The 57,671-nt window shown below is 71.0% G+C and carries 38 protein-coding genes and 2 pseudogenes (2 of these 40 running past the window's edge); 26 read left to right on the top strand and 14 right to left on the bottom strand.

Translation table 11 applies throughout. The features are described from left to right. The 4 genes and pseudogenes from F3T56_RS09965 to F3T56_RS09950 form a co-directional block, all read left to right on the top strand. A protein-coding gene (locus F3T56_RS09965) for an ABC transporter ATP-binding protein (protein ID WP_149824473.1) crosses the window boundary here: on the top strand, positions 1–544 show its 3' portion. Its footprint begins 512 nt before the window's first position; only the last 544 of its 1,056 coding nucleotides appear in the window; its start codon lies beyond the left edge, outside the window; its stop codon occupies positions 542–544. Beyond that, positions 529–1,815 (top strand): glycosyltransferase, encoded by a 1,287-nt coding sequence (locus tag F3T56_RS09960; protein ID WP_149824471.1) that lies wholly within the window; start codon positions 529–531, stop codon positions 1,813–1,815. Before F3T56_RS09965 ends, F3T56_RS09960 begins: the two co-directional genes overlap by 16 nt. Beyond that, positions 1,812–2,189, top strand: a pseudogene (locus F3T56_RS09955) (ABC transporter substrate-binding protein); the annotation flags it as partial. The gene F3T56_RS09960 and the pseudogene F3T56_RS09955, both read left to right, overlap by 4 nt. 109 nt (positions 2,190–2,298) lie before the next feature. Beyond that, a complete protein-coding gene (locus tag F3T56_RS09950; RefSeq protein ID WP_246203523.1) occupies positions 2,299–3,423 on the top strand; it encodes a dihydroorotase in 1,125 nt (374 codons plus the stop codon). A 58-nt stretch (positions 3,424–3,481) separates the two neighbouring features. Here the strand turns inward: F3T56_RS09950 and F3T56_RS49660 are convergent, their stop codons facing one another. Continuing rightward, complete coding sequence (locus F3T56_RS49660) at positions 3,482–4,636, bottom strand: GNAT family N-acetyltransferase (RefSeq protein WP_342786909.1); 1,155 nt, start codon at positions 4,634–4,636, stop codon at positions 3,482–3,484. A gap of 397 nt (positions 4,637–5,033) precedes the next feature. Here F3T56_RS49660 and F3T56_RS09940 point away from each other — a divergent pair, with 397 nt between their 5' ends. From F3T56_RS09940 to F3T56_RS09920, 5 genes are all read left to right on the top strand, one after another. Beyond that, the gene (locus F3T56_RS09940; RefSeq protein ID WP_149824469.1) at positions 5,034–6,755 is read left to right on the top strand and encodes a VanW family protein; all 1,722 of its coding nucleotides are present in this window, start codon (positions 5,034–5,036) and stop codon (positions 6,753–6,755) included. A gap of 76 nt (positions 6,756–6,831) precedes the next feature. Next, positions 6,832–8,040, top strand: coding sequence for an RNA ligase (locus tag F3T56_RS09935; protein WP_149824467.1), 1,209 nt, complete (start codon positions 6,832–6,834; stop codon positions 8,038–8,040). A 2-nt stretch (positions 8,041–8,042) separates the two neighbouring features. After that, positions 8,043–8,966 (top strand): phosphatase domain-containing protein, encoded by a 924-nt coding sequence (locus F3T56_RS09930; RefSeq protein ID WP_149824465.1) that lies wholly within the window; start codon positions 8,043–8,045, stop codon positions 8,964–8,966. Positions 8,967–9,074: 108 nt separating this feature from the next. After that, on the top strand, positions 9,075–10,415 hold the full coding sequence (locus F3T56_RS09925) for a DEAD/DEAH box helicase (protein ID WP_149824463.1): 1,341 nt from the start codon (positions 9,075–9,077) through the stop codon (positions 10,413–10,415). 4 nt (positions 10,416–10,419) lie between these two features. After that, positions 10,420–11,658: a hypothetical protein gene (locus F3T56_RS09920; protein WP_149824461.1), complete on the top strand. Its 1,239-nt coding sequence runs from the start codon at positions 10,420–10,422 to the stop codon at positions 11,656–11,658. 48 nt (positions 11,659–11,706) lie between these two features. Here the strand turns inward: F3T56_RS09920 and F3T56_RS09915 are convergent, their stop codons facing one another. Both F3T56_RS09915 and F3T56_RS09910 read right to left on the bottom strand, forming a co-directional pair. Then, a complete protein-coding gene (locus F3T56_RS09915; protein WP_149824459.1) occupies positions 11,707–12,123 on the bottom strand; it encodes a beta/gamma crystallin domain-containing protein in 417 nt (138 codons plus the stop codon). 249 nt (positions 12,124–12,372) lie between these two features. Further along, positions 12,373–13,855, bottom strand: a pseudogene (locus F3T56_RS09910) (MMPL family transporter); the annotation flags it as partial. A 166-nt stretch (positions 13,856–14,021) separates the two neighbouring features. Here F3T56_RS09910 and F3T56_RS09905 point away from each other — a divergent pair. Then, entirely contained in the window at positions 14,022–14,387 is a 366-nt protein-coding gene (locus F3T56_RS09905; RefSeq protein ID WP_149824457.1) for a cupin domain-containing protein, read from the top strand. Positions 14,388–14,489: 102 nt separating this feature from the next. On the opposite strand, the gene F3T56_RS09900 is transcribed toward F3T56_RS09905, so the two are convergent. Next, positions 14,490–15,470, bottom strand: a complete 981-nt coding sequence (locus F3T56_RS09900) for a hypothetical protein (protein WP_149824455.1) — start codon at positions 15,468–15,470, stop codon at positions 14,490–14,492. A 150-nt stretch (positions 15,471–15,620) separates the two neighbouring features. Between F3T56_RS09900 and F3T56_RS09895 the strand changes: the two genes are divergently transcribed. Then, entirely contained in the window at positions 15,621–16,085 is a 465-nt protein-coding gene (locus tag F3T56_RS09895) for an SRPBCC family protein (protein WP_149824453.1), read from the top strand. A 43-nt stretch (positions 16,086–16,128) separates the two neighbouring features. Here the strand turns inward: F3T56_RS09895 and F3T56_RS09890 are convergent, their stop codons facing one another. Continuing rightward, positions 16,129–17,643 carry a hypothetical protein gene (locus F3T56_RS09890; protein WP_149824569.1) on the bottom strand — a complete coding sequence of 505 codons (1,515 nt, stop codon included), beginning with the start codon at positions 17,641–17,643 and terminating at the stop codon, positions 16,129–16,131. Positions 17,644–17,992: 349 nt separating this feature from the next. Here F3T56_RS09890 and F3T56_RS09885 point away from each other — a divergent pair, with 349 nt between their 5' ends. The 3 genes from F3T56_RS09885 (at position 17,993) to F3T56_RS09875 (ending at position 22,491) form a co-directional block, all read left to right on the top strand. Next, a complete protein-coding gene (locus tag F3T56_RS09885; RefSeq protein ID WP_172638872.1) occupies positions 17,993–20,668 on the top strand; it encodes a SpoIIE family protein phosphatase in 2,676 nt (891 codons plus the stop codon). A gap of 38 nt (positions 20,669–20,706) precedes the next feature. After that, the gene (locus F3T56_RS09880) at positions 20,707–21,594 is read left to right on the top strand and encodes a Gfo/Idh/MocA family protein (protein WP_149824448.1); all 888 of its coding nucleotides are present in this window, start codon (positions 20,707–20,709) and stop codon (positions 21,592–21,594) included. Between the two features lie 105 nt (positions 21,595–21,699). After that, complete coding sequence (locus tag F3T56_RS09875; RefSeq protein WP_149824446.1) at positions 21,700–22,491, top strand: hypothetical protein; 792 nt, start codon at positions 21,700–21,702, stop codon at positions 22,489–22,491. Between the two features lie 14 nt (positions 22,492–22,505). Here the strand turns inward: F3T56_RS09875 and F3T56_RS09870 are convergent, their stop codons facing one another. The 5 genes from F3T56_RS09870 to F3T56_RS09850 form a co-directional block, all read right to left on the bottom strand. Beyond that, on the bottom strand, positions 22,506–23,285 hold the full coding sequence (locus F3T56_RS09870; RefSeq protein ID WP_149824444.1) for an alpha/beta fold hydrolase: 780 nt from the start codon (positions 23,283–23,285) through the stop codon (positions 22,506–22,508). Between the two features lie 64 nt (positions 23,286–23,349). Then, positions 23,350–24,492, bottom strand: a complete 1,143-nt coding sequence (locus F3T56_RS09865) for an alpha/beta hydrolase (RefSeq protein WP_149824442.1) — start codon at positions 24,490–24,492, stop codon at positions 23,350–23,352. Continuing rightward, entirely contained in the window at positions 24,489–26,813 is a 2,325-nt protein-coding gene (locus tag F3T56_RS09860; protein WP_149824440.1) for a thioester reductase domain-containing protein, read from the bottom strand. Before F3T56_RS09860 ends, F3T56_RS09865 begins: the two co-directional genes overlap by 4 nt. A 70-nt stretch (positions 26,814–26,883) precedes the next feature. After that, positions 26,884–41,229, bottom strand: a complete 14,346-nt coding sequence (locus tag F3T56_RS09855; protein ID WP_149824438.1) for a type I polyketide synthase — start codon at positions 41,227–41,229, stop codon at positions 26,884–26,886. A gap of 264 nt (positions 41,230–41,493) precedes the next feature. Then, entirely contained in the window at positions 41,494–43,230 is a 1,737-nt protein-coding gene (locus tag F3T56_RS09850; RefSeq protein ID WP_149824436.1) for a fatty acyl-AMP ligase, read from the bottom strand. A gap of 392 nt (positions 43,231–43,622) precedes the next feature. On the opposite strand from F3T56_RS09850, the gene F3T56_RS09845 reads away from it, so the two are divergent. Both F3T56_RS09845 and F3T56_RS09840 read left to right on the top strand, forming a co-directional pair. Beyond that, positions 43,623–44,588, top strand: a complete 966-nt coding sequence (locus F3T56_RS09845; protein ID WP_149824434.1) for a DUF1152 domain-containing protein — start codon at positions 43,623–43,625, stop codon at positions 44,586–44,588. A gap of 75 nt (positions 44,589–44,663) precedes the next feature. Beyond that, complete coding sequence (locus tag F3T56_RS09840; protein ID WP_149824432.1) at positions 44,664–45,647, top strand: aldo/keto reductase; 984 nt, start codon at positions 44,664–44,666, stop codon at positions 45,645–45,647. Between the two features lie 81 nt (positions 45,648–45,728). Here F3T56_RS09840 and F3T56_RS09835 read toward each other — a convergent pair whose 3' ends face one another. Beyond that, positions 45,729–46,112: a hypothetical protein gene (locus F3T56_RS09835; RefSeq protein ID WP_149824431.1), complete on the bottom strand. Its 384-nt coding sequence runs from the start codon at positions 46,110–46,112 to the stop codon at positions 45,729–45,731. A gap of 224 nt (positions 46,113–46,336) precedes the next feature. Between F3T56_RS09835 and F3T56_RS09830 the strand changes: the two genes are divergently transcribed. Then, positions 46,337–47,701 (top strand): FAD-dependent oxidoreductase, encoded by a 1,365-nt coding sequence (locus F3T56_RS09830; protein ID WP_149824429.1) that lies wholly within the window; start codon positions 46,337–46,339, stop codon positions 47,699–47,701. 155 nt (positions 47,702–47,856) lie between these two features. Continuing rightward, positions 47,857–48,477 (top strand): L-threonylcarbamoyladenylate synthase, encoded by a 621-nt coding sequence (locus F3T56_RS09825; protein WP_172638871.1) that lies wholly within the window; start codon positions 47,857–47,859, stop codon positions 48,475–48,477. Positions 48,478–48,495: 18 nt separating this feature from the next. On the opposite strand, the gene F3T56_RS09820 is transcribed toward F3T56_RS09825, so the two are convergent. Further along, positions 48,496–49,509, bottom strand: coding sequence for a DUF6745 domain-containing protein (locus F3T56_RS09820; protein ID WP_172638880.1), 1,014 nt, complete (start codon positions 49,507–49,509; stop codon positions 48,496–48,498). Between the two features lie 59 nt (positions 49,510–49,568). After that, positions 49,569–49,895: a hypothetical protein gene (locus F3T56_RS09815; RefSeq protein ID WP_149824425.1), complete on the bottom strand. Its 327-nt coding sequence runs from the start codon at positions 49,893–49,895 to the stop codon at positions 49,569–49,571. 237 nt (positions 49,896–50,132) lie between these two features. On the opposite strand from F3T56_RS09815, the gene F3T56_RS09810 reads away from it, so the two are divergent. The 8 genes from F3T56_RS09810 (at position 50,133) to F3T56_RS09775 (ending at position 56,995) form a co-directional block, all read left to right on the top strand. Beyond that, a complete protein-coding gene (locus tag F3T56_RS09810; protein WP_149824423.1) occupies positions 50,133–51,101 on the top strand; it encodes an STM4015 family protein in 969 nt (322 codons plus the stop codon). A 47-nt stretch (positions 51,102–51,148) separates the two neighbouring features. After that, complete coding sequence (locus tag F3T56_RS09805; RefSeq protein ID WP_149824421.1) at positions 51,149–52,321, top strand: STM4014 family protein; 1,173 nt, start codon at positions 51,149–51,151, stop codon at positions 52,319–52,321. 46 nt (positions 52,322–52,367) lie between these two features. Next, complete coding sequence (locus F3T56_RS09800; protein WP_149824567.1) at positions 52,368–53,183, top strand: STM4013/SEN3800 family hydrolase; 816 nt, start codon at positions 52,368–52,370, stop codon at positions 53,181–53,183. Continuing rightward, on the top strand, positions 53,180–54,529 hold the full coding sequence (locus F3T56_RS09795) for an STM4012 family radical SAM protein (RefSeq protein WP_149824419.1): 1,350 nt from the start codon (positions 53,180–53,182) through the stop codon (positions 54,527–54,529). The genes F3T56_RS09800 and F3T56_RS09795 overlap by 4 nt, the downstream gene beginning before the upstream one ends. Positions 54,530–54,536: 7 nt before the next feature. Next, positions 54,537–55,391 (top strand): STM4011 family radical SAM protein, encoded by an 855-nt coding sequence (locus tag F3T56_RS09790; RefSeq protein ID WP_149824417.1) that lies wholly within the window; start codon positions 54,537–54,539, stop codon positions 55,389–55,391. Positions 55,392–55,662: 271 nt separating this feature from the next. Beyond that, positions 55,663–55,953: a transposase family protein gene (locus F3T56_RS46080; protein WP_172638870.1), complete on the top strand. Its 291-nt coding sequence runs from the start codon at positions 55,663–55,665 to the stop codon at positions 55,951–55,953. Between the two features lie 50 nt (positions 55,954–56,003). Beyond that, the gene (locus F3T56_RS09780; RefSeq protein WP_149824413.1) at positions 56,004–56,249 is read left to right on the top strand and encodes a hypothetical protein; all 246 of its coding nucleotides are present in this window, start codon (positions 56,004–56,006) and stop codon (positions 56,247–56,249) included. Continuing rightward, the gene (locus F3T56_RS09775) at positions 56,246–56,995 is read left to right on the top strand and encodes a thioesterase II family protein (RefSeq protein WP_149824411.1); all 750 of its coding nucleotides are present in this window, start codon (positions 56,246–56,248) and stop codon (positions 56,993–56,995) included. The genes F3T56_RS09780 and F3T56_RS09775 overlap by 4 nt, the downstream gene beginning before the upstream one ends. A gap of 20 nt (positions 56,996–57,015) precedes the next feature. Here F3T56_RS09775 and F3T56_RS09770 read toward each other — a convergent pair whose 3' ends face one another. Further along, a protein-coding gene (locus tag F3T56_RS09770) for a response regulator (protein WP_149824410.1) crosses the window boundary here: on the bottom strand, positions 57,016–57,671 show its 3' portion. Its footprint extends 43 nt past the window's final position; 656 of the gene's 699 nt are visible here — the last part of the coding sequence; its start codon lies beyond the right edge, outside the window; it ends in the stop codon at positions 57,016–57,018.

The following is a 57,671-nucleotide window of genomic DNA, read 5'->3' as shown; positions in this document are numbered from 1 at the left end:
ACTGGAGCTGAAACGGCTCCAGCACGAGGCGGGCATCACCTTCCTCGTCGTCACCCACGACCAGGAGGAGGCCATGTCGCTCGCCGACCGGATCGCCGTCCTGGACCGGGGACGCGTCCATCAGGTCGACACACCCGTCGAGCTCTACCGGCACCCTCGGGGCCGGTTCGTCGCGGGCTTCGCAGGCGCCAACAACGTCTTCTCCGGACGTCTGCTGCCCTCCGGCGGACTCGACGTACCCGGCGTCGGTGTCCTGCCCGCCCCGGCCGGTGACACCGCCGGCCTCGTCGCCGTACGCCCGGAGAACATCCGGCTCGCCGCCGAAGGCGCGAACGCTCCCTTGCCCGGCACGGTGCTCGACATCAGTTACTTCGGCGGCTCCTCACGGATCGCGGTCACGGTCCCCGGTCTGGACCGGCCGGTCCTGCTGACCGTGCCGGGCCCGGCCACGGTGACCTCCGGCGCCCGCGTCGCGCTGTCCTGGGACCCGGACAGCGCGGTACTGATCGAGAAGACGGGAGACACCCCTTGCCCAGACCCCTGACCATCCTCTTCGCTCCGGAGAGCGCGTACGGTCCGACCAACAACTGCGTCGGCATCGGGGACGTACTGCGCCGCCGTGGCCACCGTGTGGTGTTCGCGGCGGAGGCGTCCTGGAAGGGCCGGCTCACGGCGCTCGGCTTCGAGGAGGAGCTGGTCGATCTGGCTCCGCCGCCCGAAAAGCCGCAGGAGGCCGGGCAGTTCTGGAAGGACTTCATCCGGGACACCGCGCCGGAGTTCCGCAAGCCGACGATCGAGCAGTTGGGGACCTGGGTCAAGCCGGTGTGGGAGGAGTTGCTCTCCGGCGCCCGGTACTGCGAACCCCAGCTCAAGGAGATCATCGACCGGGTGCGGCCGGATGTGATCGTCGAGGACAACGTCGTCTGCTTCCCCGCGCTGACGACGGCCGGTGTCCCCTTCGTGCGGATCGTCTCCTGCAACCCGCTGGAGATGAAGGGCGAACACGTTCCCCCGCCCTTCTCCGGGTACCCGGCCGACGACCGCGCCGGTTGGGCCGAGTTCCGTGCCGAGTACGACCGTACGCACCGCGACGTGTGGGCCGGCTTCAACGCGTGGGTGGTGGAGCAGGGCGCACGGCCGCTTCCCGAGTTGGAGTTCATCCACGAGGGCGATCTGAACCTGTACGTGTATCCGGAGATCGCCGACTACACCGATGCCCGCCCGCTGGGGCCCACTTGGCACCGTCTTGACTCCTCGGTGCGGGAGACGGACGAGGAGTTCACCCTGCCTCCGGAACTGGCCGAACCGGCCGACGGCAGCGCGCTGGTCTACTTCAGCCTCGGCTCGCTCGGCTCCGCCGACGTCGACCTCATGCGCCGGGTCATCGCCTCACTGGCGCGCACCCCGCACCGTTACATCGTCTCCAAGGGGCCGCTGCACGACGAGATCGAGCTTCCGCCGAACATGTGGGGTGCGGAGTTCCTGCCGCAGACCCGGATCCTCCCGCTGGTCGACCTCGTCATCACGCACGGCGGCAACAACACCACCACCGAGGCCCTCCACTTCGGCAAGCCCATGGTCGTGCTGCCGCTGTTCTGGGACCAGTACGACAACGCCCAGCGGGTCGCCGAACTGGGCTACGGCGTCCGGCTCGACCCGTACCGCTTCACCGACGGCCAACTGCACGGCGCCCTGGCCCGGTTGCTCGGCGACACCGGGTTGCGGCGCATCCTCACGGAAGCCTCCGCGAGGATCCGGGCGCGTGACGGGCTGCGTGCCGCGGCGGACCTCATCGAACGGAGTGCCCGCGAATGAAGCGCTCTCCCCACCACCTGAGGCTCGGTGTCAGTGCCCTCGTCTTCGCTGTCCTCGCGGCGCTCTCCGCCTGCGGAGACGGGGGTTCGTCATCCTCCGACTCCTCCGACGACGACTTACGCAATGCCGAGGCCACGCTCGAAGTCGCCATTCCCTCGGCCGTGTTCGCCCCCAAGGAAGAGGTCGCCACCTACGCGGTGGGGGACGCCGAGGGCTATTTCGCGGCGGAGAAGCTGAAGGTCGACGTCGTCAACACCGACGGCTCGGTCGCCGCGGTGCAGGCCGTCGCCTCGGGCAGCGCGGACATCGCGCCGGCCGACGCGGGCGCCATCCTCGCCGCGCGGGAGAAGGGTGTACCGGTCAAGGCCATCGGCGGGCTCGTCCGGAACTGGCCGTGGCGCAAGGCGGTGCCGCCGGACAGCGACATCACCACCCTGCTACTACCTCAACAAGGGCGGCCCGTACGCCGAATTCTTCCCCGAGGTGCTGGCCGCCGCCTCCGGCCGCGCCCACGTCGACTACGGCTTCCATCTCGCGCCGATCTCGCGCGCCCACATCGGGGAGATCCCGGACCTGATCGAACGGTTCGGCGTCACCTCGTTCAAGATCTTCATGTTCTACGGCAGTCATGGCCTGCACGGCCGGTCCGCCGACCAGAACGCGTTCCTGATGGTCGGCGAGGACGAGCGTTACGACTACGCGCACTTCGAGTTCGTCATGCGCGGGGTGCAGGCCGCACGCGAGCGGTTCCCCGACCTCGCCGGGCAGATCTCGCTGTCCCTGCACTGCGAGACCGCCGAGATCATGACCGCGTACACCGAACTGGTCGAGCAGGCGGGCGAGTTGACGGGCCTCGCCGCCTACAGTGCCTCTCGGCCGCAGCACTCCGAAGGGCTGGCGGTCTCCGTCGCCGCCTATCTGGCGCACGAGACCGGGCTGCCGACGATCAACTTGCTGCATCTGTCGTCCGGCAAGGCTGTCGACGCGGCGGTGCGGATGAGCCGGGCGTTCCCGCACATCGGCTTCCGCCGCGAGGTGACCGTCGGGCATCTGCTCGCCGACATCACCACCGCGCATGGCCTCGGCGGGAAGGTCAACCCGCCGCTGCGGCCCCGTGACGACGTCGAGGCGCTCTGGGAGTACGTGCTCGACGGCACCGTCGACCGGGTCGTCAGCGATCACGCGTGCTGCCGCGAGGAGGTGAAGTTCGGTGAGCCCGAGGACGACGTGTTCCTCGCCAGGGCGGGCTTCGGCGGGGCCGAGTACCTCCTCCCCGGCCTGCTCACCGAGGGGATGAAACGCGGCCTGCCCCTGGGCCGGATCGCCGCGCTGACCTCCTGGAACCCGGCCCGGCGCTACGGACTGCGGACCAAGGGCGCCCTCGCGCCCGGCTACGACGCCGACATCGCCCTGGTCGACCCGGGCCGCACCTGGACCGTGCGCGCCACCGAGTCGGAGTCGGCACAGGATTACACCCCGTTCGAGGGCTTCGAGTTGACCGCCCAGGTCACCGACACTTTCCTGAGGGGCCATCACATCCTGCGGGCGGGCAAGGTCGTGGGCGATCCCGTCGGCGCCTACCTGCGCCGTCCTACGCGTCGCGACTGACTCAATGCCGTTATCGGATCTTCTTCCCGCATCGTTCCGTCTCTGGGATGATCAGCGGTCATGAACGGGGAGAAGGTGCTTCACGGGTTGTTCGAGGCGTGGGCGCGGGAGACTCCGGGGCCGACGGTGGCGCCCTGGTAGGCAGTGCCCTCGACGTCCATGAGGGCGACTCCCACCTCGTGGACGTGCCCTTCCTTGTCCACCAGTCCGTCGAAGTCAGGTCCCTGAGCGCGGTCTCCCCGGTCTCCCCGGCGACGAACTCCTCCAGCAGCAGGGGCCCGCGGGGCAGTTGGGAGGGGAAGCGGTAGTTCCGTATGACCCAGGTGCCGGATCCTCCGGCGCCGTGCTCGGTCTTCACGACGGTGGTCCGGCCCGCGCGGCCGCGCGTCCTGAGCAGTCGCGCTGCCGCACGCCGGGTGGCCGCCTGCCACTGCTCCGGCACCCTGATGCCCGGGGGGTCGGGTGCGAGCCGGGTGAACAGTTCGTGCGCGGCCCGCTTGGACTCGTATCGCAGGGCGTCCGGGGGCAGCGGCTCGCCGGCGAGTTCGGCGAAGTCGGGGGTGCGGCCCCAGGGTACGAGGGGCAGGCCGAGGGACTTCAGGCGTTCTACGAGGGCGGGGCGGGACAGGACGGCGTCGCTGAGCCCGCGCGTCGGGACCTCCGCCAGACCGTCGTACACCTCCACGGTTCCCCAGCCCAGGACGTCGCCGACCATGTCGATCCAGTCGGGCGGCACCGCTCGGGGCAGGATCAGTACGGCCGGGTGCGCAGAGATGAAGGCGGCCAGGCAGGAGTAGTGCGCGGCTTCGGCGGAGGCGGGGCCGAACTGGGCCTGGAATTCGGCGACGTTGCCGAAGTGGACCGCGCGACGGCCCTGCGTCCACGCGTCCACCCAGCTGTCGCGACGGGTCGCGAAGAGCACTTCCAAAACGGGCAGTTCACGCCCCGCGGTCGAGCCGGAGGGGGTTCGTCCGACGGGTCGGGCGCCCATCCGGCGGTAGAAGGGTTCCGCGTTCGGGTCCGAGTCGATCGTGATCCGGGTGAACCCGAGCTCGCGTGCGGCTCGCATCACATGGGAGTACAGGGCCCGGCCCACCCCTCGGCCGATGGCGTCGGGCTCGACGAAGCACAGGCCCACGCGGCCCTGTGGTGCCGTGCCCTCCAAGGAGGCGACACCGAACACTCCGAGCTGCGCGTCCTCGGCGACGACGATCCGGCGGGCGTCGATCCCGTCCGGCCGGATGGTGAGTTCCTCGCGGCACGCTTGCAGGAACTCCCGGTCGTACCCCCAGTGCGTCTTCGAGCGCAGGACGAGCTAGGTCAGCGCCGTCGCCTCTTCGGCTCGTGCGGGTCGGATCCGCACCTCCACCCCGCATCTCCCCGTACTTCCTCGACGCCGTATCGCGTGATCAGGCTAGAACATGTACCGTCCGCACCCGGGCGGTCACTCCGAGCCCTGCGGTTCCGGGACCTCGGACGTGATCTGGGACATACACGTTCCCCGCCCGGTTGTGGATAGTTTGTTGTGTTTGCTCGTTCTGTTCGCAGCGTTACGTCATCGGGCCGGCGTTCCGTCGATCATCCACGCTCTGTCGATCACCAGGAGACCCATGCGCCTCCGAATACCCCTCACCGCGCGCGAAGCCTCTGTTCCGCCCCTCGCCCTGGCGGGCGGTGCCCTGAGCGTCGGCCTCGGCGGGCTGTATCTCGCCGGGCTGCTGCTGACGGGCGGGGAGATCGAAACGGGTACGACCGTGCGCGGTGTCGACATCGGGGGTCTGAGCCGCGCGGAGGCCACCGCGAAGCTGGAGAGACAGTGGGCGGAGACCGGCTCGCGGAAACTGACCGTGAAGGTCGGTGACCGTACGGGCACGGTCGTCGCGCGGCAGGCCGGACTCGGCTTCGACGCCGGGCGGACCGTCGACCAGGCGGTGCGCACCGGGTCCGATCCGGTGAGCGTGATCGGCGGGTTCTTCCGCTCGGGCGGTGCCGTCGAGCCGGTCGTACGCGTCGACGAGGACACGGCGCGCGACACCCTCGGGAAGCTGGCGAAGACCCTCGACCAGAAGGTCCGCGACGGCGCCGTCTCCTTCGCGGACGGCCAGGTCGAGGAAGTCGCCCCGCGCCGCGGCTACGCGATGGACGTGAACGCGGCGGTCGACACCCTGCGTACGACCTTCCTGCACGGCGCGGCGGGCTCGGTCACGGCGCTGCCCACCGACGAGACCGAGCCGAAGGTCTCGGCGGAAGAGGTGCGGCGGGCGGTACGGGAGTTCGCGCGGCCGGCCGTCTCGGCGCCGGTCACGCTCACGGCGGGTGACACGCGGTTCACGATCGATCAGGCCGTTCTGGGCGAGCACCTGACGATGCGGCCCGACGACACGGGCAGGCTGACTCCGAAGCTCGACGGAAAGGGCCTGCGCGCCGCACCCGCGGTGGCCGAGCCCCTGTCCAACCTGCCCACCGAGCTCCGGAACGCCACACTGAGCCTCGACGGCGACAAGGTCATGGCGGCCGACGACGCGACGTCCGCCGTCCAGGTCACCGACAAGGCCCTGAGCGAGGCCGTGCTGCCGCTGCTCACCAAGTCGGGCGCCGCCGCCCGCACCGGCGAGGTCGCCACGCGGGTGACGCAGCCGGAGGTGACCCGCGAGAACGCCGCGCGGCTGGGCCTGACCGAGAAGATGTCCTCCTTCACGGTCAATTTCGAACCGGCGCCGTACCGCACGAAGAACATCGGCCGGGCCGCCGAGTTGATCAACGGCTCCGTCGTCATGCCGGGCGAGACCTGGAGCTTCAACCAGACCGTCGGTGAGCGCACCGAGGCCAACGGCTTCGTCGAGGGGATCATGATCCTCGACGATCAGTTCACCAAGGCGCCCGGCGGCGGTGTCTCCGCCGTCGCCACGACCATGTTCAACGCGATGTTCTTCGCCGGGGTCAGGCCCGTGGAGTACGGCGCCCACTCCTTCTACATCGAGCGCTACCCGGAGGGCCGTGAGGCGACGGTCGCCTGGGGCAGCCTGGACCTGAAGTTCAACAACGACTCCGGTAACGCCATCTACATCCAGGCCGAGTCCACCGACACCTCGGTCACCGTCACCTTCCTCGGCACCAAGAAGTACGACGAGATCGAGTCGGTCACGGGCCCGCGTACGAACGTGAAGGAGCCGGAGAAGAAGGTGAGCGCCGACAAGAAGTGCGTGCCGCAGACTCCGCTCGAGGGCTTCGACGTCACCGTGGAGCGGGTCTTCCACGCAGGCGGCGAAGAGGTGAAGCGGGAGCCGTTCCGTACCCACTACACCCCGCGCGACGAGATCGTCTGCGAGTGACGGCCCCCACCACAAAATCAGTGTTCAACAGCATTCCTCCCACGTGACAATCAGTCACCAGCATGGGGAGGAACACATGAGCCAGGCCCACCTGACTCTTCACGAGCTGCTGCCAGCACAGGAGTTGGCGGCGGCGCTCGACGCGGGGCACGTCACGCGCAAGCAGCACCCGGAACTGCCGCTGTCCATCTACACGTACACGAGGACATGCCAGTACGAGCGGGTGTGGAACCGCGTGACCATCCGCTGCCGCGGTCTCGTCGCCGACGACAGCACCGGTGAGATCGTCGCGCTTCCGCTGCCGAAGTTCTTCAACGTCGGTGAGCACGAGGCCGGTCAGCCGTACGCGCCCGCCCTCCCCGACGAGCCGTTCGAGGTGTACGACAAGGTCGACGGCAGCCTGGCCGTGGTGTTCCACTACGCCGGCCGGTGGCAGGTGGCGTCCAAGGGGTCGTTCATCAGCACGCAGGCCACGTGGGCGCAGCGGCTGCTCGACGGGAAGGACACGTCCGGTCTCGTTCCGGGGGTGACCTACCTCGCCGAAATCCTCTACCCGCAGAACCGGATCGTCGTCGACTACGGCGACCGTCGTGATCTGGTGCTGCTGGCCGCGTTCGCCAAGGACGGCACGGAGGTCGCGCTGGCCGAGGCCGCGACCGGCTGGCAGGGCATCGGGTCGGTGGTGACCGTGTGGCCGGCGATGCCGCTCGCGGAGCTGCTGGCCCTGGCCGAGGCCAACCGGCTGCCGGGTGGCCGGGCCGCCACGGGCACCGACGCGGAGGGTTTCGTGCTGCGCTTCACCTCGGGGGTGCGGGCCAAGGCCAAGCTCGCCGAGTACGTCCGGCTCCACAAGGTGCTCACCGGTGTGACCGAGCGGGACATCTGGCGCGGTCACGGCATCCAGCGGTTCGCGGGGCTGCCCGCCAAGCAGGTGGCCCAGGCGCTCGGCTGCTCGGCCGAGGACATCGAGGCGTCCGGTGGCAGGCCCCTGGACGCGCTGCTGGAGCAGGTGCCCGACGAGTTCGACGCCTGGGTGCGGAGCCTGATCGCGGGCATCGAGAAGCAGGTGGAGGATCGCGAGCGTGCGATCGACGAGGCCTTCCGGTCCCTCGCGCATCTCGTCGGCGACCGGGGAGCCTTCGCCCGCGCCGCGAAGGCGCTGCCCGACGCCGCGCTGCGTCCCGCCATGTTCCTGCGCCTGGACGGGCGCCCGACCGAGCTCGTGACCTACCGTTCCGCCCGGCCGGAGGCGTCCGACCCGTTCAAGACCGACGAGGAGAATTGACCGTGCCCGTAGTACACGTCATGACGGGGCTCCCGGCCTCGGGAAAGACGACCGCCGCGCGGGGGCTGCAGGCGGAGTCCGAGGGCCGGATGCGCCGCGTCAACCTCGACGATCTGCGGACGATGCTCGACGTCCCGGCACCCGAGGGATCCGAGCGCGGCCGGTCGTACGCGCACGAGCAGACGGTTCTGGCGATCCAGGACGCGGCGGTGCGCGCGGCCGTCGACGGCGGTTTCGACGTCGTGGTGGACAACACGCACCTGACCCCGCACATACCGAAGCGGCTGAAGGCGGCGGTGGCGGGGCAGGCCACGTTCGTCGTGCACGACTTCACCGACGTCCCGGTGGAGGAGTGCGTACGGCGCGATGCCGGGCGGGAGAGGGCGGTCGGCGAGGAGATCATCCGGATCCTCGCCGACAAGCACGCGAAGGCCCGCAGGGGCGGCTGGCGGCTGACCGCCAAGTGGCTGAACGACGAGCCCGTGGTCGAGCCGTACACCGCCGATCCGGCGCTTCCCTCCGCGGTCATGTGCGACATCGACGGCACGCTCGCCCTGCGGGGCGATCGGGGGCCGTACGACTTCACGCGCTGCGAGGAGGATCTGCTCAACGTGTCGGTGCGCGGGGCGCTGCGCTCGTTCCGGAGCGCCGACGGCGATGTCATCGTCCTGCTCTCCGGCCGGGGTGAGGAGCACCGCGAGCGCACGGAGGCGTGGCTGCGCGCACACGAGGTCCCCTACGACGAGCTGTGGATGCGGGCCGCCGGTGACGGGCGCCGCGACGACGTGGTGAAGGCCGAACTGTTCGACCGGCATGTGCGCCACCGTTTCGCGGTACGGGTCTCCCTCGACGACCGTGACCGCGTCGTCGCCGTGTGGCGTCGTATGGGGCTGCCGACCTGGCAGGTCAACTACGGCAGCTTCTGACCGGGGGCCCGCTGGTAGGCTGACGGCACGCTTCGACACCGCCGGGGCCCGTACCAAGGGGTACGGGCCCCGCCGCGTTACAAGCGCCAGACCCAGGAAGGTTCCCCCATGAACGCGAAGCCGTCGGCTTCTGGAACGTCCCACGCCGCGTCGTTCGACGCGCTCGGGCTGCCGCCGCGGCTGCTGGAGACGATGACCGGCCTCGGGGTGACGGAACCGTTCCCGATCCAGGCGGCGGCCCTGCCGCATGCGCTAGCCGGCCGTGATGTCCTCGGCCGCGCGCGGACCGGTTCCGGCAAGACGCTGGCTTTCGGGCTCGCGCTGCTCACCCGGACGGCAGGCCGGCGAGCGGAGTCGAAGCGGCCGCTCGCGCTGGTGCTGGTGCCGACCCGGGAGCTCGCGCAGCAGGTGAGCGATGCGCTGGCGCCGTACGCGCGGACGCTGGATGTGCGTTTGGCGACGGCGGTCGGCGGGCTGGCGATCAACCGGCAGGCGGCGCAGCTGCGGGAGGGTGCCGAGGTGGTCATCGCCACGCCGGGGCGGCTGGTCGACCTGGTGTCGCGCCGGTACTGCCATCTGGATCAGGTACGGATCACGGTGCTGGACGAGGCGGACCGGATGTGCGACCTGGGGTTCCTGCCGCAGGTCTCGGACATCCTGGACCAGGTCCGCTCCGACGGACAGCGGCTGCTGTTCTCCGCCACGCTCGACGGTGACGTCGACCAACTGGTGCGGAGCTACCTGCACGACCCGGTTCTCGCCTCGGTGGACCAGGTGGCGGGCTCGGTCATCACGATGGAACACCATGTGCTGAACATCCACCCCGCCGACAAGTACGCGACCGCGACCGAGATCGCCGCGCGGGACGGGCGGGTACTGATGTTCCTGGACACCAAGGCCGGCGTCGACCGGTTCACCCGCCATCTGCGGGACAGTGGCGTACGCGCCGGCGCCCTGCACGGCGGGAAGTCGCAGCCGCAGCGCACGCACACCCTGGCCCGGTTCAAGAAGGGCGAGATCACCGTGCTGGTGGCCACCGATGTCGCGGCGCGGGGCATTCACATCGACGCGCTCGACCTCGTCGTCAACGTCGACCCGCCGGCCGACGCCAAGGACTACCTGCACCGTGGCGGGCGTACGGCGCGGGCCGGGGAGTCCGGGAGCGTGGTCACGCTGGTCACCCCGGACCAGCGGCGCGATGTGAACCGGATGCTGTCCGAAGCCGGGATCCGGCCGACCGTCACACAAGTGCGTTCCGGCGAGGCGAAGTTGACCGCCATCACCGGAGCGCAACGCCCGCCGGTCGGGGCGAAGGGCAACAGTGGCAACGCCCCCTTCCGGGGACTCGGCACCCGCCCGGGCGGCCGCGCGAAGGAGTCCCGCAAAGCCGCAGAGGCCCGCAAGGCCGCGGAAGCCCGCGCAGCGGCACGGGTACGCAAGAGCCGCTGACCCGGTGACCCGGACCGTCAGCACCCCGGAGCCTCCCCAGGATGTGTATGCCTCCCCGCACTCGCTCAAGGGGCTGTTGCAGCGAGGGCGAGGGGTGGGCGCGCTGTTGGCGTCGGGTCAGGGGGAAGGCTCGGCGGGAGCCGCCGAGTTGGTGTACGACGTCGTCCGGAAGGACTGGCGGTGGGACTCCGTGGACGACCGGCACCTGTATCTGGCCCGGCTGATACGGGAGTTGGGGCTCGGACTGGATCCGGTGTTCGCCCTGTTGACGGGCGACGCGGATGACTGCGAGCGGGCCACCCGCATGTTGGAGTTGCTCGCCCTGTCGGGGTCGGCGCAGGCACGTGAAGCGCTTCGGGCGTACGTCCGCGAAGGCGAGCACTGGGTCGATGTGCTCGAGTCGGTGGCGGACGCCTGGCCGGTCGAGTGGTGGGACGATCTGGCCGATGTGGCGCGGGCCCGGCTGACCGGGGAGGAGCGGCTGTTGTGGCGCTGCGAGCCCTGGGTGCGCTGGGGAATGGCGGGCTCCTCCCCTGGTCGTCCGGAGCTGCGTCGTATCGACGATGCCGGTACGAGCGTCGGCCGACTTCTTTCCGTCCTGGCCGATGGCGGGTCGGCCAGGAGTGAAAAGGTGCATGCCCTGCGCGTGCTGGCCGGACGTCCGCCGGAGCCAAGGCTGATCCCGTTGGTTCCCGACCTTGCGGATGTGAACGGTGAACTGCCTCTGCCCGGCCTCATGCGGGCGGTCGAGCGGCTCGGTGCTCTCGCCGTGCCCGAGGCGCGGGCCTGGGCGGTGGACGAGCGACCATGGCTGTCATGGGCTGGCATCCGGGTGCTGGCGGAACAGGGGGAAGTCCAGGACCTGCCCGTACTGGTGGATGAGCTCGCGGCCCATGAGAAGGCACGCCAGTGGTGTGGGCCCTCGGTACTGGCCGACGGGCTCGCCCGTTTCGGGACGGCCGCCACCGATGCCGCCCCGGTGCTGCGGCGGCTGTGGCTGCGCACCCCGCACTCGTACGAACGGCCCGCCTACCTCAAGGCGTTGGCAGCCATCGCACCGGCCGGGCTGGACCTGGTGTACGCCGAGTCGCTGTGGGACTGCGAATCGGAGGCCCGGTTGCTGGGCGTCGCCAGGGCGCCCGATCTGCCGCACGTCCGGGAACTGCTCGCGCGGTTGCGGGACGACCCCATGGAGGAGACGGAAGTCCGGGTCGCAGCCAAGGAGCGCCTGGCCTGCCCCTGATGCCTCGTCAGTCATCGCCGTCCCCGGTATCACCGGTGGTTCAGGGGATCAGAGGATCCTGATCCAGCTCGCGCTGACCCCACCGGGGTGGTTCGGCCAGGTGAAGGCGGTCCACTTGTTGATGCCGGCGTCGGGCTGCCACCTCGCGTCCCCGAACCACTGGACGCGGTTGTTGCCGGTCGAGATCCGGGTGATCCACGAGTTGCCGGGCAGGGAGATGGTTCCGGCGTTGGCGAAACACAGGTCTCGGGAGGAGTGGCCGGCCTGGTGGGTGGTGACCTGCACGAAGTCGCTACGGCCACAGGGCACCGAATTGATCGCGAACGCCTCCGTCGCGGTGACGGCGGTCAGTGAGGCCGTCAGCGCCAACGTCGTCGTCGCGGCCAGAGCGGCCCGCTTGGCGATTTGTTTCCACCGGAGTTTTTCGGTCCTGCCCTTTCGGGCAACGGAAAGCACCTCGGGCATGGCCGCATCGGACCCAGGCCCTGTCGGGTTGCCCCTCGATCGAACTCTTTCCGGACAACGACTTGATATGCCCCTGACATATGCGACTCACGTCTGTCACTCTGTGCGCATTCCGCCTCACGGCGGCGCACGCGGCGCACCCGCACACGCAGTTCTCTCTGCTCTCTGCACTACCCGGTGCCATCGACCCGTGCACCGGGTCCTTCGTACGGCCGCTCGTCCGAACGTCGGCCGCAGCAAAGGAGTTCAGGGGCCGCCCCAGCCCCATTGGAAGACGGCGACGGACACTCCGTACGAGGCGGTGATGGACAGGACGTTGAGCACCGCCGCCTTCAACGCGACCAGCAGACCACGGAATACGGCGAGGATGATCAAAAAGGCCAGGGCGACGACCACGGCGATGATGAGGGGCAGTCGACTCGCCACGATGTCACGGAAGTCGACCTGGGCGGCCGTGGTGCCGGTGACATATCCCTCGGCCTTCGTGCCGGAGACCGAGGCGGGGAGGGTGTCGTCGACGAGGCGGTTCACCAGGTCCGTGGTGTCGGCGTTCTGCGGGGACTCCTTCGAGTAGACCGTGCCGATCAGGACGTCCCCGTCCTTGGTGGCGGACAGTGGGGTGACCGCGTGCGCTCCCTCCACCGCGTTCAGGTTCTTCTGCGCGGTGCTCTGCAAGGACTGGCGGTCCGAGGACGGCACGGAGGTCTGGTCGATGACGACGGTGAGGGGGCCGTTGGAGCCGGGGCCCAAGGCGTCGGTCATCAGGTCGTAGGCGCGTCGGTCGGTGAAGGAGGTGGGGTCGGCGCCGTCGCCGATGTGACCGAGCTGGAGGGAGAAGGCGGGGATCGCCAGGACGACGATCGCCGTGACGCCCGCCGCCAGGAAGTGCCAGGGCCGGTGTTCCACGCGCTGGGCGTAGCGGTGCCAGGTTCCCTGGATCTCCTCCCCCGCCTCGGTGCCGGTCTCGGCGACCGGGTGGCGGACGTGGTAGCGGTCGATGCGTCTGCCGATCAGGCCGAGCAGGGCCGGGACCAGGGTGAGGGCGTGCCGACGACCGCCGAGACGACGGTCGTCGCGGCCGCGAGGCCGAGTTTGCCGATGAAGCTCACGCCGGACGCGTACAACCCGGCCAGGGCGATGATCACCGTGCAGCCGGAGACGAGGACGGCGCGGCCGCTGGTCGCCGTGGCAAGTCCGGCCGCGTGCACGGGGCCGGCGCCGTCCATGAGGTTCTGGCGGTGACGGGTGATCAGGAACAGGGCGTAGTCGATGCCGACGCCGAGGCCGATCATCGTGGCCAGGGTCGATGAGACGGTGGCGAAGGTGAACGCCGAGGCGAGCAGGCCGAGGCAGGCGAGGCCGCCCACCGCGCTGAGCAGTGCGGTCACCAGCGGCAGTCCGGCCTCGATGACGCTGCCGAAGCCGACCAGGAGGACGACGATCGCCACCGTGAACCCGATCAGTTCGCTGACCCGGTCGTCGGCCGGCCGCCGGCCGCCGGATCGTGCTTCTCCAGCACCTCCAGGTCCTGCTGGGACTGCACGCCCGAGAGGGTGAAGTTGTCCGAGTAGTCACCGCCGAAGGACCGGTTCAGCGTCTGCAGGGCCGCGAGAGCCACCAGCCACGCGACGATGACGATGACGAAGTGCCGGGCGCACCACTCGCCGAGGCGCCGCAGCCGTCCCGGCGCGGCCCGGGTCCCGCTCTCCTCACCGGATTGACTTGAGCGCATCGCCTCTCCCAGCGCATCGCCTCTCCAGCGGGAGCGATCGACCGCAGCCCCCATTACACGCTCCAGCCACCACCCCGGCACCTCCGGCGACACCGGTCCCTCCGGTTGGCGGCCCCGGGTTGACAGGCGGACGATGGAGGAGTGGGTCGGAACGGAAGGAGCCGTCATGCTGGAGATCAAGACGGTCGAGAAGCCGGACGAGCGGCGGGACTTCCCGCGCGGCCACCTTGAGGCCGTCCACCTCACCGGGCTCGACTTCGCGGTGGCCACCTTCGAACCCGGCTGGCGCTGGTCCGAGTCCGTGGCCCCCATCGCCGGCACGAAGAGCTGCCAGGTCCACCACGACGGGTACGTCGTCCAAGGACGCCTGCACATAGTCATGGACGAAGGCGGTGAGAGCGAGGTCGGGCCCGGCGACGTTTTCGTGTGCCCGCCCGGACACGACGCGTGGGTCGTGGGTGACGAGCAGTGCGTGGTGTACGACTTCGCGGGGCCCATGGCAAAGGGGTACGCCAAGGCCGAGAGCGACTGACCGAGGTCGAGGTGAGGGTGACAGGGCGGGAAGGCGGTGGTGTTCTCACCCGCCCCCGGCCCTGTCCTTCCTATGTCGGTTCCGCAGTCGGTTCCGCTGCCGTCACACCCCGTCGATGGACTTGAGGTTCTCCAGCGTCGAGGTGGTGTCCTCCTTCAGCCAGCCGACGACCTCGTCCACCTCCGCCATCGACACATCGTCGTAGCTGGAGCCGTAGGCGCTCCAGCGCATCTCGTACGTCATCCAGCCGTCGCGCACCGCGAGGGTGGCCGACCGGCTGCCGCTGGTGTCGTCGCCGGACGAGCTGTCCTCGGTGACGAGATACGCCTCGTCGCCGAAGCCGGTGACCTTCTCCACGTCGTAGTCGTCGTAGCGCTGGTCGTACTCGGACCACAGGGCGGTGAACTCGGGGCCGGGGTCGGTCTTCTTGTGGAGGTCCATCTGGACCGAGAAGTAGGCGTCGGAGATGGTGGAGGCGGAGGACGTCTTGAGGGAGATGCTGCAGTAGTTCTGGTCGAGGGCCTCGTGCTCCAGGGCGTTGTCCACGGGCTCCGTGTCCTCCTCGGGGTACTCCTCCCTGAACGACGAGTAGTCCACCGAGGAGCAGAGGTTGGCCTTGGCCTGGTATCCGCGCAAGTCCGCCTCGGTGTCGTCGCCCAGGAGGAAGACGCCGCCGGCCCAGGCCGCGGAGGCGACCACCGCGCCCAGCGCGGCCCACAGTACGGCGCGTCCGGCGCCACCGCCCGTCAGGGGCGGGGTGGGCTCGAGCGGGTAGCCGGTGGGCGGCTGGCCGTAGGGGTTCTGCTGGTGGGGTATCGGGGCGGCGGGAGGGCCGAAGCCGGCCGGTGACTGGGGGTTGGGGTAGGGATAGGCGCTCGGTGTCGGCTGGGCCTGAGGCTGTGCATGTGCCTGCGGCTGTGCCGGTGCCGGTGCCGGCGGTTGGGGCTGTGTCGGCGTCTGATGCGGGGGCTGGGCCGGCTGCTGGGTCTCGGCGCCGGGATGTCTTGGAGGCCAGGCCGGGGGCACGGACGGCTGATCCTGCGGCTGGGGCTGGGCCGGGGCGCCGTCGGGGCGTTCGGTCATCGGCTTCTCCTCTGTCCTGGTGCGTGGTGCGTCGGGATCGGGGGGGGCGGAGGGTACGTACCCGCCTCCGGATCCCTTCCATGCGGCTTCGAGGGCCGGGCCGTCCGCCGTCGTGGAGCGGTTGTCGGAGCCCGGTGGTTTCATGGGGGCATGACCAGCAGAAGTGTCGTCGTCGAACGGCGGGTCGGCGCTGCTCAGGGGCCGGTGTGGGAGGCCCTCACGGACCTCGGCGGTATGGCGCGGATGCTGAGCGGTGTGACAAGGGTGGAGGTCCTCACGGAGGGGGGCTTCGGGGAGGGCGCCCGGTGGCGGGAGACCCGGCGCATGTTCGGCAAGGACGCCACCGAGGAGATGTGGGTGACCGTCAGCGAGCCGCCCGAACGGTATGTGGTGGAGGCCGAGTCCCACGGCAGCCGCTACGTCTCGGAGTGGGAGTTGCGGGCCGACGGGCCCACCGCGACGACGGTGCGGATGACGTTCACGGCCGTGCCGAACGGAGCGGTCGCGGGTCTGTTCGCCAAGGTCCTGGGCGGTGTGGGCACCCGCTCGGTGAGCAAGGCGATCGCGAAGGACCTCGACGACGTCGCCGCGTGGGTGGAGGGCCGCAGGGTCTGAGCTGCCCCGGTCGGCCCTCCGCCCGGTCGCCGTACCACGGGGATCAGGAGTTCAGGCCGAGGCCGGTGGTCGTGTAGGCGCACTCTGTGTAGATGTAACCGGACTGGAGCTTGGCGGTGTCCGAGGCCGGGCTGGAGAGGCCGTCGCCCTTCGGCTTGTGGAGGAAGTACGTGGTGCCGACGGGCAGGCTGATCGTCTTCTGGGGGTAGTTCTTGCTGCCGCTGCACGGCTGGAAGTTGGTGTCCAGCGTGCGGCTCCAGTCGTAGCTGGTGCAGCCGCCGCAGCCCTTCAGGGAGAAGCTGCCGGTCACGGGACCGGTGTACATGACCTGGATGTCTTCGGGGCTGTCGTTCTTGACGGTGACGGTGATGCTGCCTCCGGAACGCGTCGTGGGCAGCTTCTTGCCCGCCGCCGGCACCTCCTGGGCGACCTCGGCGGCGATCGCGATCTTCTTGGCGAGGGCCGCGTTCTTGTGGTTCTTGTTGACGCCGACGAACTCGTTCATCGAGGTCACCGCCGCGGCGAAGTCACCGTCCTTGTACTGGTCCACGCCACAGGTGTAGACGCCGGTGGAGGCGGAGGCATCGGCGCGTCCGGTGTCCTCGTCAAGGGCCTCGTCTATGCCGGCCTTCTCCCCCGGCAGTTCCTTGACCTGGCCGCTGAGGGACTCCAGCTGCTTCACCGCGCCGCACGGGTCGTCGCCGCCCACGGCCTTGATCGCCTCGTCGACGGCGGTCTTGACGTCGGGTTCGACCTTCGCCACCTGCTCCGAGTCGGGGAACTCGTCGAGGAGTTTGGTGAAGTTGGTCGTCCAGCCGGCCTCACGGCCCGCGAGGCCCTCGGAGCCACACGCGTACAGGGAGGTGGCGAGCCGGTCGTCGGGCCAGGTGGCCAGGGAGCCGAGGTCCTTCTCGCTGACGGTCTCCGGGACGTCACGCAGGTATTCGAGGGGCGCGATCGCGTCGCAGTACTCCTGCTGCTCGTAGGGGGCGCCGACCGTCGTGTAGAAGTTCTTCAGCCGGTCCGGGACCTGCTCGGCCGCCCGGGAGTCCGGGTGGTCGGTGGAGAGGGCGTCGTAGGCGCTCAGAGCGCGGCTGTACTCGGACTGGGTCGAGCCGAACGACTGGCCGGAGGCCTTCTTCACGAGGTTGTCCGCCGTCTCCAGGCGGTCCAGGAGCATCTCCTCGACGGCTTCCTTCCGCGCGCTCTCGTAGAACAGCCCGCCCACGACCGGTACGCCGAGGAGCAGGACGCCGAGCGCGATCGCGAGCGGGGACTGCGCGGGCCACACCAGGCGGGAGCGCAGGCCCAGCAGGGCGCCGTGGGCCGCGACGAGGACGAGGAACAGGCCGTAGACCGTGAGCGTCGTGCCCGACACCCCGTCCGGGTCGGCCGGCAGCACCACGAACAACAGGATTCCGGTGGCCACCCAGCACGCCAGTGTCAGGAAGGGGCGGCGGATGAGGGCATAACCGAGGCCGAGACCGCTGAGATTGAGCAGGCCCACGCCGACCGCGCGCCACACGTCGGCCGGAGCCGGGGGCGGCGCCGTCGGCATCGGCGGCGCGACGAAGCTCTGGCTCCAGCCGTTCTGGTCCCTGCCGAACTGGTCTCCGCCGAACTGATCTCTGCCGTACTGGCCGAACTGCTCTCCGGACATGTCGGATCCCCCCGTCAACTACACCCGCATGCCTACGAATTGGCAGTGTACGGCCCAAACCCGATGCGACGACAGCTCGTTCCGGCGTTCGAAAAGAGATCGTTGACCATTTGTGACCGGGTGGTGAAGGTGCCGGTGTCAGCGTTTTCGGGCCGGGGATTCACCCATCGTACGGCCGACCGCACCGGCTGTCACAGTGCGTGACCCCCTCTCGCCTCCTGGCGCGGGGCAGTGTAGACATGGGCACATGGTCCGTCTCCTGGGTCGATCTCGCACGCCATCGGCCCGCCGTCCCCCCGAGTGGTTGCGGTCGGCGTTGAGCGGGCGCAGTGTCGCCGGGCAGGTGTTTCTGCTCCAGGTCGTGATCGTGCTGGTGCTGATCGCGTCGGCCGTGGTGGCGCTGGTCCTCCAGGTGCGGAACGACAGCACCAAGGAAGCGCACAACCGTTCGCTCGCGGTGGCCGAGACGTTCGCCAACGCGCCGGGCACCCGGGAGGCGCTCAGCGCCCCCGATCCGACGGTGGTGCTCCAGCCGAGGGCCGAGGCCGCCAGGATCCGGTCCAGGGTGGACTTCGTCGTCGTCATGAACACCGACGGGGTCCGCTACACCCACCCCAAGCCCGACCGCATAGGGAAGAAGTTCGTCGGCACCCTCGAACCGGCGCTGGCCGGGAACTCCTTCACCGAGGAGATCGTCGGGACGCTCGGGCCACTGGTCCAGGCGGTGGTGCCGGTCAAGGCACCCGACGGTTCGGTCGTGGGCCTGGTCTCGGCCGGGATCACGACCGAGAACGTGGGCGGGGCGGCGGACCGGCAGCTGCCCCTTCTGCTGGCCGCCGCGGCCGCCGCTCTCACCCTCGCCACGGCGGGGACGGCGCTGGTCAGCAAGCGGCTCATGCGGCAGACCCATGGCCTCGGCCCGTCCGAGATGACCCGCATGTACGAGCACCACGACGCCGTCCTGCACGCCGTACGCGAGGGCGTGATCATCGTCGGCGGCGGGGGACGGCTGCTGCTCGCCAACGACGAGGCGCACCGCCTGCTGGACCTGCCCGCGGACGCCCAGGGGCAGGACGTCGCCTCGCTGGGCCTGGAGCCGCACATGGCCGAGCTGCTGGCCTCGCGGCGCGTCGCCAACGACGAGGTGCACCTGGTCGGTGACCGGCTGCTCGCCGTCAACCAGCGGCCCACCGATCTGCGGGGCGCGCCCTCCGGCAGCGTCGCCACGGTCCGCGACTCCACCGAGCTGCGCGCCCTGTCCGGCCGGGCGGAGGCGGCACGCGAGCGCCTGAAGCTGCTCTACGACGCCGGGGTGGGCGTCGGCACCAGCCTGGACGTGACCCGCACCGCCGAGGAGCTGGCAGAGGTGGCCGTCCCCCGGCTCGCGGACTTCGTCACCGTGGACCTGGCCCCGGCGGCGCTCAGCGGTGACGAACCGGAGACGGTCCTGACGCTGCGCCGTACGGCGGTCAGCGGCATCCAGAAGGACGCGCCGCTGTACAAGGTGGGCGAGCGGATCGACCTCGTCGCCTCCTCTCCGCAGGCCCGCAGCATCGAGAGCGGACGGTCGGTCCTGGAGGTCGACCTCGCCCGATCGCCCGGGTGGCGTGCGCAGGACCTCGAACGGTCCGCGCAGATCGTCGACTACGGCATCCACTCCCTCATCACCGTGCCGTTGCGGGTGGGGCCGCTGGTGATGGGCGTCGCCAACTTCTGGCGGTCGGAGAAGCCCGAGCCGTTCGACCGGGAGGAGCTGGCGCTCGCGGAGGAACTCGTCGCCCGGGCCGCGGTCTCCATCGACAACGCGCGCCGCTACACGCGCGAGCACACCATGGCCGTGACGCTGCAGCGCAGTCTGCTGCCCCGCAGCCTCCCAGAGCAGAGCGCCCTGGACGTCGCCTACCGGTATCTGCCCGCGCAGGCCGGGGTGGGCGGCGACTGGTTCGACGTACTGCCGCTGTCGGGCACCCGGGTCGCGGTCGTCGTGGGCGACGTCGTCGGCCACGGTCTGCACGCGGCGGCCACGATGGGGCGGCTGCGCACCGCGGTCCACAACTTCACCGCCCTGGATCTGCCGCCGGACGAGATCCTCGGGCTCCTCGACGAGATGGTCAGCCGTATCGACCAGGACGAGGCGGAGGACGGCACCGCCCCGATCACCGGTGCCACCTGCCTGTACGCGATATACGACCCGGTGGCGCGGCGCTGCACCGTGGCCCGGGCCGGCCATCCGCCGCTCGCGGTGGCCCGCCCCGACGGCGGTGTCGAGTTCCCCGATGTACCGGCCGGTCCGCCGCTCGGGCTCGGCGGTCTGCCGTTCGAGACGGCCGAGCTCGACCTGGACGAGGGCAGTCGTCTGGTGCTGTACACCGACGGGCTCGTCGAGGACCGGGAACGGGACATCGACGACGGGCTCGAACTGCTGCGCACCGCGCTCGCCGGGGCCGACCCCTCACCGCAGGGCACCTGTCAGGCCGTGCTCGACGCGCTGCCGCCGCGCCGGACGAGCGACGACATCGCCCTGATCGTCGCCCGCACCCGCGCCCTCGACTCCGATCGCGTCGTCGAGTGGGAGGTGCCCGGCGACCCGGCGGCCGTCGCCCGGGCCCGCGCCGACGCCACCCGGCAGCTGGCCGAATGGGGCCTGGAGGAGCTGGAGTTCACGACCGAGCTGGTCCTCAGCGAGCTGGTCACCAACGCGATCCGGTACGGCGGCGGGCCCATCCGTGTCCGCCTCATCCATGACCGCACCCTGATCTGCGAGGTCACCGACAGCAGCCACACCTCGCCCCATCTGCGGTACGCGGCCACGACCGACGAGGGCGGGCGCGGCCTGTATCTCATCGCCCAGCTCACCCAGCGCTGGGGCACCCGCTACTCCCCCACCGGCAAGACGATCTGGACCGAACAGGCACTGTCCTGAGGGACACGGCCCACGACAGGTATGGAGAGGACCGCGGCATGCGTATCGGACTGCTCGGAACAGGACCGTGGGCCGAAATGGCCTATGCCCCCGCGCTCGGCGCGCACCCGGAGCTGGAGTTCGCGGGTGTGTGGGGCAGGCGTCCGGAGGCGGCCAAGGCGCTCGCCGACAAGCACGGCGGACTGCCCGTGTACGAGGACGTCGACGCGCTGTTCGCCGATGTGGAGGCGGTCGCCGTGGCCCTGCCGCCCGTCGTCCAGGCGCCGCTCGCGGTGCGGGCCGCGCGGGCGGGCTGTCATCTGCTGCTCGACAAGCCGCTCGCCACGGATGTCGGACAGGGGCGGGCCGTGGTCGAGGCGGTCACGGAGGCCGGTGTCGCCTCCGTGGTGTTCTTCACCGCCCGTTTCCAGCCCGCCGTCGAGGCGTGGATCACCGAACAGGCCGACAGCGCGGGCTGGTTCACCGCCCGCGCGCAGTGGCTCGGCTCGCTGTTCGACGGCGACAGCGACAGCCCCTTCGCGGCGTCGCCGTGGCGGCGGGAGAAGGGCGCCCTCTGGGACGTCGGCCCGCATGCCCTGTCGGTGCTGCTGCCGGTGCTCGGGGACGTCGAGAAGGTCGCCGCCGCCGTACGCGGGCCCCAGGACACGGTCCACCTGGTCCTTCGGCACATCGGCGGGGCTTCCAGCACCGTGACGCTCAGCCTGACCGCCCCGCCCGCGGCCTCCGGTGCCACCGCGGAGCTGTACGGCCGGACCGGGACGACCCTGCTGCCCGCGTCCTCCGACGGTGCCGTACCCGCCCTCGTCCGGGCGGGCGACGCCCTGTTGACCGCCGTACGCACCGGCCGCCCCCATCCGTGCGACGCGGCGTTCGCGCTGCGGGTGACGGAGGTACTCGCCGCCGCGGAAGGGCAGTTGACCGGCTGACACGCCCAACTCACAGGCCGCGTTCGGGTTTGCGTTCGGCCGATACCGGACATCGACCGATGGCGGGCACACCTTCGCCTAGCGCGTTTCGGTGAGGAGGTGCTCGTGAGCGGAGCGGACGGGGCCGTCACCGTGCCCCTGCGGGACAGGGTGGTGGCGGCACAGCGGGACCAGGACGCGCGCACGGTCATGCGGCTGCGCCTGGGGGTCGGCGTCATCGGCGTCCTCCTCCCCCTGGCGCTGCCGCTCGGCAACTGGATCGCGGCGCGGCTGGACGGCCGTAGCGGAGCCGATGCCTGGCCCGGTTCCATGAGCGGCGCGTACTACACGAGCACACGTGACATCTTCGTCGGCGCCCTGTGCGCGCTCGGGATCTTCCTGATCGTCTACCGCTTCTCCAGGCTGAACGACGTCATGGGCACGGTCGCCGGCTGCTGTGCGGTCGGAGTGGCCCTCTTCCCCACCGCGGCCCCCGGCTCCGACGCGACCGAGTCGCCGGTCGCCGTGCTCCACTTCGTGTTCGCCGTCGCCCTGTTGGCCGGGATGGCCGTGTTCTGCCTGCTCATGTACTGGGCCCCGGGCATCGAGGAACGGTCGTACGTACGGCGTCCCTACCTGGTGGCCGGTGTGCTGATCCTCATGTTCATGGCGCTGGCCGGTGTGTGCGCGGCCACCGGGGTGGGCGACGACTGGCTGATCACGCCGCTGTATCTGTGCGAGTGGCTGTCGGTGTGGTCCTTCGGTTTCGCGTGGACGGGCGCGGCGCTGTCGCTCGCCGCGGACATCGGCCGGCTGTCGCGGACACGGGCGGTCGTGGGGGCCGTGCTCGGGTGGCTGCGGTCGCCCGGTGATGTGCCGGGCCGGGGGGAGCCACCGACGAGCGAGGCGACCTCATGACCATTCATGACTGTTCATGACCGTTCGGTGAGGAACCGGTCGAGTGTGGCGGTGAGTTCGGCCGGCTTCTCCACCGGGAGCTCGTGGCCGGCGTCCAGGATGCGGACCTCGGCGTCCGGGAAGGCCTTGGCCATCCGGAGCATCTGGGAGACGGGCAGCTGGATGTCGTGGTAGCCGTGCACGATCAGCGTGGGGATGCGGATCTCGCCGACGCGGTCGAGGACGTCGAAGGCGCGCATGGCGTTGTAGAGGGTCATGACGACCTCGCGCGGGGTGGCCGCGGAGGCCCGGATGTACCGGCGGACCTCCTCGCGCGGGTAGCCGGGGGCGAAGGCGCGCTGGATGTTGGCGGCGATGAAGAGATTGAAGGGGACGCGGGTGGAGGCCGCCATGAGCAGGCCCCGGCCGCGGTTGTAGGTCATGCGGCTGATCGAGTCGACCAGGACCATGCGCTCCACCCGGTCGGGGTGGGACAGGGCGATGAGCTGGGAGATCATGCCGCCCATGGAGTGGCCGACGAGGACGAACCGTTCGATCTTCAGATGATCGAGGAGGGCGAGGACGTCCCTCGCCAGCTCCTCGATCTTCCACACCCCGGCGACGCTGCTCTCGCCGTGCCCGCGCAGGTCGAGCCGTACCACCCGGCGCTTCTCGGAGAAGTGCGCCAGCTGGTGGTCCCAGCGGTGCCGGTTCGCCGTCCAGCCGTGGACGAAGACCAGGGGCACCCCACCGCCGTCGCGGGGGCCCTCGTCGTCGTATGTCAGGCTCGCGCCGTCGACTTCGAGCTGCGGCATGGGGGCCTCCTGGCTGTGCGGTCCGGTTACTGATCGGTACGGTAACCGGCGGGTCGGCCCCGCGTCACCGTCGTTCACCGAGGAAATCGAGGATGTGGCCGAACACGTCGAGGGCGGCGCCCCGGCCGAGGAACGTGTCGAGGTGTCCGTAGCCGGGGATCTCGATGTACTCCACGTCCAGCTGCGGCTGGCGCCGGGCGAGGATGTCGCGGCAGAGCTCCTGGGAGTCCAGCCACAGTCCGTTCTCGCTGCCCGCGAGCAGCAGGACGGGGGTGTCGATACGGGCGGCCGCGTCCAGCGCGTTGGGCGGCAGGGCCCGGTAGCGGTAGTCGGTGTCGTGCCAGCGGACCACGCTGCGGGCCAGCTCGATACGGCGCAGATGCGGCAGGATCCACAGCGGCGCGGGGCCGAGGAGATCCGCGAGGCGGTTGTGGGTGGCCTCGGACAGCTGCTCGTGGACGAAGAGCGAGGCGCCCGAGCACCAGGCCGAGTTGTGCAGGATCTGGCAGGTCGGGTCCGGGCAGCTCGCCTTGCGGGAGGCGAGGGCGAACAGCGGCGTGTACTTGGACCACAGGCCGACCTTGCGGAAGTCGACCGGGATGTGGTCGATGCGCGACTTCAGCAGCTCCGCCGCCACCGACATGCGCAGGGAGGTGCTCCCGGCGAGCTTCGGTGTCAGGAACACCCCCTGCGAGACCACACCCGCGAGGCCCGGCACGAGGCCCGCGGTCATGCTCAGCGACAGGCTGAGGGAGCCGATGCAGTGGGCGACCACGAACAGCGGCCGGTCGCCGATGCGGCGTCGGATGTGGTTGACGGCCTCGGGTATGTCGTACAGGGCGACGTCGTCGTACGTGTACTTCCGGCCGGTCTCGTTGTTGGGCAGCCGGCAGCTGCCGCGCCAGTCCAGCAGCCAGGGCTCGTAGCCGCCGTCGAGGAGGACGTCGACGAGGTTGCGGGTCTCGGGCTGCACGAACATGTCGGCGGACGCGGTGTGACCGTGCAGGATCAGTACGGCCGGGCGGTCGCGGTCGCCGCTGTCGATCCGGGTCAGACCGAGGCGTACGCCGTCGGCGGCGCGGAAGGGGATCTCCTCGACGCGTGCCGGGTCGAGGCGGTGCTGGAGGGGGCGCAGGGCCGCGCCGGTCCTGACCTTGCGGAGCGCGGGCCTGGTGGTGGTTCTGGGGTTGATCGTCCGGAAGATCATCGGTTGCGCTCCGTGGGGGTGGTGGTGCGGCGCAGGTCGAGCAGGTCGGCGGCGACGCGGGCGAAGGGGCCGAGCATGCCTTTGCCCATCTCCATGCCGAACCAGGCGAGCCAGGTCAGCTTGGCGGCCCGCTTCTCCTGGCTGGTCAGGCGCGGGTCGACCTTGATGCCGTCGATCTGGTCGCGTACGTAGGAGTCCGCCGGGACGACGACTTCGCCCTTGAGGCTCGCCGATTCGCCCTCGCGGCCGATCTCGACGGTCAGGGCACGGGTCTGCCGCCACACGTCGCGGCGGGCGCGGGCGTACTTGCGGCCGTCCAGCCACCAGCGGCCCCCGTCTGCGTCCACCAACTCCAGTCGGTAGCTGAGGAGTTGGTGGCGCAGGCCGTGCTGCTCGGGGATGCCCTCGTCGGGGCGGACGACGATGTCGCCGCGTTCCACGGTGACCGGCTCGGCGTGGACGGCCGGGCAGGTAAGGGTGCCGCGCACGTCCACGCGGCGCTCCGAGACCAGTTGGTGCATGCTCGCGATGGAGAGGGTAAGCGCCATCGAGCAGGGCGTGTCGGCGGGGCGGCCGAACTCGCCGACCGTGCCTTCGGTGGTCTCGGTGAACCACAGGTAGGGCCGGTCGTCCTTCTGCGGCAGCCGGCCGAGACCGTCGTCGGCGAGCTTCTCGAACGTCTTCAGCTGGGCCCGCGCGTCGTAGCGGGCGGCCGGTGGCAGGCCGAGCGCCTCGACGAGCGCGGCGGTGCGGTCGTCCAGGGCCGCCGGGCCCTTGATCGTGGCCTCGCAGAGCTTGAGGGCGGTGGGGCTCTGCAACACACGGGAGAGGAAGGCCAGTTCGGGGATCTCTTCGGACTGGAGGCGGGCCACGGCGTCTGCGCGCCACTCGTCCCACTCCTGCACGCGGACGTGCATACCGCCGAACGCCATGTCCCGTACGACGTCGTCGAGGGTGTTGGGTACGCCGGTGAGGTTGTAGTCGTAGCCCCAGGCGTCGGGTTCACAGACGACGGCGACGGCGGTGCGGCTCACCCAGTCGACCGGGGCGGCGTTGAGGTAGTGGAAGGCGGGGACGGTGCGGAAGCGGCCGAAGGCGGAGAGGAAGCCGCTGCTGAGGTCCTGCGGGTTGTAGGCGCCGGTCTTGGTGTGGCCGCCGATGCCGCCGGGGCGCATCGCCGTGACGATCAGGCCGTGGTCGCGGGCGCGGCGCAGCGCTACCTCGGCGGCCCACTTCGACTGGTCGTAGCCGGCGATGAGGCGGTCGATGTGGGCGAGCGGGTCGTCCTCGCCCATGGCGGTGATGCCGACCTCGTTGAAGACGGCGACGGAGGAGATGTGGTGCAGCGGCTTGGGTCGGCCGGTCGCCGCCAGTTCGGCCAGGGTCAGGGCGCCGAGGACGTTGCTCTGTCGCAGGGAGTGGTAGCCGCGCAGGAAGTCCACGGCCGCCGCGACGCCGACGATGCTGTCCAGTTCGTGGGCGAGGGAGTTCCAGAGGTCGTCGGACAGGCCGAGGTGCGGTTGGCGGATGTCGCCGGGCAGGACCGTGATGCGGCGGCGGATCTCCGAGGACCAGGGCAGCTTGTAGCTCTTCAGCGCCTCGCCGAGGCGGGTGGCGGCCGCGGTCTCGTCGGCCGCGCGGACCAGGCAGTACACATGGGCGTCGCTGTGCCGCAGCAGGTCCAGGAGCATGTGGCTGCCGAGGAAGCCGGTGGCTCCGGTCAGGAGGATCCGGCGGGGTGGTAGTGGCTCGGGCGAGCTGGTGAAGGGGAGCCGGTCGGCGAGGGCGAGGTCGGCGAGGATCTGGTCCAGGTCCTCGCGGCCGGCGGTGGTGTAGGGGGTGGCTGGGGCCGCGGGGAGGCGGGTGGCCGCCGGCGGGGGTTCGACGCGAGGGGTCGGGGCGGGGAGGACGTTACCGGTGGCCTCCGCCCAGCGGCGGGCGAGGCTGATCGGTCTGGCGTCGGCGAACACCTCGTCCAGGTCGAATTCAATGCCCAGCTCGCGCTCCAGCTCCGCGACGAGTTCCACGGCGTGGACGGAGGTGCCGCCCGCGTCGAAGAAGTCCGCGTCGGGCGAAAGGTGTTGCTCGGGCAAGTAGCGGCCGGCGATGGTGGCGATGGTGGCGGCCAAGGTGTCCACGTCCACCGCCGGGGCGACGTCGGCAGCGGCCTTCGGTTCGGCAGGAGTCTGCTCGGGCATGCCCGCGGCCATCACCTTGGCCAGCAGGTCGTTCACACCCAGCCCGCTGCCGCCCCGCTCGATCGACTCGGCGGTCGCTCGCGCTCCGGCGTACGCCGACGCGTCGTCGTTCAGGTCACCCATGAGAGCCCTTCACCTCGTGCGCTGTCCTTTCTTCCATCAGTCAGTTCTTCCGTCAGTCAGTGCTGTTCCATCACTGCTGCCAGGAGCGGAACGCCCGCAGGTGTTCCGGTGTGACCACGAGCTCCAGACGCTCGTCGTCCTCGTCTCCGCCGCCGAGCGCGGCGAGGAGACGGCGGGCCGGTACGTTGCGCGGGGTGCGTTCCGCCGTCAGGCGGACCTTCGCGCAGCCCAGTTCGCCGGCCCGGTCGGCGAGCCATTGCAACAGGTGTTCCTCGACGCCCCGGCCGAGGGCGCGGCAGCTCATCAGCCAGGCCAGTACGTCGAGTTGGTCGCCGTCCGCGCGGAGGGCGAGCAACCCGATCTGGCCGTAGTCGCCGAACCGGTCCCGGGCGGCGGCCATCCACACCTCGCCCTGCGTACGCCAGCGGGCGACGTCGCCGCCGTCGGCGGAGCGGGCGTGCAGGGTGAACTGGTTGGTACGTCGGACGAGTTGCTCGGCTCGCTGAACGTCGGCGTCGGACAGGGCCCGGATGTCGACCTGGAGGTCGAGTTCGGCGAGGAATTCCTCGAAACCGGTCTGCTCGAATATGGCGTCCCGTTCCCGCTCCTGCGCGTAGAAACGTGCTCGCAAGGCGTCCTCGGCGGTTGCCGCCGCCGGAACCAGCGGCCACAACCGGCCCAGGAACTCCTCCAGTTCGGCGGTCGGCGGGCAGGTCACCGACAGCACCTGGGGCAGTGCCGAGCGCATCTTGGCGATCTCGGCGGGGTTGTCGTCCAGGAAGAGGAAGCTGTCGAGGCCGAGGTTGAGGGTGTTCGCCGCGTCGGACAGGCGGAGGGGCTTGGGGCCCCAGGCGGCGGAGAGCACGCTGAAGTGCTCGGCCTTGAGGAGGCTGTCGGGTCGGTCCAGTACGGCGCGGACGGTGTCCTCGTCGTTGTTGCTGACCAGCGCCAGCAGTGCGCCGGCGTCCCGCCACCGCAACAGCCGGCGCGCGAGGAGGGCCCGCGGCCCGGTCAGGTCCACGGCCTCGGGGCCGATCTCTCCGGCCACCCCGCCCCACAGGGTCTCGTCGCCGTCCACCGCGATCACCTTCGGCGCGGGGTGTGTCACGGCCCGTACGACGTCTGCCAGCGTGAGGGCGACGGCCGCCTGGAACTGCGGGGTGAAGGGCAGGTGGGCCAGTCGTTCGGTCGTTGCGTCGAAGCGTTCGGCCACGGGGTGGTGGCGGGTCCAGTCGTCGGCTCCGAGGACTGCGATACCGGGCAGTTCGGCGAGTTCGGCGGCGATCTCGCGTTCCCAGCACGCGAGGCGGTCGTCGTCGCGGGAGGACGGCAGGAAGCCGACGATCAGGGGCTTCCTGGTGCGCTCGGACAGGGTGCGCAGCGCGGCCGGGTACGTGGCGCGCAGTTCGGCGAGGAGTGCGTCGTCCACTGGGCCGAACCGTTCCAGGTCCGTCGCCCTCAGCAGTACGACGCCCACCGTCGTGGTCGGGTCGGCGAAGACGCCGGAGGGGTCGCGCAGGGCGGCGAGTACGTGGTGGTACGGGGCTTCCGCGACCTTCGGTATGCCGTTCAGCCCGCCCTCACGGAGCACCGTCTCGATCATCAGCGGCAGGTTGCCCAGGGCGAAGGTGGCGGCCAGGGCCAGCTGGACGCCTGCCGGGGGCTGGTTCGCGGGTAGGGCGGCCTCGGTCGGCGCCGTACGCACCGCGGCCGACGGCTCCTCCACCGCCTCCGCGATCAGCCTCAGGAACTCCTGCCCCAGCGCACCGGCCGTGGCCGCGTCCAGGATGTCGAGGTTGTGGTCGAGGCGGATCCGGCCCGCGTCCGGGGTCATGGTGATCATCAGATCGAGGTCGGAGTAGCCCGTCCCGGCCGGAAGGACCTCCAGGTTGTTCAGACGGCCCGCCGCGGAGCGTACGAAGTTGAAGTACACCTCGATCAGAGGGGCGTTGGCCCGGCGCAGGTCCTGCTTGGCCAGGGTCGCCAGGACGTCCGTGAACATGGCGCCCTTCGCCAGGACCTTCTCCAGGCGGCCGTCGGTGCGGCGCAGTACGTCCTCGATCCGCTCCGTCGCCCGGGCCTCGGCCGGGAACGGCACCGGCACCCCGAAGAAGCCCACCGCGTCGTACGCGTCGGCGTGGATGCGGGTGTCCACCGGCACGGCCAGCACGAAACGCTCCCGCTCCCGCATACGGGCCAGCAGTACGGTCAGGGCGCCGAGGCAGAAGGCGGCGGGTGTGACGGCGAGGCCGCTCGCGGCCGCCGATACCTGTTCCATGAGGCCGTCGGGGATCGTCACGGTGACGCTGCCGGCCCGGTAGGAACGTTCCGCCGGGCGCGGCCGGGCGAGGGTCAGGTCGAGGCGGGCGCTGCCGTGGAAGGCTTCGCGCCACTCGGCCACGCCATCGGCCGCGCCGTCGGTCTTGGCGGTCTGCTGGGCCTCGATGAGGAGGTCGATGTCGCGGTTGGTGACCGTGGCGCCGAGCGGGGTGCCGGACAGTTCGGCGTCGATCTCTCCCGCCACCAGCAGCAGCGACTGCAGGTCGCTCACGGCGTGATGGGCGCCGAAGACCAGGGTCTGACCGTGGGCCGTGCCGCCGTCGAGGAGTTCGAAGCGCCACAGGGGTGCGGTCGTCAGGTCGAAGGGCGGTTCCAGCAGTGCGCGCAGCCGGTCGGCGGCGTCGACTCCGGTGTCGTCCGCCACGGTCGTCCAGCGCAGCAACGGCTCCGCCGGCTCACGGTCCACCCGCAGCTGTCGGCCCCTGCCGGTGCCGGATTCGATCGCTGTGCGCAGGGCCGCGTGGCGGGCGGCGAGCCGGTCGAGGATGCCGGTGAGTGTCTCGCGGGTGGTCGGTTGCGTGAGTCGTACGGCGAGACCGACGGCGTGGGCCGCGTCGGGCATACCCGGCTGGGCGCTGCGCAGCAGACGTACGACGTCGCGGGTGGCGGGCCGGAGTTCGGTGTCGGGAACCTCGGCGGCTTGGGTTACTGCCTCGGCCCGCTCCTCCAAGGCCTCGGCGGTGGCCCGTTCGGGCAGGGCTGCCGCCAGGACCTGAGCGAGGCCTCGGATGTCGGTGGCCGAGAACACGGCCGCCGCCGGGAGTTCGACGCCCAGTTCACGGGCGAAGGCGTTGCGCAGGCGGACGAACATCAGGGAGTCCAGGCCGAGTTCCTTCAGCGGCATGGTCACAGAGACCTCCGCCGCGCCGCCGGACACCTCGCCGACCCTGGCCCGTACGTACGCTTCGAGCCGCGTGTCGCGGTCTGCGTCCGTGGCCGCCGTCAGCACATGCTTGACCAGGTCGTCGGCGCCGCCCGCGCCGCCGCCCGTCGGGACGGTCACCAGGTCGCTGAGTATGGGACGCGTGCGGGCCGCGTCCGGGTCGAGGGCGAGCATCTCCCAGTCCAGGGCGAGGGGCGCGAGTTGGCGTCGCTCGGTGGACAGCACCCGGTCGAAGAGTTCGCCGCCCTCCTGCGGCGTGAAGGCGACCAGGCCCGAGCGGTTCATCTCGGCGGCGCGGGTGCCCGATTCGGCGACCATACCGACGCCCGTCCAGGCGCCCCAGTCGAGGCTGAGAGCGTGGCGGTCGGTGTGGGTGAGGTGGTGGGCCCAGGAGTCGAGGAAGGCGTTGGCCGCCGAGTACGGGCTCTGTCCGGCGGAGCCGAGGAGACCGGCAGCCGAGGCGAACAGGATCAAGTCCTGTGCTTCGGAGACGAGTTCGGTGAGGAGGGTGGTGCCGAGGACCTTGGGGGCGAGGACGCGTCGGACGTGTTCGTCCGTGAGGTTACTGATCGTCGCGTCGTCGAGGACACCGGCGGCGTGGACGATTCCGGCGATCGGCCCGGCTTCCTGTCGCAGGGCGTCCAGCGCGGTGGTGAGGCTGTCGCGGTCGGTGACGTCGGCGCGGGTCAGGTGGACTGTGACGCCGCGTTCTTCGAGGGTCTTGATCCAGGCGGTGGCGTCCGGGGTGGGGGTGGAGCGGCTCATCAGGGCCAGCCGACGGGCGCCGCGGCGGGCCAGCCTGTCGGCGACGACGCGGCCGAGGCCGCCGAGACCACCGGTGATGAGGTACACGCCGTCGGCGGTGATCCGGCCGTGGCCGCCGTCGTCAGGGCGGGTGCGGGCCAGGCGCGGGACCAGGCGGCCCGCTCCACGTAGCGCGACGAGGCGTTCGTCGTCCGCGTGTCGTAGCTCGGTCCAGAAGGCGTCGGTGTTGTGGTCGGTCGGTTCGAGGTCGATGAGGGTGGTGGTCAGTTCCGGGTGTTCCTGGGCCACGGCGAGGCCGAAGCCCCAGGCGAGGGCCTGCTGGGGAGAGGTCACCTGGGCGCTGTCACCGGCGGCCTGGCTGCCGCAGGTGATCAGGAACAGTCGCGGGGCTTTGCCGACGCGCCGTTCGGTGAGCGCCCGTACGGCATGCAGGGTGGTGAGGCAGGTGAGCCGGGCGGCCTCGTCGGCTGTGTGCGGATCGGTGATGGCCGGGGCGTCGAGGGCGGTCAGCTGGATGACGCGTTCGGGCAGGCCGTCCGGGTATGCCTCGTCGAACAGGCGGGCCAGATGCTGGGGATCGGCCGGGTCGAGGATGTAGCGGCCGGGGCCCTCGACGGTGAAGGCCTCACCTCGGCGGGCGATGACGTGCGGGATCGAGGCCGCGTGCAGGCGTTCGCCGAGGGCGGTGGCCACGCCCGTGTCGTCGGCCAGGAGCAGCCAGCTGCCGTCGGTGGGCTGTGCCTGTGCGTCCGGGCGGGGCTGCCAGCGGGTCTCGAAGAGGGCGCCGTCGAGCGGTGAGAGCGCGGCGAGCCTGAACTCCTCGGCCTCCAGGAGGAGTTGCTCGTTCTCGTCGATCAGTCGCAGGTCGAGGATGGCGGTGTCGCCGTCCACGGAACGGAGGTGACAGGTCACCCACACGGGTGTGGTGCGCAGCCCGGTGAACCTCAGCCGTCCGACCCCGGCGGGCACGAACGCCCGCCCCTCGGGCGCGTCACCCGGCAGAGCGGCCGTGTGGAAGGCGGCGTCGAGGACCGCCGGGTGCAGAAGGTGACCGGCGTCGGGCTTCGGGGCCAGTCGGCCGAGAGCCGCGCCGTCCGTGCGGTGGCCCTGTTCAAGGCCGCGGAAGGCCGGGCCGTAGTCGATGCCGAGGGCGGTGAGACCGGCGTACACGGTCGGTAGATCGGCTTCCTCCGTGCACCACTTGCGCAGGGTGGCGAGTCGCTCCGCTGCTGCCGGTTCGGTGTCGGTATCGCTGCCCAGGGCGACGCGTCCGGTGACGTGGTGTTCCCATGGTGTACGCCGTTCGCCGGTGGGCGCCGAGGCGATGGTGAAGTCCCGGAAGCCGTTCTCGGCGGGCCGCAGGACCAGCTGCAGCCGTACGGGCTTGTCGGCGTCCAGGCGCAGGGGCTGGACGAACTGGACGTCGGCCAGCCGTACTTCGTCGCCTTCGCGCAGGGCGGAGGCGCCCTCCAGCGCCATTTCGAGGAAGGCCGCACCGGGCAGCCAGACCTCACCGGTGACCTTGTGGTCGGTCAGGTAGGCGAAGCGGCTGTCGCGCAGGTCGATGTCGGTCTGGAAGAGGTGGCGGTCGGGTTGGTCGCTGGCCTCGATGTGTGTGCCGAGCAACGGGACGCCACCCCCGTTCTGGGTGGCGGGGGCGAGCCAGTGGCGTTCGCGGGCGAAGACGTACGTGGGCAGGTCGACCCGGCGACCGGCCGGGAACACCTGCCACCATTCGGGCGTGAACCCGGCCGTGTACAACTCCCCCAGCCTGCCCAGCAGGACGTCCAGCCCGTCCCGCTGCCTGCGCAGCGACCCGACGCTCACCGCGTCGACACCGGCCTCGGCCGCCACCGCCTCGATCGAGGAGCCGAGCGACGGGTGGGGGCTCACTTCCACGAAATAGCGGTAACCGTCGTCCAGCATGCGCCGGATCGTGTCGGCGAAACGGACGGGCTCGCGAAGGTTCGCGTACCAGTACTCGGCGTCCAGTCGGTCACCCGTGATGGGTTCGGCGAGGACCGTCGAGTACTGCGGGAACAGCGCCTCCGTGCCCCGGACTTCGGTGAAACGGTCGAGGAGTTCCTCGCGGAGCGGGGCCATCGCGGGGGTGTGCGAGGCGAACACCGTCGACAGCCGACGGACGGGTATCTCCTGATCGTCGAGCTGTTCCCGCAGCTCGGCGAGTGCGTCGGCGTCGCCGGAGACCGCGGTGGAGTGCGCGCTGTTGACGACCGCGACGAACAGGCGGCCCGTGTACGGGGCGAGCAGTTCCTCGACCTGGGCGCTCGGCAGTTCAACGGCGAGCATGCCACCCTTGCCGGCCAGGGGTACGACGGCTTGGGCGCGGCCGGTCACCACGGTGATGGCGTCTTCCAGGGTGAGAGCGCCCGCGAGGTATGCCGCGGCGATCTCGCCGAGGCTGTGGCCGACCACGGCGTCCGGGGTGACACCGAGGCCGCACCAGGCGGCTCCCAGGGCGGCGTTGACCGCGAACAGCACCGGTTGAAGGATCTCTGTGCGGTCGAAGGCGGTCGCGGTGCCGGGGGCGTTGTCCGTGCCGTTGTCGGTGTCCTTGAGGATGTCGAGCACGGACCAGCCGACGCGCTCGCGGATCGCCTTGTCGATGCGGGTCAGTTCCTCGCGGAACGCCTTCGAGTGGGCCATCAGGCGCAGACCCATGCCGGGCCACTGGCCGCCGTGTCCGGCGAAGACGAACGCCACCTTGCCGGTCTGTTCCGCGCGGGCGGGGGCCATGACGGTCCGGCCGGTGGCCACGGCGTCGAGCTGGGTGAGGAGTTCGTCCCGGTCGGCGGCCACGAGTGCGGTCCGTCGTTCGAAGTGAGTGCGGTGGCGGGCCAGGGTGTGCGCGATGTCCGGCAGTGCAGCGATGTCGTCGGCGTCGTGCAGGTGGGCGGCCAGTCGTGCGGCCTGCTCACGTACGGCCGTCTCACTGCGCCCCGACAGCACGAACAGGCGCTCGCCCGGGGCGAGTTCGACTGATGGCTCCGGCTCGGTCCGGGGTGCCTCTTCCACGATCACGTGGGCGTTGGTGCCGCTGATGCCGAAGGCACTGACACCGGCACGGCGTACGCGGGTTTCCGATGCCGGCCAGGCGATCTCGTCGTGCAGAAGGTGGAGTCCGCTGCTGTCCCAGTCGACATGGCGGCTGGGCGTGTCGGCGTGCAAGGTTTGCGGGAGCGTCTCGTGGCGAAGCGACTGGACCACTTTGATCAGTCCGACGACTCCTGAGGCCGCCTGGGCGTGCCCGATGTTCGACTTCAGTGAGCCCAGATACAGCGGCTTGCCATGAGGTCGGGAGGCGGCGAATACCTCGGCCAGGGCGTTGGCCTCGATCGGGTCGCCCAGCGTGGTGCCCGTGCCGTGGGCCTCGACGTAGTCGATATCGGCGGGCTCCAGGCCGGACTGTTCCAGGGCCCGCCGGATCACCTGTTCCTGTGCCGGGCCGTTGGGTGCGGACAGCCCCTGGCTGCGCCCGTCCTGATTGACGGCCGTGCCGCGAAGTACGGCCAGCACCTCGTCACCGTCCCGCCGCGCGTCGCTCAGCCGCTTCAGTACGACCATGCCGACCGCTTCGGACCAGATGGCTCCGTCCGCGGCGTCCGAGAACGACCGGCAGCGGCCCGTCGGCGACAACCCCCGCAACCGACTGAACTCCACGAAGGTCTGAGGCGTGACCATGAGCGTCACACCCCCGGTCAGCGCGAGATCGCAATCACCGTTGCGCAGCGCCTGCGCGGCCAGGTGGATCGCCACCAGCGACGACGAGCAGGCCGTGTCGACGGTGAGCGCCGGTCCGTTGAGCCCGAGGGTGTAGGCGAGGCGGCCCGAGGCGACGCTCGGTGCCGAGCCGGTGCCGACGTATCCGTCGAGTTGGTCGAGGCGGGAGCCCGCCAGGTAGTCGCTGCCGAACATGCCGACGTAGACACCGGTGGTGCTGCCGGCCAGGTCGGCGGGCACGATCCCGGCCCGCTCCAGCGCCTCCCACACCGTCTCCAGCAACAACCGCTGCTGCGGATCCATCGCCGCAGCCTCCTTCGGCGTGATCCCGAAGAAGCCCGCGTCGAACGAGCCGATGTCGTCCAGGAAACCGCCCTCACGGGCATACGACTTGCCCATCGCCTCCGGATCGGGATCGTAGAGCGACTCCACGTCCCAGCGCCCGGCCGGGAACGGACCCACCGCGTCCCGGCCCTCCGCCACCAGCCGCCACAACCCCTCCGGGCCGGTCACACCACCCGGCGCACGACACGCCATCGCCACCACCGCCACCGGCTCGTCGACCGATGCGATGGTCGGCGAGTCAGGGACCTTGCGGCGGGTCGTACGATCGGCCGCCGCGAGCACCGTGTTCAGGAGGTGCTCAGCGAGTCGGGCCGGAGTGGGGTGGTCGAAGAGGAGGGTGGCGGGGAGCTTGGCGCCGAGGCGGTTGCCGAGGCGGTTGCGGAGTTCGACGGCCGTCACCGAGTCCATGCCGAGGTCGCGCAGCGGCTCGTCGGGGCGGACGGACTCCGCTGAACGCAGGCCGAGGGCTCGGCAGGCCTCCTCGCGGATCACGGCGAGAACGCGCTCGCGGCGTTCGGCTTCCGGAAGGCGGGCCAGGCGTTCGGCCAGGCCCTCACCGCTGTTCTGGTCGGCGCGGGCGGCGGGCAGCAGCGAGCGCCAGAGTGCGGCCGAACCACCGCTCGTGGACGCCGTGTTGTCGCGCAGGCGGGGCAGGTCCAGGGCCCAGGCGACGAGGTGCGGGGCGCCCTGTCGCAGGGCGAGCCCGACCAGTTCGCGGCCCTGGTCGGTGGTGAGGGCGCGGTGGCCGAGGCGGGCCATCCGTTCCAGGTCGGCGTGTTCGGCGGCGAGGCCCTCGCCCGCCCAGGCACCGAAGGAGATCGACACACCGGGCAAGCCCAACGCCCGTCGACGGTGGGCGAGTTGGTCGAGGAAGACGTTGGCCGCCGCGTAGTTGCCCTGGCCCGCGTTGCCCACCACACCGGCGGCGGAGGAGACCAGCAGGAACAGGTCCAGCGGCAGCTGGGCGGTGAGTCGGTGCAGGTGGGCGGCGCCGTCGACCTTCGGGCGCAGTACCTGTGCGAGGCGTTCGGGCGTCAGCTCGGCTACCACGCCATCGGCCAGGATGCCCGCGCAGTGCACGACACCCCGCAGCGGCAGGTCGTCGCCGATACGGCCTAGTACGTCGGCCAAGGCCGCCCCGTCCGCGATGTCACACGCGGCGACCTCGACCTCAGTGCCGAGCGCGGTCAGCTCCGCGGTGACTTCGGCGGTACGTGGATCGGCACCGCCTTGACGCGACGTCAGCAGAAGCCGAGGGACGCCGTGTTCGGCGAAAAGCCGGGCGATGTGGCGGCCCACCGCACCCAGACCGCCGGTGATCAGGACGGTGCCGTCGGTGGGTACAAGAGACGGGCGGCCCACGAGGTCGAGGACGACAGGGGCGCCGGTCGCGTGCTGTCGCCGTATCGCCTCGCGTGCGGCGGGGACGGGGAAGACCTGGGGGCGGACGGGGGCGCTCCGAGCCGCGTCGACGGCTTCACGGACGAACTCTTCACGGTCGGCATCCGGCGTGAAAGCGAGGGCGGCGGCCGCAGTCGTGAACGCCATCTCGTCGGGCAGCACCACGACGAGCCGCGCGTCGGCGATCGCCTCGGAACCCGGCGCGGTTTCAGCGAGGGCCACGACGCGCTGCCCGGGGGCGAGGCCCTCAACCTCGCCTCCGACCTCGGTGATGATCCCCGCGCACCCGGCGAGCGGCCGTACACCGACGGCGTGCACCTGGATGCGCACCTGGCCCGAGGCCAGAATCCGGGACTCGGCCGGACGGAGTGTCACGTCCGCCGTGAGTCCGGCGAGTTCGTGTCCGGTCAGTTCGTAGGTGTCCCCGGCGGGGATGCGCAACGCGTCCGTGGCACGGGCCCGCACCAGCCTCGGAGCCAGCAACACGCCCGCCCGACAGGCGAGTTCGGGTTCGCCGACGTACGCGACGGCTGTCGGCAGCACATCCGGGGAGTCGAGGTCGAGAAGGGTCAGCCCGAGGTCCGGGTGCTCGGCGCGCGCGCTGCGGGCCAGGCCCCACAGCACCGACTGGACGAACCCCGGAACAGTGTCGCCGTCGCCGGCCGCCACCGCGCCCCGCGTCACCCAGACGATCCGGGCGGGCGCCTCCTCCTGCGGAAGGGCGATCAGCGACTGGAGTTCGGCCAGTGCCGTGTCCGCCAACTCCTGTGCGGCGGCAGCGGGTTCGGCGTCGGCTGCCGGACGCGGCCAGAACCGTACGAGGATGTCGGCGGCCGTGTCACCTGCCCTGGCGACTCCCTCCCCGACCCGTATCCCCTCCGCTCGGAGTGCGCGCAGCGCCGCAGCCACCTCCGGATCGGCCGCGTCACCCACCACGGTCCACTCGTTGCCCGGACCCTCGGCGTGGTCCTCGGTGAGCGCCGTCCACACCACCTCGTACAGGTGGCGGCCGTTCTCCGAGCCGCTGTTCAGGTCCGCCGGGTCGGCGGCGCGCAGTCGTACGCCTTCCAGTCGTCCTGCGGGGAGACCGTCGGTGTCCCACAGGGTCACGTCCATCGTAAGGTCCGTGCCGGAGCCGCCCGTGCGCCGGACGAGGGCGATGAGGTCGGTGGCGCCGCCGGGCGGCAGGACGCAGCGGCCCACCGCGACCGGCAGCAGCACGCGGCTGTCGGAGGTGTCGAAGGACGCGGCCACGTGCAGGGTCGCGTCCAGCAGGGCCGGGTGGACGGGGTACGGGTCGGCCGTGTCGCGGGCCGCGGCGGGCAGTGAGAGGCGTGCCAGGAGTGCGCCGTCGGCGGTCGGGACCGCTTCCTGTACGCCCTGGAAGGCCGGGCCGTAGCCGAGGCCCTGGTCGGCCAGTCGCTCGTACGTCTCCGGGGTCCAGGAGGGGTGGACGGTCTGCGGCCAGGTCGGCGGGCCGGCCGCCGTGGTGGGGGCCGGCGCGTCGGCGGACGCGGTGGCGTGCAGGGTCCAGCCCATGGCCTCCTGGCCGCGCGGCCGGCTGTGGACGGTGATCTCCGGTACGGCACCGGCGGTGACGACCTCGACGGAGACCTCGACCGTGCCGGAGGCGGGGAGGGTGAGGGGGGCGAGGATGAGCAGGTCGGTGACGTCGCCCGGGACCTCTGGGCGGGCGACGTCGAGGGCGGCGCGGCACAACTCCATCAGGGTGGTGCCGGAGACCACGGTCCGGCCGAACACGGCGTGGTCGGGCAGCCAGTCGGCGGTGGCCGGGGACCACTCGCCCCGGAAGGTCCAGCGGGTCTCGTCCGCCGACTGGAGCTGGACGCCGAGCAAAGGGTGCGCGGCGCGGTCGAAGAGGCCGCAGGCCGCGCCGGTGGCGGTCTCGGGCTCGATCCAGTGGCGCTGTGCGTCCCAGGCGTACGTCGGCAGGTCCACCGGTGCGCTGTTCGGAACCAGGCGGCGCCAGTCGACCCGCCGTCCGTGGACGTGGAGTTCGGCGGCGGCCCGGTCCAGGCAGCCGGGGCCGTCCTCGTCGCGGCGCAGCGAGCCGACGGCGACCAGGCTGTCGTGACCGATGTCCTCGGCGACCGTGCGCACCGCGGTGAGCAGGGACGGGTGAGGGCCGAGTTCGACGAAGTACCGGTAGCCGTCGGCCAGCATGCGCTCCACGGTGGGTGCGAAGCGGACGGGTTCGCGGAGGTTGGCGTACCAGTAGTCGGCTTCCCGCTCCTCGGTGACCGGCTCGCCGGTGACCGTCGAGTACCAGGCGACGGAGGTCGGGTAGGTGGTGACACCGTCGAGTTCGTCGAGGATCGTCGTGCGGACCGGTTCGACGTGGGCGCTGTGGGAGGCGTAGTCGACGTCGAGGCGGCGGACGAAGACCTGCTGCCGGTCGAGTTCGGCGAGCAGGGTTTCCAGGGGTTCTACGTCACCGGCGATCACCGTCGAGCGGCCGCTGTTGACGGCGGCGACGGACACCCGGCCGTCCAGGTCGGCGAGGTGGGCCTCGACCTCGGTGTGCGGCAGGGCGACGACGGCCATGGTGCCGGTGCCGGACAGCTCGGTCAGGGCCTGGCTGCGCAGGGCTACGACAGCGGCGGCGTCGTTGAGGCTGAGCGCTCCGGCGACACAGGCCGCCGCGACCTCGCCCTGGCTGTGCCCGATCACGGCGTCGGGGCGTATGCCTCGGGCCCGCCATACGGCGGCCAGGGACACCATCACGGCGAAGAGGACCGGTTGGACGACGTCCACGCGGTCCAGGGACTGGGCGTTCGTGTCGCCGCGCAGGACGGCCGTCACCGACCAGCTGGTGAAGGGGCGCAGTGCCGAGTCGCAGCGGTCGAGTTCGTCCGCGAACACGGGGTCGCGGTCGAGCAAATCGCGGGCCATGCCGGTCCACTGGGCGCCCTGGCCGGGGAAGACGAACGCCAACTTGCCTGAGGGGAGCGTCTGTTGGGGGCCGACGACGAGGTCGGTGCCGGACTGTCCGTCTGGCTGTCCGTCTGCGAGGCCGCGCAGGGCGGTCAGCAGGTCTTCGCGGCCGGCGGCCTGCACGACGGCTCGGTGCTCGAAGTGGGTGCGATGGTGGGTGAGCGTGGCGGCCACGGCGGGCAGCGGTAGTTCGGGGACGGCCGTGAGGGCGTCGTGCAGCCGGGCGGCCTGGCCGTGGAGGGCGGGGAGGGTGCGGGCGGAGAGCGGGAAGAGGGTCGTGTGGGGGGCGGGTGGTTCTTCGGTGCTGGTGCCGGCGGTTTCGTCGTCGCTCCCCTGGACCGCGCGGTCCGCCAGGTCCTCGGGGGCCCCCTCCAGCACCACATGTGCGTTCGTCCCGCTGATGCCGAACGCGCTCACGCCCGCCCGGCGCGCCCGCTCCCCGCCACGCGGCCAGGCGCTCGCGGTGTCATGCACGCGCAGGCCACCGTCCGCCCAGTCGACGTGTGCGGTCGGGGTCTCGGCGTGCAGGGAGGCGGGTAGGTGCTCGTGGCCGAGGGCGAGGACGGTCTTGATGACGCCGCCGATGCCCGCCGCGGCCTGGGTGTGGCCGATGTTGGACTTCAGGGAACCGACGGTGAGCGGGTGTCCGGCCGGGCGGCCGGGGCCGAAGACGGCGGCCAGGGCGCGGCCCTCGATGGGGTCGCCGAGTTTGGTGCCGGTGCCGTGCGCCTCGACGTAGTCGAGGTCGTCCGGGCGGAGGCCGGCGGCGTCCAGGGCGGCGCGCAGTACGCGTTCCTGCGCCGGGCCGTTGGGGGCGGACAGGCCCTGGCTGCGGCCGTCCTGGTTGATGGCGGAGCCCTTGACGACGGCGAGGACCCGGTCGCCGTCCCGGCGCGCGTCCGAGAGCCGCTTCAGCAGGACCAGTCCGCAGCCCTCGGCCCACACCACGCCGTCCGCGTCGGCCCCGAACGGGCTGCACCGCCCGGACGGCGACAGTCCGCGCAGCCGGCTGAACTCGACGTGCCCGCGCGGGGTCACCAGGAGCGTGGCGCCGCCTGCCAGCGCGAGGTCGCATTCGCCCGCCGCGAGCGCGCGGGCCGCCAGGTGCAGGGCGACGAGGGAGGAGGAGCAGGCGGTGTCGACGGTGACGGCGGGGCCCTGGAGGCCGAGGGTGTAGGCGATGCGCCCGGAGGCCACGCTGGACGCCGAGCCCGTGCCGACGTGCCCGTCGAGTTGACCCAGTGCGGCGGAGGCCAGGTAGCCGCTGTCGTACAGGCCGATGTAGACGCCCGTGGAGCTGCCGTTCAGGGTCTCGGGGACGATCCCGGCGCGTTCGAGGGTCTCCCAGGTGGTCTGGAGGAGCAGTCGTTGCTGCGGGTCCATGGCCGCGGCCTCACGCGGCGATATCCCGAAGAAGGGCGCGTCGAAGCGGTCGATGTCGGCGAGGAAGCCGCCGCGCAGCGTGTACGCCTTCCCGCCGGCCTCCGGGTCGGGGTCGTAGAGGCCGGCGGTGTTCCAACGGCCCGCGGGTACCTCGGAGATGGCGTCCCGGCCCTCGGTCAGCAGCCGCCACAGTGCCTCGGGGTCGTCGGCGCCGCCGGGGAAGCGGCAGGCCATGGAGACGATCGCGATGTCGTCGTCGGGCCGTGCCCGCCTGTGTGAGGGGGACGGGTCCGTCGCCGTCATGACAGGGCTGGGCCGGTCGTCGAGTACCGCCTCGGCGATCGCCTCGATCGTGGGATGGTCGTAGACGAGGGACGGGTCCAGGGTACGGCCGATCCGCTCGGAGAGGTCTACGGCCAGCGTCACCAACTGGCGTGATCCCAGGCCGAATTCGGCGATGGGCCGGTGCGGGTCGACGGTCAGCGGGTCGAGCCCGGCCGCCTCGGCGACGGCCGACGCCAGCCAGTCGCGCACGCCGTGCGCGGTCGTGACGGACGTGGCGGACGTCTCGGGGGTCTGCTTCGGGGACTCGTTCGCAGGCATCTGGGCAGGTGTCCTCGTGGACTCGGGGCTCAGGCGGTTTCCGTACCGGCGCGATATGGCCGGTGCGCGGGGATACGGAGGCGGCCGATCTGCGGTTCGACTCGGTCGACGCAGGTTCGGTCGACGCAGGTTCGGTCGACGCAGGTTCGGCGGACTGCGGTGACGCGTCGGCAGCGGCGGCCGCTGTCGGGCGTACGGCGTTCGGCGGGTGCGACTCGGGCCGCCGCCGACACGGGCGAATGATCGTTTCGGCGGCGGTCGATGTCATGTCGTGGCGGGTGCTCCGACCACCGAGAGGCTGCTGGCGAGGTACGCGGCGCGGGAGGCATGGCGCTGGATCTTCCCGCTGGACGTCTTGGGGATCGTGCCGGGGTGCACCAGCACGACATCGCGTACCGCCAGGCCGTGGGCCTCGCCGATCGCGCCGCGGACCATGTCGGTGATCTTCTCGGCCTCACCCGCGGCCTCCGAGGCGATCTCGGCGACGAGGACGGGCTGCTCGCCTTCCCCCTCGTCCTCCGCTGCGGTGTCCACGGAGAAGGCGGCAGTGCAGCCGGGTCGCAGGGCGGGGTGGGACATCTCGGCGGAGAGTTCCAGGTCCTGCGGGTAGTGGTTGCGTCCGTCGATGACCATGAGGTCCTTGAGGCGGCCGGTGATGAACAGCTCGCCGTCGCGCAGGAACCCGAGGTCGCCGGTGCGCAGGAAGCGGCCTTCGCGGTCGGTGAGGGTGGCGCGGAAGGTCTCGCGGGTGGCGAGGGTGTTGCGCCAGTAGCCCTTGGCCACGCTGGCGCCGCCGACCCAGATCTCGCCGACCTCGCCCTCGGGTAGTTCCTCGCACAGTTCGGGGTCGGCGATGACCACGGTCATGCCGGGGCCGAGCCGCCCGGAGCCTACGGCCGCCGCGTCCGCCGCGCCGGCGTGCGGGCCGGTGGTATTCGCCTCGACCAGGACGGGCGGGCTGTCGACGGTGCTGCCGCTGACCATGAGGGTGGCCTCGGCCAGGCCGTAGCAGGGGTAGTGGGCCTCCTGTCGGAAGCCGGCCGGGGCGAAGGTCTCGGTGAAGCGGCGCAGGGTGGCGGCGCGTACGGGTTCGGCGCCGTTGAAGGCGACCCTCCAGCGGCTGAGGTCCAGGCCGTCGACGAAGTCGGGGGCGGCGTGCTTCAGGCTCAGCTCGAAGGCGAAGTTGGGGGCGCCACTGGTGTGCGGCTGGAAGCGGCTCACGGCGGTCAGCCAGCGCGTGGGCCGCTGGAGGAAGTGCAGCGGCGAGAAGAGGGTGCTGGTGGCGCCCAGGTAGACCGTGTTCAGGACCGGGCCGATGAGGCCCATGTCGTGGTAGACGGGCAACCAGCTGACGAACAGTTCGTTGTCGTACGCGGCGATCGCGTCCGGGGTGTGGCCCATCCGTTCGGCGATGACCCGCTCGTTGTCGAGCAGGTTCCCGTGGGTGACCATGACGCCGCGCGGGGCGGAGGTGGAGCCGGAGGTGTACTGGAGGAAGGCGACCGAGTCCGCGGTGAGGTCCGGTTCCTGCCAGGAGCCTGCCAGGTCGTCGGGTATGTCCTCGGTGGCGACGCAGGTGATCTCGGCGAGCTCCGGGAGATGCTCCGCCATGGTGCCGAGCGCGGCCACGACGTCCCGGCCGCCCAGGATCACCTTGGCGTCGGCGTCGGCGATGAGGCGCTTCATCCGGGTCAGGGCCCGGTGATTCTGCGACCGTCCCTGCGGGGGCACGCCGGGTACGGCGACGACACCGGCCGAGAGGCAGCCGAGGTAGCCGCAGATGAACTCGAGGCCGGGCGGGTAGAGCAGGATGGCGCGGGCGCCGGACAGTCCCCGGTCCTGCAGCCAGGCGGCGATGGCCCGGGAGCGGCCGACCAGGCGTGCGTACGAGATGTCCTGAACCTCTCCGTCGCTGTCACCGCTGACGAGGTAGCGGTAGGCGGTGCGCTGGGGGTGGTTCGAGGCGTGCGCGGCCAGTAGGTCGATCAGGGAACGTGCCATGTGACGTGTCTCACCTGTCTGAATAGGCGGGCCTGGGAGTGAAGTTCGAGGCCTCGACCGCTCGCCCGAGGTAGCGGGGCTGCGTGCCCACCCGCCCCTCAGGACTCCAGTACGACTTGCTACTCACGAGTAAGAGGACCATAGCAAGCCAGTCGCCCTCTGCCCGGCGAACGAACACCGGGCCAACAAGACTTAACACAGGGGAAACTGGAGCGGCCTTCACCTTCGCGGCCAGAGTTTAACCAAACGAGGGAACTCGTGATCATTTACGAATGCTTTCCGTCAATGTTTGCAGCTTTCGAGAGAACTCCCGCTACTGACCGGTGAGTTGCGGGAAAATGCCCGGCCCCGATCCCGCTGAGGGGTCCCGCCGCCCCTGCTAGCTTCTCCTGGTGTTCTCCCTCCAACAGCCCGGCCTCTTCACGCGACTTGTCGACGCACAGCGGATACTCGTCGCCGGCGCCGGTGGCGGTTTCGACGTCTACGCCGGCCTTCCGCTGGCCCTCGCCCTGCGCTCGGCGGGCAAGCAGGTCCACCTCGCCAATCTCTCCTTCGCCGATCTGTACGGCCTGGACCTGAACGTGTGGCTGGAGCAGGACGTCGCGGCCGTCGGCCCGGACACCACGGCCCGGGGCGACTACTTCCCCGAGCGCACCCTCGCCCAGTGGCTCCACCTGCACCGGCTGCCCTCCACGGTGTACGCCCTCTCCCGTACGGGAGTCGCACCGCTCAGGGACGCCTACCGCGCGCTCCTGCACCACCTCGGTGGGATCGACGCCATCGTGCTGGTGGACGGCGGCACGGACATCCTGATGCGCGGAGACGAGCACGGGCTGGGCACCCCGGAGGAGGACATGGCCAGTCTGGGCGCGGTCGCCGGGCTGGACGAGGTCCCGCACCGGCTGGTGGCGTGCCTCGGCTTCGGCGTGGACGCCTACCACGGGGTCAACCACTCACTGGTCCTGGAGAACCTGGCCGCGCTGGACCGCGACGGCGCCTATCTCGGCGCGTTCTCGCTGCCGCGCGACAGCCGCGAGGGCGCCCAGTACCTGGACGCGGTGGCCCACGCCCAGCGGTGCACACCGGACCATCCGAGCATCGTCAACGGTTCCGTCGCGGCCGCCGTACGCGGGGACTTCGGTGACGTCCGATTCACCGAGCGGACCCGGGACAGCGAGTTGTTCATCAACCCGCTGATGGCGCTGTACTTCTGCGTGGACGCGGTCGGCCTCGCCCGCCGCAACCTCTACCTCGACCGGCTGGAGAAGACCGCGCTCACTCGGCAGATCAGCTCGATCATTGCCGAGTTCCGGGACGAACTGCCCCGGCAGCGCCAACCTCGCGCCTTCCCGCACTGATCACCCTCGATCCCCCGCCGACCGTTCACCTTCCCTCACTGATCACGCAGCGAGAACAGGTGACAGACTGACCGCATGGAAGAACGCGCATTCGGTAGGTCGGGTCACCAGGCATCCGTCGTCGGTCTCGGCACATGGCAGCTCGGCGCCGACTGGGGAGACGTCGACGACAAGGAAGCCCTGGCGGTGCTGGAGGCGGCGGCCGAGTCGGGGGTGACCTTCTTCGACACGGCCGACGTGTACGGGGACGGGCGCAGCGAGCAGACCATCGCCACGTTCCTGCGCACCCGGCCCGAGCTCGATGTGTTCGTCGCGACGAAGATGGGCCGTCGCGTGGACCAGATCCCCGAGAACTACGTCCTCGACAACTTCCGCGCCTGGAACGACCGGTCCCGCCGCAACCTCGGCGTCGACCGTCTCGACCTGGTCCAGCTGCACTGCCCGCCCACGCCGGTCTATTCGTCGGACGAGGTGTTCGACGCCCTGGACACCCTCGTCGAGGAGGAGCGCATCGCCGCGTACGGCGTCAGCGTGGAGACCTGCGCCGAGGCGCTGACGGCGATCGCCCGGCCGAACGTGGCGAGCGTGCAGATCATTCTGAACCCGTTCCGTATGAAGCCGCTGCTGGACGTGCTCCCGGCAGCCGAGAAGGCGGGCGTCGCGATCATCGCCCGGGTGCCGCTGGCCTCCGGGTTGCTGTCGGGCAAGTACACCAAGGACACGGTGTTCGCCGCGAACGACCACCGCACGTACAACCGCCACGGTGAGTCCTTCGACCAGGGCGAGACCTTCTCGGGCGTCGACTACGAGACGGGTGTCGAGGCCGCGGTCGAGTTCGCCGCGCTCGCCCCCGAGGGGTTCACCCCGGCTCAGCTGGCGCTGCGCTGGATCATCCAGCTGCCGGGTGTGACGACCGTGATCCCCGGGGCCCGTACGCCCGAGCAGGCGCGGGCCAACGCGGCCGCCGCCACGCTTCCGGCCCTGTCCGACGAGACCCTGACGGCGATCCGGGATCTGTACGACCGCCGTATCAAGGAGCAGGTGGAGGGCCGCTGGTAGGGGCGCCCTCTTTCCTCCGGGACACGTGGGAAGCCGCCGGTCGGGCGGCTTCCCACGCGTGGCCTTCGCATCGCGTGCGGGTCAGATGCGTCCGCCGGTGAGCCGGGTGAGCGGGCCGTGCACATGGCGCTCGGCGCGGCGGCCGGCCGCGTAGGAGGCAGCGGTGAGCGCGGTCAGGCCCGCGCCGGCGCCCGCCGCGACGAGCTTGCGGTGGGCGATGGCGGTCATGGCCGTCCGGGCGGTGGCCGCGACCTGGCCGGAGGCCTGGACGACCGCCTGGCGGCCGGTCTCGACGCCCTTGACCGCGCTGTGCACCGCGCTGCTCATGGTGTCGGCCGCGTGCTTGGTCGTGTCGGCCGCGCGTTCGGCGCCGGCCTCGGCGGCCGACGCCGCGTCATCCACCTTGATCGCGGCCGTCCCGGCGGATGGGGAATTCTCGTTGGGTTCCTGGTTCGTTCGAATCATGGCAACCGCGTTGCCATTCGCGGCCCCGGCAAACCCCTCGCGTCGCCGCCTCGTTCGAACGGCCGGGCCGCGCCCCTCCCCACGTCACCCGCCGTCCGCCCATGCGCTCGCATGGCATAAGATCGCTTTATGAGGTCATAGACCCGACCCCCGTACCCGGTAAGGGTTACCTTAGTTTAGGGTTGCCGTCGAGTCGCTTGCCTCTACTCGAAGGGAACCAAAACATGCCCCGCCCTCTGCGGGTAGCCATTGTCGGTGCCGGACCCGCCGGGATCTACGCCGCCGACGCGCTGCTGAAGTCCGACGTGGCCACCGAGCCCGGAGTGTCCATCGACCTCTTCGAGCGGATGCCCGCCCCGTTCGGACTGATCCGTTACGGCGTGGCCCCCGACCACCCCCGCATCAAGGGCATCATCACGGCCCTGCACCAGGTGCTCGACAAGCCGCAGATCCGTCTCTTCGGCAACGTCGACTACCCGACGGACATCAACCTGGACGACCTGCGCGCGTTCTACGACGCCGTGATCTTCTCCACGGGCGCCACGGCCGACCGCGCACTCGACATCCCCGGCATCGACCTCGACGGCTCGTACGGCGCGGCCGACTTCGTGTCCTGGTACGACGGCCACCCGGACGTCCCGCGCACCTGGCCGCTGGAGGCGGAGAAGGTCGCCGTCCTCGGTGTCGGCAACGTCGCCCTCGACGTGGCCCGCATCCTCGCCAAGACCGCCGACGAGCTGCTGCCGACCGAGATCCCGGCGAACGTCTACGACGGTCTCAAGGCCAACAAGGCCCTGGAGGTCCACGTCTTCGGCCGCCGTGGCCCGGCGCAGGCGAAGTTCAGCCCAATGGAGCTGCGGGAGCTGGACCACTCCCCCAACATCGAGGTCATCGTCGACCCCGAGGACATCGACTACGACGAAGGCTCGATCGCGACCCGGCGCGGCAACAAGCAGGCCGACATGGTCGCCAAGACCCTGGAGAACTGGGCGATCCGCGACATCGGCGACCGCCCGCACAAGCTGTTCCTGCACTTCTTCGAATCGCCCACCGAGATCCTCGGCGAGGACGGCAAGGTCGTCGGCCTGCGCACCGAGCGCACCGCCCTCGACGGCACCGGCAACGTCAAGGGCACCGGCGAGTTCAAGGACTGGGACGTCACCGGGATCTACCGTGCGGTCGGCTACCTCTCGGACAAGCTGCCCAAGCTGCCCTGGGACGTCGAGTCGGGCACCGTGCCGGACGAGGGCGGCCGGGTCATCGAGGAGACCGGCGCGCACCTGCAGTCGATGTACGTCACCGGCTGGATCCGGCGCGGCCCTGTGGGCCTCATCGGCCACACCAAGGGCGACGCCAACGAGACGGTCTCCAACCTGCTGGACGACTTCGCGAACGGCCGGCTGCATGAGCCCAGCGCCCCCGCCCCCGAGGCCGTGGAGGCGTTCTTCGCGGAGCGGAACGTGCGCTTCACGACGTGGGAGGGCTGGTACAAGCTCGACGCCGCCGAGAAGGCGCTGGGTGAGCCGCAGGGCCGGGAGCGCGTGAAGATCGTTGAGCGTGAGGACATGCTGCGGGAGAGCGGCGCGTAAACGCTCCGCTTGGGGCAGGGTGGGGGACTGCGGGATGTTGTCCGGCTGCGGGTTTGCCGTGGCTGGTCGCGCAGTTCCCCGCGCCCCCAAAAGATCTGCGGCCGGGCGGCAGTAGCAAGCGCCGTCAGCCGCGCTTGACGGAATAAGCTCGGCAGATGGCCAAGTACTTCGACGTGCATCCCGAGAATCCTCAGCCTCGTGCCATCGGGCAGGTGGCCGACAGTGTGCGGGACGGTGCGCTCATCGTGTATCCGACGGACTCCTGTTTCGCGCTGGGGTGTCGGATGGGCAGCCGGGACGGCATCGAGCGGATCCGCACGATCCGGCAGCTCGACGACCGTCACCACTTCACCCTCGTGTGCGAGAACTTCGCGCAGCTGGGCCAGTTCGTGCATGTCGACAACGACGTGTTCCGCGCCGTCAAGGCGTCGACGCCCGGCAGTTACACCTTCATCCTCCCCGCGACCAGGGAGGTGCCCCGCAAGCTGCTCCACCCGAAGAAGCGGACGGTCGGAGTGCGCATCCCCGACCACCGGGTGGCCCAGGCCCTGCTCGCCGAACTGGGTGAGCCGCTTGTCTCCAGCACGCTGCTGCTGCCCGACGAGGAGGAGCCGTTGACGCAGGGCTGGGAGATCAAGGAGCGGCTCGATCACCAGGTCGACGCCGTGGTGGACTCCGGGGACTGCGGCACCGAGCCGACGACCGTCATCGACTTCTCCAGCGGTGAGGCCGAGATCATCCGCAAGGGCGCGGGCGACACCTCGCGGTTCGAGTGACCCGTCATCGCGGTGGGCTCAGGTCTGCCGCAGCGGGTCGTACTCCTCCGCGCTCAGGCCGAATGTCCAGGCCACTCCCTCCCGGGCCGTGCGTGTGGTCGGTGGCACCCGGAGCCAGTACGTGCGGCTCGTGCCGTCCGGCTCCGGGGTGGAGTTGACGACCTCCACCATCACCGCGTCCTCGTCGCCGGGCAGAGTGATGCGCCAGAGGATGCCCGTCTCGTCGCGGTGCACGGGCTTCGCCCCGGACTCCTCCAGATAGCGGTCGTAGCCGTAGTACTCCAGCATCACGCGGCGCAGTTCGGCATTCTCCTCGTTCCGGATCTGCTCGGGTGTCAGCGTGTCGAGGCTGTCGAGGAACTCACCGGGGACGGGCAGTCCGCGCCAGGCGTGCAGGGCGAAGCCGTCGGAGTAGGCGAGCGCGGGGCCGTCGCCGCGGTCGAGGCGGCCGGCCTCGTCGCGGTGGAGCTGAGTGGGCCGTTCGGTGATGATCGCGACGTTCTCGTACGGCCACCACCAGCCCGCCGTGCGGGCCACCTCGGTCAGGCCGTCGAGACCGGGGGCGGTATCGAGGGCGGAGAGCCAAGCCGCCTCGTGCTGGCCGAGGACGGCGTCCAGGAGCAGGAGCCGGATCCGGGTCTCCTCCTTCCGGTCGCCGGGAGCCAGGGCCTCGACCATGCCGGTGCGGACGCGGTCGACGAGCGGGCGGGTCGTCTCCCACAGGTCGGCGCCGGCCGTCCTCCAGTGGTCGCTCCAGCCCATGGGGCCCAAGCGGCTGTGCAGTAGGGCACGTTCGGCGGCGACAGGTCTGTTGCGGACCGCGTCACGGACGCTCGCCCCGGTCGGCGGCAGGGACTCGCCGTCCTCCGCCGGCACGCCCGACAGCAGGCGTACCGCCTCCAGCGGTGAGCGGGCCCACACGATCCTCTCGGGCTCCCGCAGCCCCGCCCGCCGGTAGGCGACACGCACACCCGCCTCGGCCCGTGCCCGGTCGCCCGGTCCCGTGGCGGCCGCCACCGCTCGCCAACTCATCTGTTCCGTCACGCCGTTCCTCCTCGTCTGCCGTCCTGTGCCTGATGTCCGCCGCGGGCTCAGTCCGCGACGATCCGGACCGAGCCGGGTACGTACTCGCGCTGGCGTATGACCCGGTACCAGCCCTTTGGCAGGGAGATGGCCGCGTGCTCCTCGTGGACGACACGGGCGCCCTCCGGCACGTGCAGCAGCATCGGTCCGAAGGCGTCCGTCTCACGGATCAGCCGGCCCGGGCCGACCACGGCGTGTGCGTGCCCGGTGACCTCGCCGAGGGCGAGGACGAGTCGACCGCGGCGGTCGCGCGGTTCCGACGTGGCGTCAACTGCGGTGTGGGGCACGGCTCTCTCGGCCAGCGGCACGATGAGAACGTCTCCTTGCCGGTACATGGGTCTCCCTCCCGTCGGGCACTCGCTGTGCCACGAAACGACCGTAGAGGCAGGCACTGACAATGGCCCGCACGCGGTGGCCGTCCACAGGAAGAGGGGTCCGCCGATCGCGTTGTCAGTGGGACTTGGTAGAACTCCCCTACCCGGCGGCGCTGTGTGCGTTCCGGGTTCGACGGGCGGGTACGGGCACGGGCTCGGGGCCGGCACAGGGACAGGGAACGAAGGGGCGGGGCGTACATGACCATCGGGAGCCATCTGGAGGAGTTCCACGACCTGCCGGTCTCTGTTTTCCCCACCTCCGTGAAGGGGCCGGAGGGCGCCGCGCACCTGCCGGCTCCCGAGTCGGTGGCGTGGCGCGTCGGCGTGGCGTCGTACGAGAGCGACGAGGCGTGGGAGGAGGCGTTCGCCCGGTTCCTCGCCTCCGTCGACACCACGAAGGTGCGGGCGCTGGTGGTGGGTGCCTGGAGCGACGCGTACGACAGCGGTCCCGAGCCGGTGATCGAGGCGCTGGTTGCGGCTAAGGACCGGCTGCCCGCGCTGCGCGGGCTGTTCCTCGGTGACATCGTGATGGAGGAGTGCGAGATCTCCTGGATCAACCAGGGCGACGTGAGCCCGCTGCTGAACGCCTTCACGGAGCTGGAGGAGTTCGGTGTGCGCGGCGGCGGCGGGCTCGGCTTCCCGGCGCTGCGCCACGAGCGGCTGCGGAAGCTGACGGTCGAGACCGGCGGCATGCCCGCCGGGGCGGTGCGCGGTGTGGCGGCCTGTGATCTGCCGGCCCTCGTCCACCTGGACCTGTGGCTGGGCACCGACGAGTACGGCGGTGACGCCGAGGTGGCCGATCTGGCCCCGATCCTGGCGGGCACCCGTCTGCCGGCCCTCAAGCATCTGGCGTTGCGCAACAGCGAGATGCAGGACGACATCTGCACGGCGCTGGCCTCCGCCCCGGTGGTGGCCCGCCTCGACGTCCTCGACGTGTCGATGGGCGTCCTGACCGACGACGGCGCGACCGCGCTGCTCACGGGCCAGCCGCTGACCCACCTCACGACGCTGGACCTGCACCACAACTACCTGAGCGCGGAGATACGCGACCGTCTGAGGGACTCCCTGGAGGCCGAGGGCGTACAGGTCGACGTCGATCCGGACGACGCCGAGCAGGACGAAGAGGACGACGGCACGGTGTGGCGGTTCGTCGCGGTGGGCGAGTAGCGACGCGGCCGCGGGGGGTTCGGGGGTTTCGAGTGAGGGGGGTCGGTGTGTCCGGTGGGACCGGTGCGGGTGCGGGGCCCGGGCCGTACAGGTGGGTGGTCGTCGGCAACGGGGAGAACCGGCGGGTCGGGCTGTTCGTCGAGGCGGCGCGGGCGGGCGGGGTCGGCACGCCGCGGGTCGTCGAGTGGCGGGACGTGCTGCGCGACGGCGGCCATGAGTTCGCCGACGACGAGGTCGTACGGCTGGACTCGCCCGGTGAGGACGCCGAGGTGGACCGGCTGCTGCGCGGCGTCGAAGATCCGACGCGCGTGGAGGGGTCGGCCACCTGGTACGCCCGTTTCCTGGACGCCGTCCGGTCGTTGCGGGGCGGGGTGCGGCTTGACGATCCGGCCGATCTTGCGGTGCTGTTCGACAAGCGGCTGTGCCATGCCCGGCTCGACGCGGCGGGCGTCCCGGTGCCGCCGTCACCAACCTCGGGCGGTGTGCTGCCGGTGCGGGGCTGGGACGATGTTCGGGCGGCGATGCGGGAGCACGGCATGCCGCGGGTCTTCGTGAAGCCGGCGCACGGGTCCTCCGCGTCCGGGGTGCTCGCCGTCGAGTCGTCGGCGAGCGGGCGGATCAGGGCCACCACCTCGGTCGAGGTGGCCGCGGACGGGCGGCTCCATGCCCCGCCTCGGCTGCACAACTCGCTGCGGGTGCGCCGGTACACCGACGAGCGGGAGATCGCCGGCATCGTCGACGCCCTCGCGCCCGACGGGTTGCACATCGAGCGCTGGCTGCCGAAGGCGTCCGCCCAGGGCAGGTCCGCCGATCTGCGGGTCCTGGTCGTGGCGGGCCGGGCGACGCATGCCGTCGTGCGCACCAGCCGGTTCCCCATGACGAACCTCCACCTCGGCGGGGCGCGCGGCGATCTGGCGTCGGTCGTCGACGCGGCGGGCGACCGCTGGCGGCAGGCGCTCGACATCTGCGAGCGGGCCGCGGCCTGTTTCCCCCGCACGCTGTGCGTCGGCGTCGATCTGCTGCCCGCGATCGGCTGGCGCCGGTTCGCGGTCGGCGAGGTCAACGCCTTCGGAGACCTGCTGCCCCGGCTGACCGGCCTGCCGGGCAGCCCGGCGGAAGGCCTGGACACCTACGCCGCGCAGATCGCGGCGGTGCGGAGCCAGGTGCTTCCGGCGCCCACGCACACCCCCCGGCCAAGGAAAGACCATGCGCCCTTCTGACACGGCGCCCGCGCCGCCCTTCGAGGCCGCCACGCAGGCACCCGACATGAACAAGGTCGTGGGCCGCGACGACCTGCTGCTGCTCACCCTCGACACGCTCCGGTACGACGTGGCCGTCGAACTCGCCGCGGTCGGCCGGCTGCCGAATCTGGCCGCCCATCTGCCGGGCGGCACCTGGGAGAAGCGGCACGCGCCCGGCAGCTTCACCTATGCCTCGCACCAGGCGATGTTCGCGGGCTTCCTGCCGACCCCGGCGGCGCCCGGACCGCACCCGCGGCTGTTCGCGGGCCGGTTCGCCGGCAGTGAGACCACCGCGGGGCGCACGTTCGTCTTCGACAGCCCCGACCTGGTGACTGCGCTCGCCGAGCACGGCTATCGCACGGTGTGCATCGGCGGTGTCGGGTTCTTCAACAAGCGGGGAGCGCTCGGGAACGTGCTGCCGGGCCTGTTCCAGGAGAGCCATTGGGAGCCGGAGTTCTCGGTGGCGTCACCGACGTCCTTCGAGTCACAGGTGGCCCGCGCCGAGCGGGTCGTGGCCGAACTGCCCACCGAGCAGCGGCTGTTCCTGTTCCTCAACGCCTCGGCGCTGCACCAGCCCAACTGGTTCCATCTACCGGGCGCCACCCGCGAGGCGGGCGACAGCCTGGTCACGCACGCGGCCGCCCTGGAGTACATCGACCGGCATATCGGCCGGCTCTTCGCCGCGATGAGTTCACGCCGCCGCTGCTTCGCGATCGTCTGCTCCGACCACGGAACCGCGTACGGCGACGACGGATACACCGGGCACCGGCTCGGCCACGAGACCGTGTGGACCGTCCCCTACGGCCACTTCTTCCTGGACCACATGGAGGCGTCCGCATGACCGTCATCGACCTGCCCACCACCCGGACGCGGCCGTACCAGCACTACGTGTACGCCTACCCGCACAAGACGGCGTACCGAGAGCTGCCGGAGAGCCCCCGTCTCGCGGACCTGTGGGCCGGGGAGTCCAGGCAGGCCCTGTCGCTGTACGCGCACATACCGTTCTGCGAGGTCCGCTGCGGCTTCTGCAATCTGTTCACCCGTGTCGGCGCTCCCGACGGGCTGACCGGCCGTTACCTGGACGCGCTGGAGCGGCAGGCGATCGCGGTGCGGGAGGCGCTCGGGGACACGGAGCCGGTGCGGTTCGCGAACGCCGCGTTCGGCGGTGGCACGCCCACCTTTCTGGAGGCGGCCGAGCTGGAGCGGCTGTGCGACATCGCGGAACGGCACATGGGAGCGGACCTGCGGGCGATCCCGCTGTCGGTGGAGGCCTCCCCCGCCACGGCGACGGCCGACCGGCTGTCCGTGCTGGCCGAGCGGGGCACCACGCGGCTGAGCCTCGGCGTACAGAGCTTCGTCGAGGAGGAGGCGCGTGCGGCCGTACGACCCCAGCGGCAGAGTGATGTGGAGGCGGCACTGTCCCGGATCCGCGACACCGGCATTCCCGTCCTCAACATCGACCTGATCTACGGCATCGACGGGCAGACGGCGGCCAGTTGGCGGCTGTCCCTGGACGCGGCGCTCGCCTGGCGGCCCGAGGAGATCTACCTCTACCCCTTGTACGTACGGCCGAAGACAGGCCTGGACCGCCACGCCGACCTGGACGTCCCGGACCCTGCCTGGGACGAGGCCCGGCTGAGCCGCTACCGCGAGGGCCGCGACCATCTCCTCTCCCACGGCTACGAGCAGGTCTCCATGCGGATGTTCCGCCGCGCGGATGCCCCGCCGCAGGGCCCCGACGACTACGCCTGCCAGACCGACGGCATGATCGGCCTGGGCTGCGGCGCCCGGTCATACACCTCCAGGCTGCACTACTCCTTCGACTACGCGGTCGACATGCGGCAGATCCGCGGGATCATCGACGACTACACCGCCACCGAGGACTTCAGCCGGGCGGTGGTCGGCCACTGGGTCGACGAAGGCGAGAGGCGACGCCGGTATCTGCTGCAGTCACTGCTCCAGGCGCAGGGGTTGACGGTGGCCGACTACCGGCGGGCGTTCAAGTCCGACCCGTACGAGGACTTTCCGGTGGAGCTGGAGCGGCTCGCCTCCCGGGGCTGGCTGGCAGAGGCCGGTGCCGGGCAGGTGAAGCTGTCCGCCGAAGGGCTCGCCCACTCGGACGCCATCGGGCCCGACTTCTTCTCCCCCGCCGTACGGGCCGCGATGGCCGCGTACGAGCTGAAGTGAGGCCACCATGGACCTGACGATCCTCTATCGCGGCCCACTCGCCTCCTGCGACTACGACTGCCCCTACTGTCCCTTCGCCAAGCGGCGCGACTCGACGGCACAGTTGCGGGCCGACCGTGCCGCGCTGGACCGTTTCACGACGTGGGCGAGGGAGCAGACCGACGATCGGCTCTCGGTGCTCTTCACGCCCTGGGGTGAGGGGCTGGTGCGTTCCTGGTACCGCAGGGCGCTGGTGGAGCTGTCGCACGAGCCGCACATCGGCCGGGTGGCGATCCAGACCAACCTCAGCTGCCGTACGGAGTGGTTGGCCGAGGCCGACCTGGACACCGTGGCGCTGTGGTGCACGTATCACCCGGGGCAGACGCCGTACGAGCGGTTCCTCGACAAGACGCGTCGGCTGGACGGGATGGGCGTCCGCTTCAGTGTGGGGATCGTCGGGCTGCCCGAGCATCTGGAGCATGCCAGGCGCCTGCGCGCGGAGCTGCCGGAGCGGGTGTACCTGTGGGTAAACGCCGCCGACGGGCACACGTACAGCGACGAACAGGCGGCGCTGTGGAGCGAGTTGGATCCCTTGTTCTCCTTCAGCCGTCATCCGCACCGCTCGGCGGGTCGCGCGTGCCGTACCGGTTCGACGGTCGTGTCGGTGGACGGCGAGGGGACGGTACGGCGCTGTCACTTCGTCAAGGCCGAGTTGGGCAACCTCTACGACGGCTCCTTCCGTGCGGCTCTCGCCCCTCGGCCCTGTCCGCTGGCCGTCTGCGACTGCCACATCGGCTACGTCCACCTCGAAACCCTGCCGCTGTACGACGTGTTCGCGGGCGGCGTCCTCGAACGGATACCAGCCATGGAGGCCCATGTCTGATCAGAGAGGGATCAGGGATTCCTCAGAATCTGATCAAAAAAATCTACTCGCGGAGATTCGGGGGCCGATCGACGACCGGGAAGGTCGCCGATGCGGGAGGGGTCTTCAGGCGCTGCGGTTGCCCCACATGTGGGCCAGCTCCACGCGGGACGAAACGTCCAGTTTCCGGAATACCTTGCGTAAATGGTGCCGGTCGGGTGCACGACCGGACGCAACGAAGCTCCGTTGTGGAGGTGACCTTCCCAAGTCGCCGTCCCGCAACGGAGCTTCGATGTGCCGCCAGTCTGCCACCGCCTGCCTGGTCAAGTCGCCCACCCGTCAGCACTGTGCGATCGGCCCGCTGGCCGAGCGGCTGCAGGCACTGGCCGATCCGCGGTGTCGGCGCGGGAAGCGTCACCCCTTCGTGGCAGTACTGCTGATCGCCTGTTCCGCCGTGGTCACCGGTGCGACGAGTTTCGTGGCGATCAGCGAGTGGGCGGCCGACGCCCCGCAGAATGTCCTTGCCCGGCTCGGTGCCCGTACCGCGACCGCCCTGGCCGTGCGTATCCCGCCCCTTTGTTGATCACCGGCCGTGCAGAGGCGTTGCGGACTCCATGAAGCCGCGATCCCTCGATGAGCCGACGACCCGATGAACTGTGCTGTGCGCGGGGGCGGTTGACGGCGGAGCACACCCCGCGCAATGTGCCGGCCCGGCGTCTGGTCGCGGCGCTCGGCGGGGGTGAGGTGGACGACGCGGAGGTCACGGCCCTGGTGTCCCCGGACAGGCTGCGGGCGTTCCGGTCCTGGCTCCCCTACCGTACGCATCGGCCCGATCTGGATCAGGATCGGGACCAGGATCAGGAAGCGAGTTCTTCATGACCTCAGTGGTCAACAGCGCCGTGTGGATACGTCGTTACCAGCCCGCCCCCGAAGCGGCCGTCCGGTTGCTCTGTCTGCCGCACGCGGGCGGCTCGGCGAGCTACTACCACCCCATGGTGCGCGCTCTCGCACCCGCGGCCGATGTGCTGGCGGCGCAGTATCCGGGCCGCCAGGACCGGTACGCCGAGCCGCCACTGGAGAGCATCCGGGAGCTGGCCGAGCGGATCGCCGAGGCCGTCACCGGGGACGACGACCGTCCGCTCGCCCTCTTCGGGCACAGCATGGGCGCCCTCGTCGCCTACGAGGTGGCCCTGCGGCTGGAAACCGCCGGACGTGCCCCGGTCCGGCTGTTCGTCTCGGGGCGGCGCGCGCCCTCCACCACGCGGCCGAGCCAGGAGCTGCACAAGGCCGACGACACCGCGCTGCTGGAGGCGGTGCGCCGGCTCGACGGCACCGACGGCCAGGTGTTCGAGGACGAGGAGTTGGTGCGGCTGGTGCTGCCCGCGATCCGCGGCGACTACAAGGCCCTGGAGACGTACGAGCCGCGCCCCGGCGACCGTCTGACGTGTCCGGTCACCGTCCTCACCGGCGACGACGACCCGATGACCACGGTGGCCGAGGCCCGCGCGTGGACGGCCCACACCGACGGGCCCACCGAGGTGTGTGTCTTCCCCGGCGGCCACTTCTACCTCAACGAGCGGGCACAGGAGGTCGTCGACGTCGTACGGCGGCAGCTGGGGCTTTAGCCGGTGGCCCGGCGTGGGCGTCACACCCGCCAGCTGTACCGCCGCTCCGGCCGTCCGGCCACCCCGTAGCGCAGGGTCACCTCGGCGCTGCCGACGCCGTGGAAGTACTCCAGGTAGCGGCGGGCGCTGACGCGGGAGATGCCGGTGAGGGTCGCGCACTCGGTGGCGGACAGGGTGCCGTCGGCGCCGCGGAGGGTGCGTTCGATCAGCTCGGCGGTCTCGACGCTCATGCCCTTGGGCAGGGCACCGGCCGCCGGCGCCGGTACGGCACCCGCCCCGGCCAGCACCCGGTCGACGTCGGCCTGGCTGTGCACGACGGTGGTGAGCAGCCGGCCGCGCTGGGCGGCGTACCGCTGGAGCCGGGAGCGCAGGTCCTCGAACTCGAAGGGCTTCAGGAGGTAGTCGACGACGCCATGGCGGACCGCCCCGCGTACGGTGTCGGCCTCCCGGGCGGCGCTGATGACCATGACGTCGCAGTCGTGACCGGCCGTGCGCAGCCGGGGTATGACGTCGAGGCCGAAGACGTCCGGGAGGTACAGGTCCAGCAGGACCAGGTCGGGGCGGAGCTCGTCGACGGCGGCGACGGCCTGCTCACCGGTGCTGGCGACGCCGACGACCCGGAACGGCTCGATCCGCTCGACGAAGGTGCGGTGGACCCTGGCCACCATGAAGTCGT

This window comes from Streptomyces tailanensis (assembly GCF_008386495.1).
GTDB classification, from domain to species: domain Bacteria; phylum Actinomycetota; class Actinomycetes; order Streptomycetales; family Streptomycetaceae; genus Streptomyces; species Streptomyces tailanensis.
The sequence above is the reverse complement of the archived record's forward strand: the minus strand, read 5'-3'. Positions and strand labels throughout refer to the sequence as shown.

Bases quoted from the DNA above. Each gene is read 5' to 3' on its own strand.
- F3T56_RS09940 (WP_149824469.1), top strand. From the start codon at position 5,034: ATGCGCCTCCGAATACCCCTCACCGCGCGCGAAGCCTCTGTTCCGCCC.
- F3T56_RS09935 (WP_149824467.1), top strand. From the start codon at position 6,832: ATGAGCCAGGCCCACCTGACTCTTCACGAGCTGCTGCCAGCACAGGAG.
- F3T56_RS09925 (WP_149824463.1), top strand. From the start codon at position 9,075: ATGAACGCGAAGCCGTCGGCTTCTGGAACGTCCCACGCCGCGTCGTTC.
- F3T56_RS09915 (WP_149824459.1), bottom strand. From the start codon at position 12,123: ATGCCCGAGGTGCTTTCCGTTGCCCGAAAGGGCAGGACCGAAAAACTC.
- F3T56_RS09905 (WP_149824457.1), top strand. From the start codon at position 14,022: ATGCTGGAGATCAAGACGGTCGAGAAGCCGGACGAGCGGCGGGACTTC.
- F3T56_RS09900 (WP_149824455.1), bottom strand. From the start codon at position 15,470: ATGACCGAACGCCCCGACGGCGCCCCGGCCCAGCCCCAGCCGCAGGAT.
- F3T56_RS09895 (WP_149824453.1), top strand. From the start codon at position 15,621: ATGACCAGCAGAAGTGTCGTCGTCGAACGGCGGGTCGGCGCTGCTCAG.
- F3T56_RS09890 (WP_149824569.1), bottom strand. From the start codon at position 17,643: ATGCCGACGGCGCCGCCCCCGGCTCCGGCCGACGTGTGGCGCGCGGTC.
- F3T56_RS09885 (WP_172638872.1), top strand. From the start codon at position 17,993: ATGGTCCGTCTCCTGGGTCGATCTCGCACGCCATCGGCCCGCCGTCCC.
- F3T56_RS09880 (WP_149824448.1), top strand. From the start codon at position 20,707: ATGCGTATCGGACTGCTCGGAACAGGACCGTGGGCCGAAATGGCCTAT.
- F3T56_RS09870 (WP_149824444.1), bottom strand. From the start codon at position 23,285: ATGCCGCAGCTCGAAGTCGACGGCGCGAGCCTGACATACGACGACGAG.
- F3T56_RS09865 (WP_149824442.1), bottom strand. From the start codon at position 24,492: ATGATCTTCCGGACGATCAACCCCAGAACCACCACCAGGCCCGCGCTC.
- F3T56_RS09860 (WP_149824440.1), bottom strand. From the start codon at position 26,813: ATGGGTGACCTGAACGACGACGCGTCGGCGTACGCCGGAGCGCGAGCG.
- F3T56_RS09855 (WP_149824438.1), bottom strand. From the start codon at position 41,229: ATGCCTGCGAACGAGTCCCCGAAGCAGACCCCCGAGACGTCCGCCACG.
- F3T56_RS09850 (WP_149824436.1), bottom strand. From the start codon at position 43,230: ATGGCACGTTCCCTGATCGACCTACTGGCCGCGCACGCCTCGAACCAC.
- F3T56_RS09840 (WP_149824432.1), top strand. From the start codon at position 44,664: ATGGAAGAACGCGCATTCGGTAGGTCGGGTCACCAGGCATCCGTCGTC.
- F3T56_RS09835 (WP_149824431.1), bottom strand. From the start codon at position 46,112: ATGATTCGAACGAACCAGGAACCCAACGAGAATTCCCCATCCGCCGGG.
- F3T56_RS09830 (WP_149824429.1), top strand. From the start codon at position 46,337: ATGCCCCGCCCTCTGCGGGTAGCCATTGTCGGTGCCGGACCCGCCGGG.
- F3T56_RS09825 (WP_172638871.1), top strand. From the start codon at position 47,857: ATGGCCAAGTACTTCGACGTGCATCCCGAGAATCCTCAGCCTCGTGCC.
- F3T56_RS09820 (WP_172638880.1), bottom strand. From the start codon at position 49,509: ATGAGTTGGCGAGCGGTGGCGGCCGCCACGGGACCGGGCGACCGGGCA.
- F3T56_RS09815 (WP_149824425.1), bottom strand. From the start codon at position 49,895: ATGTACCGGCAAGGAGACGTTCTCATCGTGCCGCTGGCCGAGAGAGCC.
- F3T56_RS09810 (WP_149824423.1), top strand. From the start codon at position 50,133: ATGACCATCGGGAGCCATCTGGAGGAGTTCCACGACCTGCCGGTCTCT.
- F3T56_RS09800 (WP_149824567.1), top strand. From the start codon at position 52,368: ATGAACAAGGTCGTGGGCCGCGACGACCTGCTGCTGCTCACCCTCGAC.
- F3T56_RS09795 (WP_149824419.1), top strand. From the start codon at position 53,180: ATGACCGTCATCGACCTGCCCACCACCCGGACGCGGCCGTACCAGCAC.
- F3T56_RS09790 (WP_149824417.1), top strand. From the start codon at position 54,537: ATGGACCTGACGATCCTCTATCGCGGCCCACTCGCCTCCTGCGACTAC.
- F3T56_RS46080 (WP_172638870.1), top strand. From the start codon at position 55,663: ATGTGCCGCCAGTCTGCCACCGCCTGCCTGGTCAAGTCGCCCACCCGT.
- F3T56_RS09780 (WP_149824413.1), top strand. From the start codon at position 56,004: ATGAGCCGACGACCCGATGAACTGTGCTGTGCGCGGGGGCGGTTGACG.
- F3T56_RS09775 (WP_149824411.1), top strand. From the start codon at position 56,246: ATGACCTCAGTGGTCAACAGCGCCGTGTGGATACGTCGTTACCAGCCC.